This window comes from Sinobacterium norvegicum, from assembly GCF_923077115.1.
Classification (GTDB): Bacteria; Pseudomonadota; Gammaproteobacteria; order Pseudomonadales; family Sinobacteriaceae; genus Sinobacterium; species Sinobacterium norvegicum.
Genome location: NZ_CAKLPX010000004.1, coordinates 172,549 through 230,219 on the forward strand (window position 1 = coordinate 172,549; position 57,671 = coordinate 230,219).

At 51.4% G+C, this 57,671-nt stretch carries 55 protein-coding genes (2 of these 55 only partly in view); 24 read left to right on the top strand and 31 right to left on the bottom strand.

Translation table 11 applies throughout. The annotated features are described in order from the left end of the window. From ggt to rsmD, 4 genes are all read right to left on the bottom strand, one after another. On the bottom strand, window positions 1-857 hold the 5' end (the start) of the coding sequence (gene ggt, locus L9P87_RS15370; protein WP_237445643.1) for a gamma-glutamyltransferase. The gene continues 904 nt to the left of window position 1, outside the view; only the first 857 of its 1,761 coding nucleotides appear in the window; the start codon lies at window positions 855-857; the stop codon falls past the left edge of the window. Continuing rightward, window positions 821-1,072 (bottom strand): YfhL family 4Fe-4S dicluster ferredoxin, encoded by a 252-nt coding sequence (locus L9P87_RS15375; RefSeq protein ID WP_237445644.1) that lies wholly within the window; start codon window positions 1,070-1,072, stop codon window positions 821-823. The genes ggt and L9P87_RS15375 overlap by 37 nt, the downstream gene beginning before the upstream one ends. 8 nt (window positions 1,073-1,080) lie before the next feature. Beyond that, on the bottom strand, window positions 1,081-1,566 hold the full coding sequence (gene coaD / locus L9P87_RS15380; RefSeq protein WP_237445645.1) for a pantetheine-phosphate adenylyltransferase: 486 nt from the start codon (window positions 1,564-1,566) through the stop codon (window positions 1,081-1,083). Between the two features lie 98 nt (window positions 1,567-1,664). Then, window positions 1,665-2,282: a 16S rRNA (guanine(966)-N(2))-methyltransferase RsmD gene (rsmD, locus tag L9P87_RS15385; protein ID WP_237445646.1), complete on the bottom strand. Its 618-nt coding sequence runs from the start codon at window positions 2,280-2,282 to the stop codon at window positions 1,665-1,667. Between the two features lie 129 nt (window positions 2,283-2,411). Between rsmD and ftsY the strand changes: the two genes are divergently transcribed. The 4 genes from ftsY (at window position 2,412) to rpoH (ending at window position 6,219) form a co-directional block, all read left to right on the top strand. After that, on the top strand, window positions 2,412-3,473 hold the full coding sequence (gene ftsY / locus L9P87_RS15390) for a signal recognition particle-docking protein FtsY (protein ID WP_237445647.1): 1,062 nt from the start codon (window positions 2,412-2,414) through the stop codon (window positions 3,471-3,473). A gap of 11 nt (window positions 3,474-3,484) precedes the next feature. After that, window positions 3,485-4,147 (top strand): cell division ATP-binding protein FtsE, encoded by a 663-nt coding sequence (gene ftsE / locus L9P87_RS15395; protein WP_237445648.1) that lies wholly within the window; start codon window positions 3,485-3,487, stop codon window positions 4,145-4,147. Then, entirely contained in the window at window positions 4,147-5,121 is a 975-nt protein-coding gene (gene ftsX, locus L9P87_RS15400) for a permease-like cell division protein FtsX (RefSeq protein ID WP_237445649.1), read from the top strand. The genes ftsE and ftsX overlap by 1 nt, the downstream gene beginning before the upstream one ends. Before the next feature lie 240 nt (window positions 5,122-5,361). After that, window positions 5,362-6,219 carry an RNA polymerase sigma factor RpoH gene (gene rpoH / locus L9P87_RS15405; RefSeq protein ID WP_237445650.1) on the top strand — a complete coding sequence of 286 codons (858 nt, stop codon included), beginning with the start codon at window positions 5,362-5,364 and terminating at the stop codon, window positions 6,217-6,219. A 72-nt stretch (window positions 6,220-6,291) separates the two neighbouring features. On the opposite strand, the gene mnmH is transcribed toward rpoH, so the two are convergent. Together mnmH and selD are read right to left on the bottom strand one after the other, a co-directional pair. After that, window positions 6,292-7,395 (bottom strand): tRNA 2-selenouridine(34) synthase MnmH, encoded by a 1,104-nt coding sequence (mnmH, locus tag L9P87_RS15410; RefSeq protein ID WP_237445651.1) that lies wholly within the window; start codon window positions 7,393-7,395, stop codon window positions 6,292-6,294. 8 nt (window positions 7,396-7,403) lie between these two features. Next, entirely contained in the window at window positions 7,404-8,447 is a 1,044-nt protein-coding gene (gene selD / locus L9P87_RS15415) for a selenide, water dikinase SelD (protein WP_237445652.1), read from the bottom strand. A gap of 122 nt (window positions 8,448-8,569) precedes the next feature. Between selD and L9P87_RS15420 the strand changes: the two genes are divergently transcribed. Genes L9P87_RS15420 through L9P87_RS15430 form a run of 3 tightly spaced genes read left to right on the top strand, consistent with a single transcriptional unit; the run spans window position 8,570 to window position 11,618 of the window. Then, the gene (locus L9P87_RS15420) at window positions 8,570-9,466 is read left to right on the top strand and encodes a putative selenate ABC transporter substrate-binding protein (RefSeq protein ID WP_237445653.1); all 897 of its coding nucleotides are present in this window, start codon (window positions 8,570-8,572) and stop codon (window positions 9,464-9,466) included. Continuing rightward, entirely contained in the window at window positions 9,466-10,158 is a 693-nt protein-coding gene (locus L9P87_RS15425) for an ATP-binding cassette domain-containing protein (RefSeq protein ID WP_237445654.1), read from the top strand. Before L9P87_RS15420 ends, L9P87_RS15425 begins: the two co-directional genes overlap by 1 nt. Further along, the gene (locus L9P87_RS15430; protein ID WP_237445655.1) at window positions 10,158-11,618 is read left to right on the top strand and encodes a PhnE/PtxC family ABC transporter permease; all 1,461 of its coding nucleotides are present in this window, start codon (window positions 10,158-10,160) and stop codon (window positions 11,616-11,618) included. The genes L9P87_RS15425 and L9P87_RS15430 overlap by 1 nt, the downstream gene beginning before the upstream one ends. Here L9P87_RS15430 and L9P87_RS15435 read toward each other — a convergent pair. Beyond that, the gene (locus tag L9P87_RS15435; RefSeq protein ID WP_237445656.1) at window positions 11,615-12,289 is read right to left on the bottom strand and encodes a hypothetical protein; all 675 of its coding nucleotides are present in this window, start codon (window positions 12,287-12,289) and stop codon (window positions 11,615-11,617) included. The two genes, L9P87_RS15430 and L9P87_RS15435, sit on opposite strands and share 4 nt — an antisense overlap. Window positions 12,290-12,503: 214 nt before the next feature. On the opposite strand from L9P87_RS15435, the gene L9P87_RS15440 reads away from it, so the two are divergent. After that, window positions 12,504-12,965 (top strand): SRPBCC domain-containing protein, encoded by a 462-nt coding sequence (locus tag L9P87_RS15440; protein WP_237445657.1) that lies wholly within the window; start codon window positions 12,504-12,506, stop codon window positions 12,963-12,965. Window position 12,966: 1 nt separating this feature from the next. On the opposite strand, the gene L9P87_RS15445 is transcribed toward L9P87_RS15440, so the two are convergent. Beyond that, window positions 12,967-15,225 carry an ammonia-forming cytochrome c nitrite reductase subunit c552 gene (locus L9P87_RS15445; RefSeq protein WP_237445658.1) on the bottom strand — a complete coding sequence of 753 codons (2,259 nt, stop codon included), beginning with the start codon at window positions 15,223-15,225 and terminating at the stop codon, window positions 12,967-12,969. Window positions 15,226-15,337: 112 nt separating this feature from the next. Further along, entirely contained in the window at window positions 15,338-18,130 is a 2,793-nt protein-coding gene (gene polA, locus L9P87_RS15450) for a DNA polymerase I (protein ID WP_237445659.1), read from the bottom strand. A 234-nt stretch (window positions 18,131-18,364) separates the two neighbouring features. On the opposite strand from polA, the gene L9P87_RS15455 reads away from it, so the two are divergent. Further along, complete coding sequence (locus L9P87_RS15455) at window positions 18,365-19,342, top strand: homoserine kinase (RefSeq protein ID WP_237445660.1); 978 nt, start codon at window positions 18,365-18,367, stop codon at window positions 19,340-19,342. On the opposite strand, the gene L9P87_RS15460 is transcribed toward L9P87_RS15455, so the two are convergent. From L9P87_RS15460 to L9P87_RS15480, 5 genes are all read right to left on the bottom strand, one after another. Beyond that, a complete protein-coding gene (locus L9P87_RS15460; RefSeq protein WP_237445661.1) occupies window positions 19,339-20,334 on the bottom strand; it encodes a HupE/UreJ family protein in 996 nt (331 codons plus the stop codon). The two genes, L9P87_RS15455 and L9P87_RS15460, sit on opposite strands and share 4 nt — an antisense overlap. Next, window positions 20,321-21,286: a peptidyl-prolyl cis-trans isomerase gene (locus L9P87_RS15465; RefSeq protein WP_237445662.1), complete on the bottom strand. Its 966-nt coding sequence runs from the start codon at window positions 21,284-21,286 to the stop codon at window positions 20,321-20,323. The genes L9P87_RS15460 and L9P87_RS15465 overlap by 14 nt, the downstream gene beginning before the upstream one ends. Before the next feature lie 37 nt (window positions 21,287-21,323). Then, window positions 21,324-23,363, bottom strand: coding sequence for a DUF3604 domain-containing protein (locus tag L9P87_RS15470; RefSeq protein ID WP_237445663.1), 2,040 nt, complete (start codon window positions 23,361-23,363; stop codon window positions 21,324-21,326). 207 nt (window positions 23,364-23,570) lie between these two features. Continuing rightward, window positions 23,571-25,622, bottom strand: a complete 2,052-nt coding sequence (locus L9P87_RS15475; RefSeq protein WP_237445664.1) for a PhoX family protein — start codon at window positions 25,620-25,622, stop codon at window positions 23,571-23,573. A gap of 127 nt (window positions 25,623-25,749) precedes the next feature. Next, a complete protein-coding gene (locus L9P87_RS15480) occupies window positions 25,750-26,598 on the bottom strand; it encodes a metal ABC transporter substrate-binding protein (protein ID WP_237445665.1) in 849 nt (282 codons plus the stop codon). Between the two features lie 64 nt (window positions 26,599-26,662). Between L9P87_RS15480 and L9P87_RS15485 the strand changes: the two genes are divergently transcribed. From L9P87_RS15485 to L9P87_RS15495, 3 genes are read left to right on the top strand one after another with little or no spacing between them, the layout of a single operon-like run. Then, complete coding sequence (locus L9P87_RS15485) at window positions 26,663-27,154, top strand: Fur family transcriptional regulator (RefSeq protein WP_237445666.1); 492 nt, start codon at window positions 26,663-26,665, stop codon at window positions 27,152-27,154. Beyond that, window positions 27,151-27,909 carry a zinc ABC transporter ATP-binding protein ZnuC gene (znuC, locus tag L9P87_RS15490; RefSeq protein WP_237445667.1) on the top strand — a complete coding sequence of 253 codons (759 nt, stop codon included), beginning with the start codon at window positions 27,151-27,153 and terminating at the stop codon, window positions 27,907-27,909. The genes L9P87_RS15485 and znuC overlap by 4 nt, the downstream gene beginning before the upstream one ends. Then, complete coding sequence (locus L9P87_RS15495) at window positions 27,902-28,690, top strand: iron chelate uptake ABC transporter family permease subunit (RefSeq protein ID WP_237445668.1); 789 nt, start codon at window positions 27,902-27,904, stop codon at window positions 28,688-28,690. Before znuC ends, L9P87_RS15495 begins: the two co-directional genes overlap by 8 nt. Before the next feature lie 19 nt (window positions 28,691-28,709). On the opposite strand, the gene L9P87_RS15500 is transcribed toward L9P87_RS15495, so the two are convergent. From L9P87_RS15500 to L9P87_RS15520, 5 genes are read right to left on the bottom strand one after another with little or no spacing between them, the layout of a single operon-like run. Further along, window positions 28,710-29,378: an SCO family protein gene (locus tag L9P87_RS15500; RefSeq protein WP_237445669.1), complete on the bottom strand. Its 669-nt coding sequence runs from the start codon at window positions 29,376-29,378 to the stop codon at window positions 28,710-28,712. 1 nt (window position 29,379) lies between these two features. Next, a complete protein-coding gene (gene cyoE, locus L9P87_RS15505) occupies window positions 29,380-30,318 on the bottom strand; it encodes a heme o synthase (RefSeq protein ID WP_237445670.1) in 939 nt (312 codons plus the stop codon). 2 nt (window positions 30,319-30,320) lie between these two features. Then, window positions 30,321-31,349 (bottom strand): COX15/CtaA family protein, encoded by a 1,029-nt coding sequence (locus L9P87_RS15510; protein ID WP_237445671.1) that lies wholly within the window; start codon window positions 31,347-31,349, stop codon window positions 30,321-30,323. A 20-nt stretch (window positions 31,350-31,369) separates the two neighbouring features. Further along, the gene (locus tag L9P87_RS15515) at window positions 31,370-31,981 is read right to left on the bottom strand and encodes a redox-active disulfide-containing membrane protein (protein WP_237445672.1); all 612 of its coding nucleotides are present in this window, start codon (window positions 31,979-31,981) and stop codon (window positions 31,370-31,372) included. Window positions 31,982-31,983: 2 nt separating this feature from the next. Then, window positions 31,984-32,727 (bottom strand): SURF1 family protein, encoded by a 744-nt coding sequence (locus tag L9P87_RS15520; RefSeq protein WP_237445673.1) that lies wholly within the window; start codon window positions 32,725-32,727, stop codon window positions 31,984-31,986. Window positions 32,728-32,900: 173 nt separating this feature from the next. On the opposite strand from L9P87_RS15520, the gene L9P87_RS15525 reads away from it, so the two are divergent. Beyond that, window positions 32,901-33,134 (top strand): twin transmembrane helix small protein, encoded by a 234-nt coding sequence (locus L9P87_RS15525; protein WP_237445674.1) that lies wholly within the window; start codon window positions 32,901-32,903, stop codon window positions 33,132-33,134. Window positions 33,135-33,146: 12 nt separating this feature from the next. On the opposite strand, the gene L9P87_RS15530 is transcribed toward L9P87_RS15525, so the two are convergent. The 4 genes from L9P87_RS15530 to coxB are packed head-to-tail and all read right to left on the bottom strand — an operon-like array spanning window position 33,147 to window position 37,436. Then, window positions 33,147-34,100, bottom strand: coding sequence for a cytochrome c oxidase subunit 3 (locus tag L9P87_RS15530; RefSeq protein WP_237445675.1), 954 nt, complete (start codon window positions 34,098-34,100; stop codon window positions 33,147-33,149). Window positions 34,101-34,147: 47 nt separating this feature from the next. Next, a complete protein-coding gene (locus L9P87_RS15535; protein WP_237445676.1) occupies window positions 34,148-34,699 on the bottom strand; it encodes a cytochrome c oxidase assembly protein in 552 nt (183 codons plus the stop codon). Window positions 34,700-34,709: 10 nt separating this feature from the next. Beyond that, complete coding sequence (gene ctaD / locus L9P87_RS15540) at window positions 34,710-36,272, bottom strand: cytochrome c oxidase subunit I (protein WP_237445677.1); 1,563 nt, start codon at window positions 36,270-36,272, stop codon at window positions 34,710-34,712. Between the two features lie 9 nt (window positions 36,273-36,281). Then, window positions 36,282-37,436, bottom strand: a complete 1,155-nt coding sequence (coxB, locus tag L9P87_RS15545) for a cytochrome c oxidase subunit II (protein ID WP_237445678.1) — start codon at window positions 37,434-37,436, stop codon at window positions 36,282-36,284. Window positions 37,437-37,776: 340 nt separating this feature from the next. Here coxB and L9P87_RS15550 point away from each other — a divergent pair, with 340 nt between their 5' ends. Beyond that, complete coding sequence (locus tag L9P87_RS15550; RefSeq protein ID WP_237445679.1) at window positions 37,777-39,099, top strand: MATE family efflux transporter; 1,323 nt, start codon at window positions 37,777-37,779, stop codon at window positions 39,097-39,099. A 12-nt stretch (window positions 39,100-39,111) separates the two neighbouring features. On the opposite strand, the gene L9P87_RS15555 is transcribed toward L9P87_RS15550, so the two are convergent. After that, window positions 39,112-39,384, bottom strand: coding sequence for a YheV family putative zinc ribbon protein (locus L9P87_RS15555; RefSeq protein ID WP_290368521.1), 273 nt, complete (start codon window positions 39,382-39,384; stop codon window positions 39,112-39,114). 29 nt (window positions 39,385-39,413) lie between these two features. Further along, on the bottom strand, window positions 39,414-41,429 hold the full coding sequence (locus tag L9P87_RS15560; protein WP_237445681.1) for a M3 family metallopeptidase: 2,016 nt from the start codon (window positions 41,427-41,429) through the stop codon (window positions 39,414-39,416). A 131-nt stretch (window positions 41,430-41,560) separates the two neighbouring features. Here L9P87_RS15560 and L9P87_RS15565 point away from each other — a divergent pair, with 131 nt between their 5' ends. Next, window positions 41,561-42,148, top strand: a complete 588-nt coding sequence (locus L9P87_RS15565) for a gamma carbonic anhydrase family protein (protein ID WP_237445682.1) — start codon at window positions 41,561-41,563, stop codon at window positions 42,146-42,148. On the opposite strand, the gene aroE is transcribed toward L9P87_RS15565, so the two are convergent. The 5 genes from aroE to L9P87_RS15590 all read right to left on the bottom strand — a co-directional run bounded on the left by aroE (window position 42,105) and on the right by L9P87_RS15590 (window position 46,708). Further along, on the bottom strand, window positions 42,105-42,932 hold the full coding sequence (aroE, locus tag L9P87_RS15570; protein ID WP_237445683.1) for a shikimate dehydrogenase: 828 nt from the start codon (window positions 42,930-42,932) through the stop codon (window positions 42,105-42,107). The genes L9P87_RS15565 and aroE overlap by 44 nt on opposite strands. After that, entirely contained in the window at window positions 42,932-43,840 is a 909-nt protein-coding gene (gene hemF, locus L9P87_RS15575; protein ID WP_237445684.1) for an oxygen-dependent coproporphyrinogen oxidase, read from the bottom strand. Before hemF ends, aroE begins: the two co-directional genes overlap by 1 nt. Before the next feature lie 18 nt (window positions 43,841-43,858). Then, a complete protein-coding gene (gene tsaC / locus L9P87_RS15580) occupies window positions 43,859-44,449 on the bottom strand; it encodes an L-threonylcarbamoyladenylate synthase type 1 TsaC (protein ID WP_237445685.1) in 591 nt (196 codons plus the stop codon). A 66-nt stretch (window positions 44,450-44,515) separates the two neighbouring features. Beyond that, entirely contained in the window at window positions 44,516-45,658 is a 1,143-nt protein-coding gene (gene dprA, locus L9P87_RS15585) for a DNA-processing protein DprA (protein WP_237445686.1), read from the bottom strand. A gap of 30 nt (window positions 45,659-45,688) precedes the next feature. Beyond that, a complete protein-coding gene (locus L9P87_RS15590; protein WP_237445687.1) occupies window positions 45,689-46,708 on the bottom strand; it encodes a LysM peptidoglycan-binding domain-containing protein in 1,020 nt (339 codons plus the stop codon). A 224-nt stretch (window positions 46,709-46,932) separates the two neighbouring features. Between L9P87_RS15590 and def the strand changes: the two genes are divergently transcribed. The 6 genes from def to L9P87_RS15620 all read left to right on the top strand — a co-directional run bounded on the left by def (window position 46,933) and on the right by L9P87_RS15620 (window position 53,232). Beyond that, entirely contained in the window at window positions 46,933-47,439 is a 507-nt protein-coding gene (def, locus tag L9P87_RS15595) for a peptide deformylase (protein ID WP_237445688.1), read from the top strand. Window positions 47,440-47,479: 40 nt separating this feature from the next. Beyond that, window positions 47,480-48,445: a methionyl-tRNA formyltransferase gene (fmt, locus tag L9P87_RS15600; protein ID WP_237445689.1), complete on the top strand. Its 966-nt coding sequence runs from the start codon at window positions 47,480-47,482 to the stop codon at window positions 48,443-48,445. After that, a complete protein-coding gene (gene rsmB / locus L9P87_RS15605) occupies window positions 48,438-49,763 on the top strand; it encodes a 16S rRNA (cytosine(967)-C(5))-methyltransferase RsmB (protein ID WP_237445690.1) in 1,326 nt (441 codons plus the stop codon). The genes fmt and rsmB overlap by 8 nt, the downstream gene beginning before the upstream one ends. Before the next feature lie 75 nt (window positions 49,764-49,838). After that, window positions 49,839-51,212: a Trk system potassium transporter TrkA gene (gene trkA / locus L9P87_RS15610; RefSeq protein WP_237445691.1), complete on the top strand. Its 1,374-nt coding sequence runs from the start codon at window positions 49,839-49,841 to the stop codon at window positions 51,210-51,212. An 11-nt stretch (window positions 51,213-51,223) separates the two neighbouring features. Further along, complete coding sequence (locus tag L9P87_RS15615) at window positions 51,224-52,675, top strand: TrkH family potassium uptake protein (protein WP_237445692.1); 1,452 nt, start codon at window positions 51,224-51,226, stop codon at window positions 52,673-52,675. Beyond that, the gene (locus L9P87_RS15620; protein WP_237445693.1) at window positions 52,675-53,232 is read left to right on the top strand and encodes a class I SAM-dependent methyltransferase; all 558 of its coding nucleotides are present in this window, start codon (window positions 52,675-52,677) and stop codon (window positions 53,230-53,232) included. The genes L9P87_RS15615 and L9P87_RS15620 overlap by 1 nt, the downstream gene beginning before the upstream one ends. 5 nt (window positions 53,233-53,237) lie before the next feature. Here the strand turns inward: L9P87_RS15620 and L9P87_RS15625 are convergent, their stop codons facing one another. Continuing rightward, window positions 53,238-54,149 (bottom strand): lysophospholipid acyltransferase family protein, encoded by a 912-nt coding sequence (locus L9P87_RS15625; protein ID WP_237445694.1) that lies wholly within the window; start codon window positions 54,147-54,149, stop codon window positions 53,238-53,240. 275 nt (window positions 54,150-54,424) lie between these two features. Between L9P87_RS15625 and glyQ the strand changes: the two genes are divergently transcribed. The 3 genes in view from glyQ to gmhB are tightly spaced (each overlapping or abutting the next) and all read left to right on the top strand, a layout consistent with a single transcriptional unit that may run on beyond the window. After that, window positions 54,425-55,372: a glycine--tRNA ligase subunit alpha gene (gene glyQ, locus L9P87_RS15630; protein ID WP_237445695.1), complete on the top strand. Its 948-nt coding sequence runs from the start codon at window positions 54,425-54,427 to the stop codon at window positions 55,370-55,372. After that, on the top strand, window positions 55,373-57,463 hold the full coding sequence (glyS, locus tag L9P87_RS15635) for a glycine--tRNA ligase subunit beta (RefSeq protein ID WP_237445696.1): 2,091 nt from the start codon (window positions 55,373-55,375) through the stop codon (window positions 57,461-57,463). Next, window positions 57,463-57,671: the beginning of a D-glycero-beta-D-manno-heptose 1,7-bisphosphate 7-phosphatase gene (gmhB, locus tag L9P87_RS15640; protein ID WP_237445697.1), read on the top strand. It continues 397 nt past the right edge of the window; 209 of the gene's 606 nt are visible here — the first part of the coding sequence; the start codon lies at window positions 57,463-57,465; its stop codon lies beyond the right edge, outside the window. The genes glyS and gmhB overlap by 1 nt, the downstream gene beginning before the upstream one ends.

Here is a 57,671-nt window from a genome sequence, read left to right on the forward strand (position 1 = left end):
AGTGGCCGACGCTGTTTACTGTGATAATTTTTCAAGTCGTTTATTGCGAGGCTACCGGCATTTTCATCCGTCTGAACCGCCGCGACTATCGCCGCCGCCACCGCGCCCTGATAAAAGCCCTTGCTGCCCTGCTGCGCAATCAGAGTCAGCGTGTCGGCATAGGCAGGGTTTTTTAATCGATAGCCAACGGCAACAGGATTGTCATCGATAAACAGGTAGTCACGGATAGCCTTTCTTGCTTCAATTTTCGGGGTTTTGGCGACCATCTGATGCATTCGCTCTGACACGATAAAGCCATCTCTCGATAGACGAATAGCGGGTTCAAACAGTGTCTTCCAGGGCAGTTTACCACCATGCTGATGCGCCTTCTCAAGCATCGCAACCACCCCAGGAACGCCGACTGAGCGGCCACCCACCACAGCCTCATAAAACCCCATCGGCTGGCCATCACCGTTGAGAAAAAGGTCATCACCGACGCCGGTGGGTGCCGTTTCTCGGCCATCAAAATAGGCTAATTGCTGCTGACTGGCATTATAATGGAGCAGAAACGCCCCGCCGCCAATACCCGAAGACTGTGGCTCAACCAAACCCAACACCAACTGAGCGGTGATTGCCGCATCGATGGCGCTGCCACCACGCTTGAGTATGTCATTGGCGGCGTCACTGGCATAAGGGTTGGCGGTGACGGCGATAGCATGCTCGAAGCGAGCACTGTTGACCTCGGCTCTGATACCGCTGCTGGCCTCTGGCGCGATGTCGTCAGTTGCCGCAACCACTGCACCGTAGCTGGTTAGCAGCAGTGCAAGTAGAATCAGTAAGCTTATTCCTTGCCCGTTAGCCCGCGATACTTTTGCCATAACTCGTCCTCTGTTTCTACCTTGTTCGGGTTGAGAGGAATACAGTCAACAGGACACACTTCTACGCACTGAGGATCATCGTAGTGACCAACACACTCGGTGCACTTATCGACGTCAATCACATAGATCTCGTCGCCCTGAGAGATCGCCTCATTGGGGCACTCCGGCTCGCAAATATCGCAGTTGATGCATTCGTCGGTAATCAATAATGCCATGACGGCCTCTATTCCGCGGAGGCAAATCGTTCGGTTAAGGCCTGACAAACAACCGGATGAACAAACTGGGAGACCTCACCGTTGAGCGCTGCAATCTCACGTACCAGCGTTGAAGAGATGAATGACAGATGATCAGATGGTGTCAAGAACACCGTCTCAAACTGCTTATCCATGGCTCGGTTCATATTGGCCAACTGGAACTCATATTCAAAATCTGACACCGCCCGCAGACCGCGCAGTACCACATAGGTATCGTTATCCTTAACCAAATCCACCAGTAAATTGCTAAAACCAACAACCTCGACATTGCCGAGATGTGATAGCGACTCCCGACAGAGCTCAATACGCTGCTCCAGAGTAAACAGGGGCTTTTTTTTCTCGCTAAACGCAATCGCCACAACCACCTTGTCGAATAACTTTGCCGCGCGCTCAACAAGATCGATATGACCGTTGGTAATAGGATCAAAAGTGCCGGGATAAACAATACTGGTCATAGCGTTTCCGTCTATTCAAATAGGGGCCGATACGGCGAGAGCAATGGTGGCAATTTTAGCTAATTTGCCGCCTTGTCGCCACCTTGTTTATGCGCCGATCATCGCTCGCTCGATCGTTGATATAGGTAGACACTGACCTGGCCGGTATTCTTTTGTTTGAGTTGCTGCCAGCCTGCCGGAACAGTAAAGGCCTGATACTTAGCCGTTTCGATATAGATAAGAGTGGAATCCTTTAACCAGCACGCGGCCTCCATTTGCCTTAGGCTTTGCTCGAGCAGGTCGCCGGCGAAAGGAGGGTCGACGAAGACAATGTCCGCCGCCTCAGCCGAGCCATTCATCCAGTCGATGGCACTGCCGTTAACTATCTCAACATGGCCTGCATCGAGTAATGCCACATTCTGCCTCAAGCGCTCGGCAACCGCCCTGGATTTTTCAATCATCACTACCTTGGCTGCGCCTCGGGAAGCGGCCTCAAAACCGAGTGCGCCGGCGCCGGCAAACAAATCGATACAGACAGCCCCCGGCACATCGACCTGCAGCCAGTTAAACAGCGTCTCTCTTACCCGATCGCCGGTCGGCCTAAGCCCTTCGCTATCAATAAAGTTTAACCGTCTCCCCCGCCATTGGCCGGCAATAATACGCAGTGAATTGGCGTTCTTGGCCACCGGCTTTTTGCGAGATGCCAATGCCTGTTTTTGCTGTTTACGTTTAACCACGATGATCTCTTTTCTTTACTGTCTTGAGGCTGAGCAATCAAACCATACTCTGTGGATGTTTTGAGCACAAAAGCTGGTAGAATATCCTAATTCTCTAATTTTTTGCCAATAACTTGTGCCCAAGTAACCATGAAGTTTTTTAAACGCCGTAAAAAAGAAACCCCAGCCGAAGTCCCCGCCGAGGTTGTCAGCTCACAGCCAGTCGCCCCCGAGGCAGTGGTTAACACGCCAGCCGCCGAAGAGGTCAGCTCGGAGAAACCCAAGCAAGGATTCTTCGGTCGACTCAAGCAGGGCCTCTCTCGTACCAGCGCTAACTTCAGCGATGGCATGGGAAGCTTGCTGCTTGGTAAAAAAGAGATCGACGACGAGCTGTTGGAGGACTTAGAGACCCAGCTGATCATGGCCGACGTCGGCATGGTGGCGACCAACCGCATCATCGACAACCTCACCCGTAAGGTTTCTCGCAACGAATTGACCGATACCGACGCCCTCTATCAAGCACTGCAGGACGAACTGTCAGCACTGTTGATTCCCTGCGAAGCGCCGCTGGTCATCGATACCACCAAATCACCCTATGTTATTCTGATGGTTGGCGTCAATGGCGTCGGCAAGACAACAACTATTGGCAAGCTTGCCCGCCGCTACCAGGGCGAGGGAAAATCCGTCATGCTCGCCGCCGGAGACACCTTCCGCGCTGCCGCCGTAGAACAGCTGCAGGTCTGGGGTGAGCGTAACGATGTTCCCGTCGTCGCCCAGCATACCGGCGCCGATAGCGCCTCTGTTTTGTTCGATGCCTTATCGGCAGCCAAGGCGCGTAATGTCGACGTTTTAATTGCCGATACTGCAGGTCGCTTGCAAAATAAAGATCACTTAATGGAAGAACTGAAAAAAGTGATTCGGGTGATGAAGAAGATCGATCCTGAGGCCCCACACGAGGTTATGCTAGTCCTCGATGCCGGCACGGGGCAGAATGCCCTGTCACAGGCACAGGCTTTTCAGCAGGCAGTCGGTGTTACCGGTCTGACGCTAACCAAGCTTGACGGCACGGCTAAAGGCGGCGTTATCTTTGCCATCAGCGAGGCACTTGAGCTGCCTATTCGCTTTATCGGTGTCGGAGAACAAGTCGACGATTTACGTGATTTTAATGCCGCCGATTTTACCCGCGCACTTTTTAATACAAATGAAGAATAACAAGTCTCTCAATGATTGAATTTGACAGTGTCAGCAAGCGATATTCGACGGGGCACGAGGCGCTGAATCGAGTCAGCTTCAAAATTCCCCGCGAAGAAATGGTCTTTCTGACCGGTCACAGTGGTGCCGGCAAAAGTACTCTGCTCAAGCTCATTATGTTGATGGAACGCCCCAGTGCCGGCCAGATTATCGTCGACGGTCAAGATTTGAAGCAAATGCCGCAGCGGCAAATCCCCTTTCACCGCCGTAAAGTTGGCGTGGTTTTCCAAAACCATCAGCTGTTATTCGACCGCACTGTGTTCGATAATGTTGCCCTGCCACTTATCATTGAGGGGCACCCGCCCCGAGAGATTGGCCGACGCGTTCGTGCCGCTCTCGATAAGGTTGGCCTATTAAAATATGAGAAGCTCAACCCGATAGCGCTCTCTGGTGGTGAACAACAACGGGTGGGTATAGCCCGCGCCGTAGTCAACAAGCCCGCGTTACTGCTGGCCGATGAACCCACCGGCAACCTTGACCCGGAGCTATCCGCCGAGATAATGCACCTGTTTGAGGAATTCAATCAGGTTGGCGTTACCGTATTAGTCGCCACCCACGATATCGCACTTATCAACTCGATGGACCACCGCATACTCAGCCTCAGTCACGGCATGACTGCTGGAGTGGGTACTTAATGGCGAAGGCAAAGCAGCAGCGCGGGGCACAATCATCCCATGTCAGCCTCAACGACTTATTCCACGCGTGGATAGACAATCATCGGGAAGTGGTCAAAGACACTGCTCAGCGGATGCTGAACGCCCCTATTTCGACTCTGTTAACCTGGTTGGTACTGGCTATTGCATTAGCCTTACCGACGACACTGTATCTCGGCTTGACCAATGTCAGCAGCATTAGCTCAGGCATTGATCAAAGCGCCCACATCTCGCTGTACTTAAAGACCGGTATCAGTGAAGAAGCTGGCAGGAAACTCGCCGAACGACTGCCGCTGGATACCGATATTCGCGCCGCACAATATATTTCCAAGGAACAGGCGCTGGCTGAGTTCCGCCAATTATCTGGCTTTAACGACACCATCGACGCCCTCGATAACAATCCGCTGCCCGCCGTCATCCTGATACAGCCCAGTGCTGCCATCAGCGGTGCTGACGGTGCTCAACAATTACTGCACACGCTGCAACAGATGAAAGAAATCGAGCTGGCGCAACTCGATCTGGAGTGGGTGCAACGCTTGCAAAGTATGATGGAGCTGGCCAAGCGTATAATCAACAGCCTGGCGCTGTTACTCGGCTCAGGCGTTCTGATTGTGATAGGCAATACCATCCGCCTGGCAATCGAAAGCCGCCGGGATGAAATCGTCATCGTCAAACTGGTCGGTGCAACCGATACTTTTGTCCGCCGCCCATTTCTCTACACCGGTCTTATTTATGGCCTCGGCGGCGCTATCCTGGCCTGGGTTATCGTGTTTTTTGCCCTGCTCTGGTTCAGCCAACCAATCATTCAGTTGGCCGACCTCTACCACAGTGATTTTCAGCTGCGTGGCCTCGATTTTGTCGACACCCTACTGTTATTATTAGGGGGGAGTATGCTAGGCTGGATCGGTGCCTGGTTGGCGGTTACTCGTCATCTAGGGTCTATTCAGCCGAGATAACGAGCGATCGCGGCTATTAAGCGTAGATAGCGACAATATTCAGTAATTGGCAGCATGTATACATCATTCTCGATGATTTTTGCTACGGATTACTACGCATGGTTTGGCCTTACTCAAACAACTAGAATGGTTGTCAGTAATGGAATCGAAGCATTGTTAGATAGAAGCGGAACTTTTATCGCCACAGGGGTTCAAAGTAAATGCCCTGTTTAAGGCGCTATCTTCCGTCAGGAGAGCTAAATGAGTAATTACTTACAGACTTTAAAAACTGTCAGCCCAGGCGCAGACCTCAACGCCTATAAATCGTCGGTGAATAGTTTTTCCATTCTGACACCCGATGAAGAAAAGAATCTTGCCGAGCGTCTCTACTACGACAGCGACTTAGACGCCGCGCGCCAGTTAGTCATGGCCCATTTACGTTTTGTTGTTCATCTCGCCAAAAGCTACAACGGCTACGGCCTGCCCCAGGGCGACCTGATTCAGGAAGGTAACGTCGGATTAATGAAGGCCGTTAAGCGCTTTAACCCAGAAAAAGGTGTGCGCTTGGTTTCGTTCGCCGTGCACTGGATTAAGGCCGAGATGCATGAATATATTCTTCGCAACTGGCGCATTGTGAAAGTAGCGACCACCAAGGCTCAGCGTAAGCTGTTTTTTAACTTACGTAGCTCTAAGAAAAGCCTGTCATGGTTAACCGCAGACGAGGCGCAGTTAATGGCCGATGATCTCGGTGTTAACCTCAAAGATGTCTATCAAATGGAAGGCCGTCTAACCTCTGTCGACCCAGCCTTCGATTTGGTCGGCGATGATGACAGCGATTCAGGCACAGTGTATTCCCCCTCTCAGTATCTCGAAGATCAGGGTGCTGACCCAGCGCTGTTATTAGAGAATGAAAACTGGGAAGACAATAATCACCGTCAGCTTACCGAGGCCCTCGATGCTCTCGACTCTCGCTCACGGGATATTCTTGCCAGCCGCTGGTTAGGCGAGAAGAAAGAAACACTGCATGAGCTGGCTGCACGCTATGATGTTTCTGCCGAGCGCATCAGACAGCTTGAGAAAAACGCAATGAAGAAACTGAAGACGACACTCGTCGCTTAAAACAGCTTCTTGCAACACAAAAAAGCCGTTTACCATCGCTGGTAAACGGCTTTTTCATGCTCGTAGCCTCGGCTAGCCCTGCCAGCTCTCGGCGTATTCTTTCACCTCTTGCCAGCTGCCCCTGAAGACCATCTTGTCGAGTTTTTTCTGCAGCTGATACTCGTACATCGGATCGTAATATTCCTGCATTAAGCCGGCCATAACCGCCGTCAACAATTCGTCAGTTCGGCCGATATCACCGGCGGCGACAGCCTGTTCAAGTAATACCTTCATCTTGCCGTAGCGCTCATGGCCGAGACGTTTGACAATTCTTTCCAGCGACGCCAGCAGCGACTTACCAAACTCCGCCAGCCCTAATTCGGCACCATAGAAGTCCTCATATTCGCTGATCGAGTCGTAAATGTAATCCTGGCGAAGGTTTTCTATGCGTTCGTCGAAGCCCATATCGACCACGGCAACGGGGCCGATATCCATGGTGCTGCGAAGCGGCAACGGCACGTTACAGCGACCGACCATGACACCCTCATCTTCAAGAATAAAGCTGGTCGCGCCAGCGGCCTCACGCTTGAGAAAGTCGATCGACAGATTATTCTCAAAATTGATTTGCTCGGGCTGGCCAGCCGGTCGACGACCGAAGGCGCTGCCACGATGGTTGGCAATGCCCTCCAAATCGACACCATTGGCGAGCTGCTCAATCATTCGCGTCTTGGCTGTGCCGGTAAGGCCATTAATCCTCAGCATCGGGGACTGCTCGGCCACCCGCTGCTGCTCGTCGATGAGAAAACGGCGCATCGCCTTATAGCCGCCTTTGATAAAGGGGTAGTTACGACCCGCTTCTTTCAGCCACTGCTGACTAATACGGGAGCGCAGACCGCCGCGAAAACAGTACAGGTAACCTGCCGGATTAGCATCGACTATCGGCAGCCAGCTATCGATACGCTGTTGATGAACATCGCGGGTTGCCAGTTTGTTACCCAGCACAATCGCCGCATCCTGCCCTTGTTGCTTATATTCTGTGCCGATCAAACGACGCTGCTCATCATCCAACAACGGCTTATTCACCGCTGCGGGAAAACTGCCCTCGTTATACTCGACCGGGGCTCTGACATCGAGCAGGGGGATATCGTTTAATAAAATACGACGAAACTCATCGCTGTCTGGGCGAATACTATCCACGGACTTTGCTACTCCTGCTCAATACGAATACGGTGGTCGCTGGCGCTGCGCTCAACGATACGACCAAAACTGTGAAGCGGTATCGCCGCCTCATCGGCCAGGGCTATCACCTGCTCGAGACTGTCCGGACTGACCGCTAACAGCAGACCACCGCTGGTTTGCGGGTCACACACTATATGGCGTGCACGCTCGGTCATCGGCGCCAGTTTACTGCCATAACTCTCGAAATTACGCTCGGTACCACCGGGAATACAGCCCTGGTCGAGGTAATATGCCAGTTGCTCAAGCTGTGGGATTTGGCTCATTTGTAGCTCGGCATCGACACCACTGCCCTCGCAAACCTCCAGCAGGTGGCCGGCAAGACCAAAGCCGGTCACGTCGGTAATTGCATTAACGCCGGGGATCTTCGCTAAAACACTGCCAATTGTATTCATTTGGCACATTAAATCTGCTGCAACCCCTTCATCTTCTAGGCGTAGCTTCTGCTGTTTTTGCGCCGTCGACAACACCCCGATACCGAGTGGCTTGGTCAGCAGTAAATAATCACCGGGCTTGGCGCTGTCATTACGCTTTAAATCATCGAGGGCAACACTGCCTGTTACCGCCAGGCCAAAAATCGGCTCAGGGCTGTCGATACTGTGGCCGCCGGCCAGCGGAATACCCGCATCGAAGCAAGCCTGACGCCCGCCCTCGACCACCTGCTGAGCGACTTCTGGTGCCAGTACATTCACCGGCCAACCCAGTATGGCGATCGCCATCATCGGCTTGCCGCCCATCGCATAGATATCACTGATGGCATTGGTTGCCGCAATCCGGCCAAAGGTAAATGGGTCATCGACGATTGGCATGAAGAAGTCCGTGGTGCTGATCACCCCCTGACCATTACCAATATCGTAAACAGCCGCGTCATCTTTGCTGGCATTACCGACAACCAACTTGTCACTGGCGGCGATGGGAATCTGCGTTTTCAGTATGGTATCGAGTACGTTAGGGGCAATTTTGCAGCCACAACCCGCGCCATGGCTATACTGTGTCAGTTTTATCGAGCTCATATTTAGGGTCCTAAATCGCAATAGCCGGCATTTTACCTGAGTTTCTTGCTCGCTGGGGTTTTTACCCGGCAGTTAGACGCTTATAATGACTTTTTTAACCTCGCATTGCACGAGTACATATAATGAATAAAACCTTTGGATTCGCCCAAGCAGCTTTGCTGCGCGCGTTTATTGCAGCGGTTGCCCTCTGTTCCCTGTTGGCCTCTGCGGCCCATGCCGAAGCCCCCGGCTTTACCTTTACTGCCATCCCCGACCAAGACGAGAGTCAATTGCGACAGCGCTTTGCTATTGTGGCCGATCACCTGTCAAAAGAGCTTGGAGTCAAAGTCGAATATATACCGGTTAAGTCCTATGCCGCTGCTGTCACCGCATTCCGTAACAACCAAGTACAACTCGCCTGGTTTGGCGGTCTTTCTGGGGTCCGCGCCCGCGGCCTCGTCAACAATTCACAAGCCATTGCACAAGGCGCAGAAGACCCAGAATTCAAAAGCTATATTATTGCCAATCGCAGCACCGGCCTGGCAGCCAAGCCAGCCTTCCCCAGCGACACTGGTGAGCTGAGTTTCACTTTTGGCTCCAAGGGTTCAACCTCCGGTCGACTGATGCCCGAGTATTATATTCGCAAGAATACCGGTCTGGCGCCGGACAAAGCCTTTGCCCGCGTCGGCTTTAGCGGCGACCACAGTCGCACCATTGCCCTGGTAGAGGCTGGTAGCTTCGACCTGGGGGCGGTGAACTATAAGGTTTGGGACAAGGCGGTTGCCGAGGGCAGAGTCGACACTGAGAAGGTGACTGTTATCTGGACCACACCGAGCTATCCAGATTATCACTGGACGATTCGCGGTGACGTCGACAGCCAATATGGTGAGGGTTTTTCCCAGCGCCTGCAGCAGGTACTGATTGACATTAAACAGCCTGTCATCCTCGAGGCCTTCCCACGTAGCGGCTTTATCGAAGCCGACAATAACGACTTCGCTCCCATCGAGTCCGTTGCCCGCGAACTCGGCCTGATGCGTTAATGGCAGTAAAGCCTCAGCCTGCAGAGTCAGATAACCGAGAGGTTATCTGCCGTCTGCACAGCCAGCAACTCGGCCATGGCAACCAGCCGGTATTACACGATATCGACCTTACCCTTTATCGCGGCGACCATGTTGCCGTCTTGGGAGCCAGCGGTGTTGGCAAAACCACGTTGCTGGCAAAGCTGTACCAACAGATGGCCGATGTCGCCGCCTATAGCCCGCAACAGCACGGCTTGGTTGAGGCTCTCAGCGCCTATAACAATATTTATATCGGTGGCTTGGAGCGGTATCATTGGCTCTATAACATCAGCAATTTGATCAAACCTAAGCGCCAAGACTGGCTGCAGATCAGTCGGCTTGCCGACGATTTAGCCATTGCCGACGAGCTGACCAAATCTGTCGACAGGCTCTCCGGCGGCCAGAGACAACGCGTGGTGATCGCCCGGGCACTGTTCCAACAGCGCCAGATTTTCATTGGTGACGAGCCGGTGGCGGCCCTCGATCCCGTTCAGGCAGGTCGCTTACTCGCTCTGATCCAGCAACAGCACCACAGCAGCATTTGCGCACTGCACCAGAGGCCGCTGGCGCTACAATACTGCAACCGTATTATTGGCCTCAAACAGGGTGCCATCGCCTTCGACCAACCCAGCTCAGCAGTCAGCCTCGATGACCTCACCGCGTTGTACCGGTGATGCTGCGCCAATCGACCGCCATCGCCTACCGTAACATCGCAGCAATATTTCTTTTTTTCACCGCTATTGCCTTCTACTTCGGCGATTTTACCCTCTACCAAACTGACCCACTTGCAGCCTTGCAACACTTTGCCAGCGGCTTCTTATCTCCACAAATCAGTTCACTCGACGAACTCATTCAAGCCTTGCTCACCACGATTGCCTTCGCTCTTATCGGTGTTGCAGCTTCGGTTGTTCCAGGTTTTCTACTGGCACTGGTCTACCACTTTACCGTTGTTCGCTGGCTGTGTAGTTTCGGCCGTGCAGTGCATGAGATTTTTTGGGGGTTGTTGTTTCTACAAGTCTTTGGCCTCAGTGCCAGCACTGGCTTGCTGGCCATTATCATCCCTTTCAGTTGCATCTTTGCCAAGGTCTATTCCGAGCAGTGGGCCAGTCATGGTGCCGACGCCGATGGCATTCACGGGGATTCGGTTTCGGTACTGATTTATGGTCGTCTTGCCCGCAGCTGGACCGCCATGTGCCACTACACCCGCTATCGCTTCGAGTGTGGACTACGCAGCGCCACTCTGCTCGGATTTATCGGTTTGCCGACCATCGGCTACCATCTCGATACCGCCCTTAAACAGCTTCAATACCAGGAGTCGGCCACCTATTTGCTGCTTTTTTACCTACTGACAGCAACCATCAAATACTGGCTGCGACCTGCGCTGATTCCGCTGTATTTGATCGCCGCAGTGGCCTTATTGCCGGCCTTTGCTGGCACCGCTGATAATGCCCTGTGGCGCTTTATCAGCCAGGATATTATTCCCTACCCACTGCAGAATGGTGTCGATGGCAGCGCCATTGCTGCTCTGTGGCCATGGCTAAGCAGCCTGATGACCAACACCGGCTGGCTGGCCATCGTCAACACACTGATACTGACTGTCGCCGCCACCGCGGTCAGCGCCCTGCTTTGCCTGGCACTCTTTCCACTGGCCAGCAACCGTATCGACAACCCGGTTATCGCCTTTGTCGGCAAGGCTATGTTAGTGGTTTTTCGTGCCACCCCCGAATTACTTTTTGTCTTTATTATCTTGCTGATGACAGGGCCCTCGATGTTGCCTGCATTAATCGCCCTGGCCTTGCACAACGGAGCCCTGCTAGCCTTTCTATTGGCCAAAGAGCTCGATAATATTGATACCAGCGAGCATGAGACGCGGGGGGTGAATGGCTGGTGTTATTTCTGGCTGCCGCGGGTATTTGGCCCCTTCCTCAGTCTGCTGCTATACCGCACCGAGCATATTCTGCGGGAATCGGCCATTGTGGGTATTATCGGCATTACCACCCTCGGCTTCTATATTGACAGTGGCTTCGAGGATCTCCACTTCGATACCGCCTTCTTTTTTATCGTCATTACCGCCTTGTTAACCCTAGTAACAGACTCCATATCGCGCCGCGCGCAGCGCTATATAGGCAATTAATCTTTCGGGTGGGCTGCCTGTCTGGCATCGATATAAACCCGGTAGGCGAAGATGGTATAGAGCGATGAGAACAGTGCGTAGACAATATTAAACAGCGCTTCAAAGACGATAAAAGCCGGTGCATCTGTGTCTAGCAGCTCAGCAATGCCGAAGTAGGGCAGGTAGAGAAGAGCGCTGATAATCAAGCCGCCACCGATGATACAGGGCATTAAACCGGTGGTTTTGGTCCAGCTTAATTGCAGGCTTTCCAACGGCTTTTGACCATTTAGCACCAACTCAAAGCCGGCAAAGGCATACTTGCCGGCAAAATAAATCCCCGGAACAATCAGCAACGACAAACCCAGCACTATCACCACCATGGCCAACACCGATAACAGCAAATACGCAGCCCAGATATCCTTGGCTGCCCACCAGCTCTGCAGCGGCGTTACTTTTTCACCGCCCACCGCTGCATCGACGTAAATAATAGTCGCCGCACCATAAATCGCCGACGCCGCTAAGCTCACCACAATCAACAAGATCTGCAGCCCCGCCTGACTATCGTCAGCCATGGTGTTGGATAACAGTGCCATGATAATTTCGAGGGGTATGGCAATCGGTAAAATAATCCACGCCAGGGCAGCAAAATTATTCTCAAAAAAACGCCAGCTATCTCTTAAAAAATTACTCACCACAAGCGAACCCTTACCCTTAGTTAGTATTAATATCTTACTGATTCAATTGAGATTAAACCAGTTATCCAGACAACAATGTGGCCGAGATGACAACCGAATCAACAATAAACCTGCCGCTGGTCGATCTCGGCTATCTAACATCACCGTCACTATTCAGCCTCCGGCTGAACTGCTAACGTAATGCCATCTTTATTAACAACAATAAAACATTATGATTACTGAAAACGCGGTTATTTCCGACACGGTTACCATTAATGCACCGGTTGAATTAGTCTGGCAGATCCTCGTCGACTTCGAGCAATATCATCGATGGAATAAATTTTGCCCACAAATTATCAACCATAGGTTGGCCATCGGTGAGGCTGTTGATATGCAGGTTGAACTCGGTAATGGGTTGCAGCAACAGGTCGAGTACATCGAAGAAATCACCCCCAACACATCGATTAGCTGGGGCGTCAGCCAGCCGGATAAAGAAACCCTATACGCCAGCCGCAGCCAACGTTTAACCGCGCTGGATAACAACCGCTGCGAATACGTCAGTGTCGACGCGTTCTCCGGCAAGCTCACCGCATTGGTGATCGAGCACAGCGGCGCAGCAGTAGAACGGGGCTTCAACCTCTGTGCCTACGGTTTAAAAGAATACGCCGAGGCACAGTTTCAGCAGCAGGCTTAAGCTAGGGCAGTTGACGATAGGCCTGCTCAAGCTGGCCTAACCATGGCGCCCCCTTGGGTGCCCGTTGCTTTAATGCCTTCAGGTAGTACCCTGCCTGGGCCTTGTCACCCTGCTTGATCAAGAAATCGGTCAGCGCGAACAGGGTCTGCAAGTCATTGGGATTCAACTGCCACGCCTTGGTAAAGGCAGTCGTGGCCTGCTCGGCATCCTCATTCATTAAAGCCACAGCCAAAATATACTGATAGCGTGGGTTCTCCGGCGACTTCACGGTGGCCTGTTGTAAGTCTGCCAGCGCCAGGGGCAGTTGCTTGGCCCGCACATAGTAAAGCCCGCGGGCATGCAGGAGACCGCCACTGTTTGGCGCCGCTCTGACACCCTGATCCAGCACCGACAGTTCCTGCTCCGGCCGGTTGAGTTGGCGCTTCATATCGGCCAGCGCGACATAGGCCAAATCGGAGCTGGGCTCGATACGAATAGACTCCTTAAAGGCCTGCTCGGCTTTTTTATACTCCGCCAGATTCAAATAGCTGAGGCCAATATTGAAGTGCGAGCCACCGCGATCACCGTTGAACAACTGTACGTCGATATACTCATCCAACGCTTTTTTCAGACGCTGCTGATCGGCGGCGGCCAGCTTGGGCATGTATTCGCTCAGCGCGGTTGCCGCCTCGGTGCGAATCGACAGGTGCTGATCCTCTAACAAACCGTTTAGTAGGCGCCAACGACTCTCGATAGGCATCTGCCGGGCACCGGCAATGGCACCGGCGCGCACCAACGTTTGCTCACTCTCAACACCGCGCTTGAGCGAAATAATAGTGTTCGGGTCGTTATAATTTTGCATCCGCAGCAGGGCGGAGCCACGGATAATCGCCGGATAATTTTGATCCTGGGCAATCTTGGCCAACGACTGACCACTATCGATACCGCTGTCGGCACGACTGAAGGCAACAGAGAAGTGCTCCGAACCAATCAGCGTCGAGTTAGGATAGTGCTGTTGCATCTTCGCCAGCGCCCATTGATCGTCCTTGTCCTCATGACAGCTGCTGCAGGCATTCGGTGCTCCGGTGGTCAGCGATAGGTCGGGGCGGGGAATAGTAAAGCTGTGATCGCGGCGATCGTCAACTTCCATATAGCGGGTTTGCGGCATATGGCAGTCGACACAGGCGCTGCCCTTGCCAGCCTCAGCTGTGACCAATACCGGGTGCATGGTGTGTTTCCTGGCACTGTATTCTGCCGCGTTGTGGCACTGGGTACAGGTTTGATTGATATCGAATTTTAATTCGGCGGTATGGGGGTTGTGACAGTTACTACAGGTCACCCCCTGCTGGTGCATCTTACTCTGAATAAACGAGCCATAGACGTAATCTTCATCGTAAATTTGGCCATCGGGATAATACAATGACGGCTCTAACAGACTCAGTCGATAGCGACTGTCAAAGCCCGTAGATAAATGGCTGTTATCATCATTGAGCTGGTTGCGGCGGGCGTGACATTGGGCGCAGGTCTCAACCTGGTCGCTGTGCTGAAGCGTCTTGGGCATCAGCACTTTCGGGGTCGGCTCGTACTCGACGATTTGGCTGGCTATGTTATTGAGTGAGCTATCGTCACCCTTGGCACCGGCATTGGCCCACTGCCGATGCTCCTCACCGGGGCCATGACAGGCCTCACAGCCAACGCTGATTTCAGCGTAATCGGTGTCGTAGGTGTTAGTGGTTATATCGAAGTTTTTCTGCAGATTGGTCGAGTGACAATCGGCGCACATGCTGTTCCAGTTTTGACCGGTATTAAGCCAGTGAAACTGATGATCGGCGGTCTTAAAATCGGGGTATAAATCGTACCAGCGCTGGCCGCCCTCGGCCTCGCTGCGGCTATCCCAGGTATACGGTAATAATTGCACGCGGCCATCGTCGAAGCTGACCATAAACTGTTGCAGCGGGTAGACACCAAAGGTGTAATCGATCTTATGCCGACTCAGCTTGCCCTCGGCATCGGTCTCGGCCAACCAATAGCTGTCACCTTCGATATAGGGCTTGATGACGACCTCGCCTAGGCTGCGCTCAACACCATCAAAGTCGGCCTGCATAGTCGATTCATCCGCCTTCATCATCGCCTGCTGGTGTTGCGAACCCTGCCACTGCTGATACTCGTCACTGTGGCAGGCGGCGCACTGCTGACTACCTATGTAGCCGTCACTGGCATGCAGAGTAAGGCTGAATAACAGAGCCAAACTATTGATTAAAAAAGCGTTGATACGGGCCATGATCATTCCATTAAATAATTAAAGCGGCTTGATTATAAAGCCTTTTGAAGCCGAGACCCGATTGTTTAAGTAATTTAACTTAAAGCCCTTTGCCGTCGTCTCGGCTCTCTCACTAGTGGGCCTGTTCCCAGTTATCACCGCGACCAGCGTCGACAATCAAAGGCACCGATAGCGCTACGGCCTGCTCCATGATCTGTTCAATTTTAGCGGTGATCACTTCTAATTGCTGCTCATTCACCTCCAGCACCAATTCATCGTGTACCTGCATCACCATTCGCGCATCGATGTTTTCAGCCTCTATCCAGCGCTCGACGTCAATCATCGCCTTCTTAATAATATCGGCAGCGGTGCCCTGCATCGGCGCATTGATGGCGGTACGCTCGGCGGCTTGACGGCGCATGCCGTTGCGACCGTTGATCTCTGGCAGATAGAGGCGACGCCCATAAAGGGTTTCAACATAGCCCTTCTCCTTCGCCAAACGCTTGATATCATCCATGTACTGCGCCACACCGGGGTAGCGCTCAAAATAACGTTCGATGTATTCCTGTGCCTTATTGCGCCCCAGCCCCAATTGCTTGGCCAGTCCAAAGGCGCTCATACCGTAAATCAGGCCGAAGTTGATCGCCTTGGCGCTGCGACGCTGATCATCGCTGACCTGAGCCAATTCAACGCCAAATACCTCGGCAGCGGTGGCCCGGTGGACATCCAAGCCGTTGGCAAAGGCATGCCGTAAGCCGGCATCGCCGGACAGGTGTGCCATGATACGCAGTTCGATTTGCGAGTAATCGGCGGCCACCATCTTATAGCCCTCGGCGGGGATGAAGGCGTTGCGAATACGGCGCCCCTCACCGGAGCGCACCGGGATGTTTTGTAGGTTGGGATCACTCGAGGACAGACGACCCGTGGCGGTCACCGCCTGATGGTAAGAGGTGTGAATACGGTTGGTATCAGGGCAGACCATCTCAGGGAGTTTGTCGGTATAAGTCGACTTTAGCTTCGATAATCCGCGATATTCGATAATAACCTTGGGCAGGGGATAGTCCAGCGCCAACTCGACCAAGACCTCCTCCGCCGTCGAAGGCTTGCCCTTCGGTGTCTTCTTGATGACGGGTAATTCAAGCTTCTCAAACAGCACTTCGCCCAACTGCTTCGGCGAGCCCAGGTTGAATTCCTGTCCCGCCAGGTCATAGGCCTCGGCCTTGAGCTCTTCCATCCGCTCACCCAGTTGGGCACTCTGCGCCAACAACATATCGGCATCGATACGGGTGCCATTTTTTTCGATGTTGCCCAATACCGTTAGCAAAGGCATTTCAACCTGTTGATAAAGCGCCAATAAGCTGGGCTCTGCCAGCAACTGCGGATACAGCACATGATGCAGGCGCAAGGTGATATCAGCATCCTCTGCCGCGTAGGGGCCAGCCTGCTCCAATGCAATCTGGTTAAAGCTTAATTGCTTCACCCCTTTACCGGCAATATCCTCAAAGTGGACGGTCTCGATATCGAGGTATTTCAACGCCAGCGCATCCATATTATGTCGGCTGCCGACCGAGTTAATCACATAAGACTGCAGCATGGTGTCATGGGCAATACCTTTCAACTCAATCCCGTGATTTTGCAGCACATGGCGGTCATATTTAAGATTTTGACCGACTTTAGCCTTGTTTTCATTCTCTAACAGCGGCTTGAGACGGCCTAATACCTGGGCCTCTGTCAGCTGTTCTGGCGCATCGATGTAATCATGACCAAAGGGCACGTAGGCGGCACTGCCTTCCTCGGTGGCGAAGGAGACACCGACAATACGCGCCTCCATGTAATTGATACTGGTGGTCTCGGTATCGAAGGCAAATAACTCAGCCTGCTGCAGTTTGACCAGCCAGGCATCGAAGTCCGCCTCGGTTAGCACGGTTTGATAATTGGTATTGCTGGGGGCATCGGGAATGGCGATATCGGCCTCGATCGGCGCCGATGCCGAGGTTGGAATCGCCGCCGTGGTGGCTCGTGCCTTGGGCTTGACCACCGAGTTCGGGTCGTCGATCTCCTTTACCCAGCCGCGAAATTCCAGCTCTGCAAAGAGCCCACGCAAGGTCTCCACGTCGGCGTCGGCCATGACCAACTCATCGAGGTGCTGCTCCAGTTCGACATCGCATTTGATGGTCGCTAAACGATAAGACATATCGGCGTTCTCACGCTCTTTCTCCAGCTTCGCCTTCATCGTCTTAGCGCCGCGGAAGGTGAGATCTTTAATATCGTCGAGGCGTTGGTAAATCGACTCCAGTGAGCCCAGCCCCTGCAACAAGGCCTTGGCTGTCTTCTCGCCGACACCGGCAACACCGGGGATATTGTCGACTTTGTCGCCCATCAGCGCTAAAAAGTCGATAATCAGCTCGGGGCCAATGCCAAACTTTTCAACCACACCGGCCGGGTCCATTACCGTGTCGGTCATGGTGTTAACCAGTGTCACGTGTTCGTTGACCAGCTGCGCCATATCCTTGTCGCCGGTGGAGATAACCACCGGTACCTTTGCCTCGGTGGCTTGAGCGGCGAAAGTACCGATGACGTCATCGGCCTCGACACCAGGCACCACAATCAGGGGAAAGCCCATGGCCTTAATAATCTGCTGGATCGGCTCTATTTGGCTGCGTAAATCATCCGGCATCGGTGGACGCTGCGCCTTATAAGCCGGGTACATATCGTCGCGGAAGGTCTTGCCCTTGGCATCAAATATGACCGCCGCATGGCAGCCCGGATAATCCTTTTGCAGCCGGCGCATCATATTAATAACGCCTTTAATAGCCCCGGTCGCCTGACCCTTTGAGTTGGTCAGTGGTGGCAGTGCATGATAGGCGCGATAGAGGTAGCTTGAGCCGTCGACCAAAACCAGTGGTGACTGAGAAGAATTATCCATAGGGCGTATTCGTAGTATCCATGTAGTGAGCAAGAGACCGCCGGCAAAGCAGTAGGGCGGCGAAAATTAGTAGCTTGATGGCCTTATTTAACCACAGTCTGAGAAAAAATAATCGCCTGCGGCCAACAATCCCTGACTGGTGAGGTAATAGTTAACTTTACGAACTAATATAATCGACGACAGAGGTGTATTATTGCCTGTATTGACTAAAGACAACGCTCACAAGAGGTAATTATGGCGGTCTACACCGTGTTGGAAGAAAGCGATATCGCATCGTTTATTGGTCGTTACGGCGTCGGCACTCTCGCCGGCTACCAAGGCATTGGCGACGGTATCGAAAACACCAACTATTTTGTCAGCACCGATGTCAGCCAGCTTGCCAGCGAAACCTCGACCGCCGACCAGCGACAGTTTGTGTTAACTGTGTTCGAAGAGCTCGAGCGCAGCGATGTCGAGTTCTACCTCAACTGGCTGCAGGTGCTCAACGATGGCGGTCTGCCCGTCGCCGCGGCCTTGGTCGACAGCCATGGCAGCAGCTTACAAACCGTTGAGGGCAAGCCGGCGGCATTATTCCCCCGTGCCAGCGGTGGTCACCTCGACAATGTCACTGTCGAGCAGGCGTTCTCCGCCGGCGCAGTCATGGCCAAGATGCATTTAATCGCCGCCCAGCACAGCGCCCAACATGACAGCCCAAAAAACTTTGCCTGGGTCGAAGACAGCATTGCCAAACTGCTGCCCTTAATCGATGACGCCGACGCCCAATTGCTCACCGATAGCTGGCAGCAGGCGATGGCGACACTGCCGCAATATGAACTGCCCTCTGGTATTATTCACACCGATTTATTCCGCGATAACGCGCTGTTTGACGGCGATGACGTCAGCTGTATCCTGGACTTCTACAGTGCTGGCAACGGCCGCTTTGGCTATGATTTAGCTGTGCTGGTCAACGACTGGGCCAGCGAGCAAGATGGCGAGTTAAACGACGACAAACACCGCGCTATTTTGGCCGGCTACGACTCGGTCAAGGCTCGCAGCCAAGATGAAATCAAGGCCTGGCCGCTGTTAATGCAATTAGCCGCCATCCGCTTCTGGGTATCACGGCTGACCACTATCCACCTGCCATCGCTGGACCACCGCCCCGGGGCGCTGACCCAAACCAAGAACCCCGAACAGTACAAGGCCATTCTGCTGAAGCGTCAACAACTGGCCTAGAAGGCCAATAGACGCTCCCAAAACCACAGTGCTGACAGGCTGCCGAGGCTATAAACCGCCAGCCAACGCCAGCGCTTAATCGTGTCGGCGGCTCCAGTCGTCGCCTTCATCAACAGCGCCAAAACGGCGATCACCGCCAATTGCCCGAGCTCCAGCCCGAGATTAAAACTCAACAGGGCGACGGCAATCTCCCCCTGTGGCAAGCCAATGTCACTCAGCGCACCGGCGAAACCCAGGCCGTGTAACAGGCCAAAGCCACCGGCGGCCAGCCACGGTGAACGCTTTAGCCACATTGTTTTAGAACGGCCAGATAACTCAACTGCCACCACAATCAGGCTCAGCGCAATAAACACCTCGGCCAACTGCTGCGGCAGACTGACCAGGCCCAGCACCGCCAGGCTGAGGGTAATGCTGTGGCCGACGGTAAAAGCCGTAATCGTCCACAACAGCTGCTGGCCCAGACCAATCAACAGCATCAGGCCAATCACGAACAATAAATGGTCAATACCACCGAGCAGGTGCTCGACACCCAGCTCGCCATAGGACAACATCACCTGCCAGACATCGGGTTGTTCGGGCAGGGTAAAAAGGGCTTGCTGCGGCGACAGCAACTGCTGGAAAACTCGGCCATCGGCCAGGCTGACGCGCAGTATCACATCGGCTCCACTGCTGGCGATATTGCTGGCGCCAAGCTGACTGCCAACAATCGATGTTGACGCGCACGCCATCACCCAGCGGGCTTCAATCGCCGTCGCATGTCGAATACTTTCAGCCTGACCCAGCGGTTGACAAGAGGCCGGCATGACGGGCACCATTTGATTACCCGGCGCCGTCTTCAGCGGTGTTTTCCAGCGTATTTGATAGCGTTGATGATCAGCCTGTTGCGTTACTGACAGCAACGCCGGAGCCAAGGGGTGTGCCGATAGATTGACGCTAAGACTGAGGGCGAAAAGGACAACCATTACCTGCAAACCAACGTTAATCCGCCACATAAGCCAACACCTCACCACTGTCGATAGGCTCTACCACCACCTCATACTGCGCTAGCAACTCGGCGACAGTCTCTCGATAACCCTGCTCACGGGCAGCTTGATCGAGCTGGGATCGAATCTGAAATGCCACTTGTGCCTGCAGCTTGGCTGCCGCAATTTGACGGCTGGTCGGATAAAACACATGCCAGCCGTAGCTCGATGCCACTGCCGCTGACCACTGCCCAGTCGGCAGCAATAGAATCTGTTGAGCGGCCTCTGCACCAAACAGCGCCGCCAGTTGAGACTCACTCTTAAGCGGCAGTTGATGACCATTATAAAACGCACGGCCTTGCTCAATAGCCTGCTCGACAGTCATCGTCTCATCGGCCATAAGGCGCTGTACCAACTGCTCTGCCTGGGACTTCGACGAAGCGCTTAAGCCTCCAAAGTAGGCATGACTGACAGCCACACGCGGCGGTCGCAGCCATGTCGGGTAATGCTGCTGATAATAGGCCTCGATGTCGCTATCGGATGGTGTCGCCACCTCGACAGCGCGACGATAACTCTCCGCCATCGATTGAATCAAATAACGACGTATCAGCGGGTCGCGCTGACGCAATTGCTGGTCATCCAGCGCCGCTGCCGGCGAGCTGACAGAGCCCGCTTCAACATAGCGACTCAGCTGTGCCAAGCGTTCAACCACCACCGGCATCGTCGCCAGGCCGTTGGCCTCGGCCTGTTGATAGAGCAGTTCCTGCTCGATCAAACCGTTGATAATACCGCTCATCTCCATCGTCGTCGGTGACGCTCCCTGCTGCCATCGCCAGCGGCTCAGCGCCTGTTGTTGCTGATCGGCAGTAACCAGCAATACCGGCTTATCCGCCAGCCAGTATTCACTGGCGACAAACAACAGCAGGCCTATCGCCATGAACTGCGCCATCGGCAGCGCCATCAATGTTTTCAATTTATTCACCACACCTTCCACCACTCTTGTTGCGATTGCTCATCGACTACAACTCAGCCGCGTTTGGGGTATACCAAATCGGCGACGTCCAGGCACGTTCCTGCAACACCGGCTCATAAAACGGCTGTTCAACCGGATCGATGCAACACCTGCCGTAGATATCACCCATGCCGCCAATGTCATCTTTAACCCGCTCGGTTGCCGCTGCGGCTTGATCGCTACAGCTGTCGGCAAAGGGGTCCACGCCGGCGCTTTTACACTGCAGCGTACTCCAGCGGCAGGTGGGGTTTTCCAATACTCGGACATAGTAAAACGCGCGCTGGCTGGCGTCGAAATCCGGGTCCTGCCAGACCGTACAGAGGTCGGCATAGCCCTGTCCCACTGGGGCACAGGTATTCTCATCAACCCAGGCACCATTATTTGCATTACCCGCCACATCCACTACCTGCTCATGGCTGTTACCCTCAGCATCGACCCAGCCTTTGATGATTTGCAGTCGCTGTAAGTCGGTACCCGGCTTGTCGAGCGTACCGGGATCTTTCATTGCGGTGACCACGAAAGAGGGCACGCCACCCTCGGGAGCCCGGGTTAAATCACCACCCATTGGCACGCCGCCATCGTAGCCCTGCTGTACCAGGTTCGGTGACTGACAAATATTCGCATCGTAGTCCCAGCCTCCAAAGAAGCGCACAATTGGCCGAGTACCACTGGTGGCATAGCTTTCTTTACGGCGCATGCCTGAGAAAATCGCATCACGGGAATTCTCTTCGGCCCAGACCACTGCCAGGCCGCCGGGGTTATCCTCAAAGTGATCCTGAACATTGCGGTAGCCCGCATCACGACGACCGAGATGGCCGGTATAGTTATCTTCCTCGGCACCGCCAGGGGTGGCGCTGTGGGTGTCAGTCGAACCAATAAAACCCATAACGAATGGGTTCTGACCGCCATTCTGCTCGGCCAAGACCATGCCGTCTTTGAGCACATTGCGCAGCATATTACGGCGGGCAAAGTCCTCCACCGGTACCGGGGCACCGACATCGGTCTGCATTTCACCGAACACGACACCGAGAGAGGCTAGATTGTCGGTGAGGTTTTGTTCGAAGGTACAGAGTTCATCCTCGGTATCGACACCGATACCGGCGACACGGTCGAAGCGGCATTCGGAGGCCGCCTTGTGCTGGGTCATCTCAACCACCGGTTCGAAGAATAATCGGTCGTCTATCTGCTGCTGATTCTCCGGGTCGGGAAACATCCAGCCACCGGCCAAATTTGGGTTGTGCGGGATCGACATCACATCGCAGCCCTTATCACCATCGGTACACTGCTCACGCAGCAACTGCCACAGTTTAGGGAAGTTACGCGTGCCAGTTTCATAGGTGCTGATCGGCAGCGGCGTCACCCGATCATTGCGGAAGATGACATTGCGATGGAGGTTTTTAAAGCTCGGCGCATCGGTATATTCATAGCCGACAAAGGAGGTGAATTGACAGTCGCTGGAGCGGTCATAATGATCCTCGGCGGCCTGTTGTATATTGCTCCAAAACTCACTTAAACGATGGCCACAGTCAGCGCCGGGTAGATCGCAGACACGGGAGCGTTCTTTAATCGCCTGCTCGCCAGAGACACCGATACGCTGCCACCAGTCCGCCGCCAACAAAGCCACATAAAAGTTTTCACTGCGGCTCATAATACACATCGGCCACCAGTAGCCCAGTGCCCAGGGGTCGGTGGTACAGATATTCATCTCACCGAGGAATTCGGCGTGGTCGGTGACCGCGGTAAAATCGAGCGGCCGAGAGATCTGCGCCGTAATCGCCTGTTCAGCACTCTCATTAGACAGCATGATTGCCTCGCCCTTGGCATAACGATAAGCGGCCCAGGGGTCATTGCGCTGATTCGAAATATAGGAATCAAACGAATAGCTGGTATGCACGTGAAGGTCGCCAAACATCGGCTGGCGCAGATGGTCATAATTATCGCAGGGCTCTCTTTGCTCTGTACGCTCAAACGCCGGTGATTCACTGCTGCTTTGTGCAGCCGTGTTATTCACGGTAAAGGCAATCACAATAGCAGTTGCCCATCTCATCCATCGATGCATAGCTAACATCCTTAAAGGTATTATTTTTTTGTCTTTATTAAAGCATTTGTCAGCGACATAACAACGCATCAACCATTTTAAGTCAAACGACTTAAACCCTCTATTCTATCCGTCTCGCCTGTTTTGATGAGGGCCGCCTTTTTCCAGCCACAAAAAAGCCGGCACACGCCGGCTGCTATATTTATTGCTTCCTGGCTAAACGCCGACTTCGCCGCCGTCCATCTTGCGAATAACAACTGTCGCATCCCGCGGTCGCAGGGTCATGCCGACAGGCGTTTGCTCCGTGGCGTCATTGGAGTAGGGCCAGTTGCCGGGGTGCTGGATATTGGCAAATACCGAGGTGTACTCAGAGGTCATGGCAAAGCCGGTGACTTCACAGCCATTGGGGCCGACGAAGAAGCGCTTGAGCTGATCCTGATTGTCACCGCTCACCACCGCCTGTTGATCCTGACTATTCACCATAGCTGAGGGTACTATAGCCAGCATTTGATCATTGGTGTGGTCGGAGACCGCGCTGGCACCATTGTCGGTTTGCACCCACATAATGCCACGCTGATCGAAGGCCAGACCGTCGGGGCTGGCCAGCTGGTTGAGTTCAGTCAGACCAGAGCGGTTGACCGCCTCATCGCCATCGGCCGGGGCGCCGAAAAGGAAGATATCCCAGCTGAACTCGGTGGCATTTGCGCCCTCATCCCAGCGAATAATGTGGCCAAATTTATTATCGACACGCGGGTTGGCCGCATTGGACTCAACTCGCTTGTTATTATTGGTCAGGGTGAGATAGACAGAACCACCGAACGGGTCGACGGCACACCACTCTGGCCGATCCATTGGCGTGGCACCGACCAAATCGGCCGCGCCGGCAGTATTGAGTATCATTGCCGCCAAGCTATCGAAGCTGTCTGCCAGGATGCCACCATCGGTAGTTTTGCCGTCGAGGCTGAGGGGCAGCCATTCTCCGATACCACCCTCGGTAAACTTGGCGACATACAACGTGCCGGCGTCCATGTATTTCGCACCGGTGCTCAAACGATCATATGGCTCGGCATCGGCACTGTCCCACAACGCCGCAGAAACAAACTTATAAAGATATTCGAACCGGGAGTCATGGCCGGAATAAAACACCACAGGCTGTCCTTCGACGAGCTTGCCAAAGACACAACCCTCGTGGCGAAAACGGCCAAGAGCTGTGCGCTTCACAGCCCGTGAATTAGGCTTATAAGGATCTAGCTCAACAATATAACCGTGGCCGTTGGCCTCGTTACGGTAATCATCACTGCCCGAAGCACCGCTGGCAGTGACGTTGAAACGGCCAAATTCATCGGATCGCTCCTCACCGTCGCCCGCCAAGTCATCCCAGCCATAGCGTGTCTTGGTCTCGCTGATGCCAATCCGCTGCTGATCCTCCGGCAGAATGCCATTATTGGCAAAATACCCCGGCCAATTTTCCTCACAGGTCAGATAAGTGCCCCAAGGTGTGTAGCCATTACCGCAGTTGTTTAGTGTGCCGCGAGCCTGGCTGCCATCGGGTGAAAAAGGTGTCTCTAGGTAAGGGCTGAATGACAGCGGCCCGGACAAATCAATCACGCTGGCGCCGGTGATACGCCTATTATAAGCGTCGTCCTTAATCACCTGCCAAACATCGTTAACCAGCTGCACCCGAACGACGGTAATGCCGTGGGCATTAATTTCCTTGCGTACCTCGTCGACATCAATGCGCAGTTTTTTGTCGTCCAGGGTGGCGCCGTTAGGGTGCAGCACCGACTGATCAATATACTCGTGATTGATGCACAACAGGCCGTCCTCAGCACTGCCATTGAGCGGGAAGAAGTGCATGCCATCGTGATGCATGCCGACGGCATTCTGTTGATCGATGGCACTATTGCTGCCATCTTCTTGCCACTCCCGCGCCAGGCTATTAAGCGGCGTTCCCCAAGGCGCGAGAACCTGTGCGCTATAACCTTCTGGTACCACCACGGCATCGAGTTTGGCGCCATCGATGGAGTCGAAGCCCAATACCACATCGCTTCTATCGGCAATATCAGGACCCGGATCAGGCACTGGCGACGAGTTCGAGGAATCGGTGCTACAGCCAGCCAAACCGAGGCTGCCAACAGCAGTCAAGGCACTGATACCCAGTCCGCTGCGGACGAAGTGGCGGCGAGATAAATGCTTATCCAGTACCTGCTCAAAAGACGGATTAATGCTGCGATTATACTGGGTAGGATCAAACGTCGCTTTACTCATGGTGTGTCTCCAAAGGTAATCTTAATGATTATTTGGTCACCATGCTAATGCGCTTAAATGACGACGCGACGACGAATTTATTACAACAAGAATAAATTCTATCGCGCCGTTTCTGTGCCGCTCTAAATTAGAAGCACTTGGGTAGTTCGCGCCCAATGTGCTGCATGAACTGCTGAAAACCATGGCTGGAAAATTCGATGTCTGCTGCCAGTGGATCCAACTCCAACACGGTTAACTGGTGATCAGCCAGCAGGGTTTCGACCGGCTTGAGGGCAAATTGAGGCTGGCTAAAGATGCAGACATTGTCGACACCCTGAAGTTGCTGTTGCAGAGCAGCGCGCGACGCCGCACCCAGGCTCTGCTCATGCTCACCGTAGAAGGCTGCTAACTGCGTCAGGCCATAGTGGCTGGCGAGGTTGCCGTAGGCATCGTGCAGAGCGACAAAGTCTCGCTGCTGACTATCGCTCAAATCCGCCCGTAGTTGCTGATCAATCGTCGCCACCTGCTGTTTCAGTGCAGCCAAATTGGCGGCAATTTCTTCAGCATTATCAGGATAGGCTGAGGTCAGACTGCTCGCCGCCGATTCGGCCAGGGCCATCGCCGTGACAGGGTTCATCCACAAATGGCTGCCGCCCTTGGTTAGCGTCGGCATATTGGCCAAACCCTGGGTCAAATTGACACTGCTTGGGTGCTGTGCCGCCTTGCTCATAATCGGCTCGAACTCTGCCCCCAACCAGTAGAATTGGCGACTCTGTTGCAGCGCACGGCCCTCTGAGGGGCGCATATGGTAGTGGTGACCACTGTGGCCATCTCGCACCAAGTACGCCACCTCGACAGACGCCGGCGCGATAGCGCGCAGCAACATTGCCATCGGTTTCACTGTCGTCATAACGGTAGCATTGTTGCTGTCAGCGGACGCGGGCAGGGTGAATATCGCCAACAAGCAGGCGGCTAGAATGGGGGATCGGAACAACATGGCAGTTAACTCTATAATCTATAATGTGATATTATAACATAATAGTTATAATTCGAGACACCGTATGTCGATAGCCTTCGAACAACACAATCATCAACACTGTATTCAACAGGCTATCAGCGATGCCAAGACACTTTGTGAACAACGCAAAGTCCGGCTGACAACACTGCGTGAACAAGTATTAGCCCTGCTGTGGAACAGCCACAAACCCCTGGGCGCTTATCAGCTGCTAGAAATGATGCAGCAACAAAATCGCACCGCCGGTAATGATAAGCCATTGGCACCACCGACGGTCTATCGGGCTCTCGATTTTCTGGTAGCGCAGGGCTTGGCCCATCGTATTAGCAGCCTCAATGCCTTTATAGGTTGCTGCTCACCCAATACTGGCCACAACAGCCACTTTTTCATCTGTAGCCACTGTCAAAACGCCATCGAAATCATCAGCCAGCCTATTTCTATGGCCATCGCAGAATGCGCAGATGAAGCTGGTTTCAGCGTCAACAGCGAGGCGGTTGAGGTGCTCGGTTGTTGCACCCAATGCCAGGAAGCATTATGAACCCATTATTAAGCACCGATAAGCTCAGCTTCAGCGTTGACCAACGTACTATTTTGCAGGATATCAGCCTCAGTATCAGCAGCGGTCAAATCATGACGATTATTGGCCCCAATGGTGCCGGTAAAAGCAGCCTGATTCGCCTGATTCTCGGCCTCAACAAGCCAACCAGTGGCACCGTCAATAAGACCAAGGGACTGGTCATTGGATATATGCCGCAAAAGTTGCATATCAACCCACACCTGCCGCTGACAGTAAGACGATTTTTAAGACTGGCCGGGGCAGGAAACGACAGCATTGAGCAGGCGCTTCAGCGTACCGGCGCGCTTAAAGTAATTGACTCGCCGATGCAAAATGTTAGCGGCGGCGAACAACAACGCGTGTTATTGGCCAGGGCATTGCTGCGCAAACCTCAGCTGTTAGTTCTCGATGAGCCTGTGCAGGGTGTCGATGTGGCAGGGCAAAATGAGCTCTATCATTTGATCTCGCAACTGCGCGATGAACTTGGTTGCGCCGTCATCATGGTGTCCCATGATTTGCACTTAGTCATGGCCGCCACTGATACCGTCATCTGCCTCAATCAGCATGTCTGCTGTCATGGCCACCCCGACTCGGTCAGCAATCATCCGGCCTATTTAGAACTGTTTGGCCACCAACAAACCAGCGACCTTGCTGTTTATACCCACCACCACGATCACTGTCATGATGCCCATGGCGACGTGGTTGAAAGCGACCACAGCGAGTGCAAGCATGATTGAGTTATTATTTACTGCAACACTGGCCGCATTGTTGCTGATACTGGTTACCGGGCCACTGGGTAGCTTTGTTATCTGGAAGCGAATCGCCTACTTTGGCGACACTCTGGCTCACTCAGCACTGCTGGGCGTGGCCATCGGCATCTGGTTTTCTATCGATATTAAAATCGCCGTGGTTGGTTACTGCTTAGTGGCCGCCGCCTTACTGACAAAATTCAATCACTCCAAGCGTATCGCCTTAGACACCCTATTAGGCATCCTTTCCCATGGATCCCTCGCCATTGGTTTGGTATTGCTGTCGCTGGCTGATAATATTTTTATCGATCTTAACAGTTTATTGTTTGGCGACTTACTCGCGGTTAACAACAGTGATTTACTTTTGATCGCCGGCGTCTGTGTGCTGGTAGCCGCCGTGATCACAGCATTGTGGCGGCAGTTGCTATCAGTGACAGTTCATCCTGAACTTGCCAGTGTCGAAGGCATTAACGTCGAACGTATTGAACTGGTATTGATGTTGTGCCTGGCTCTGGTAGTGGCAATAGGTATGCAGGTGGTCGGGGTGTTACTGGTTACGGCGCTATTAATCATCCCCGCCGCCACGGCGCGGAAATTTTCCCGCAGCCCCGAGCAGATGGCACTCTATTCGATGGTCTTTGGCGTCATTGCCGTGTTGGCTGGTATGGCACTGTCGGCACTGGCCGACAGCTCTGCCGGCCCCTCCATCGTGGCAGCCTCGACACTGCTATTTCTACTGGCACAAACCCTGCCGATTAAGCAACAGTAGCGTCAGCAAAACGCCTTATTTAACTATCGTAACGCTGGTCATAATCGCCACGGATCGACCGGTATAGCAAGCGTAGTTTACCTGGGTCGAAGGGCGGTAGGAAAAATGCGTGGTAATCACCCCGCGGGTTAATCAGCGCAATATTGCCGCTATGATCCACCAGATATTCATCCGGATTGGGGCTGATCATACGCTTGTTAAAAGCCGCATTAAGACTGCTGGCAAAGCGATGGACGGAGAAAAACTCGCCGGTAATACCGACAAATTCCTCATCAAAATAGGCCATATAGGGCTTGAGTTTTTCCGGCGTGTCGCGGGCCGGATCAACACTGACCAAGACAACCTGCAAGTTGTCTGAAAATCGTTCATCGGCAATCAAGCCTTTAAACTTTGTCAGCATGGCCAGCGTTGTTGGGCAAATATCTGGGCAATACGTATAACCAAAAAATACCATCGTCCACTGACCCTCGAATCGTTTCGCATCGAAGGGGTTGCCGTACTGATCAACAAGTGTATCCATTTCGAAGTGTCGCGGCTTTTGAAGCACAACAGCACCGTTAGCCCGAAGCTCGGCACTATTCATAATCCTTGGGGATAATATCTTGTTTACCAGCAGCGCTAGGATCAACAAAATAAAACACACGACGGCCAATATAGTTTTCTTTACACCACCATTCATCGCTGCCATATCAACCACCAAGGGCCATGGCATAATGACCTGAAACAGGAAATAGCTGATGGTCTATTAGCATGATAATAAATAACGCCATCAAATAAATAATCGAATAGCGAAAGGTCGCCATCGGAATCTTACGGTCTTTGCCGATGTACAGCACGATGGCGTAGTACAAAAATATAAAACCCAGAACAACAGCAGCGGCCAAATATAGCGGGCCACTGAGACCTGTGACAAAGGGCAACAGCGTGACCACCTGCAGAATCAAGGTATAAAGCAGCACATGCAAACGGGTGTAAGCGATACCATGAGTCACCGGCAACATCGGTACATCGGCCTTGGCATAATCCTCATAACGAGCAATTGCCAATGCCCAAAAATGTGGCGGCGTCCAAGCAAAGACAATCAACACCAACAGTAAACCATGACCATCGATACTATTGGTCACTGCCACCCATCCTAACAGCGGTGGCGCAGCGCCCGCCAGACCACCGATAACAATATTCTGTGGCGTCGCATGTTTTAAAAACATGGTATAGACCACGGCATAACCAATCAGCGAGGCAAAGGTTAACCAGGCGGTAAGTGCATTGACCATGGTAAACAGCATAATCATACCGATGCTGCCGACAGTCAAAGCAAAAATAATGGCATTTTTGGGACTAACTCGTCCCTTGGCCACCGGACGTTTATCGGTTCGTTTCATAATTGAGTCGATACGATTATCGACCACATGATTGATCACCGCTGCGCTGCCAGCACACAGGCCAATGCCTATATTTCCAAAAAATACAATCTGCCATGGCACACTGCCAGGAACGGCCATATACATACCAATCAAAGACGTTAGCACTAACAGCAGCACTACCTTCGGCTTACATAATTCCAAATAGTCAGCGACGGTTTGCTTTAATGGCTGTACCTGTTCAAGCGATTGATATGCTTCGGCCATGACTATGCCCCCTTGGTAGCTTTGATAAGCTGATAATTTAAGCCGGCAACACTGACGAGTAGCAGCGCTCCAAACAGATTATGTGCCACCGCAATGGACACAGGAAAATGAAAAATAATATTACTTAAACCGAGGCCAATCTGAATAATCAATAATGCCGCCAGACACCGACCATATCGCGTCGTTTTTTCTTGCCTAAGTCTTAATAAGTTAATAATTAGCAAGCCTAACACCACAGTTGTGACCACGGCGCCGATACGATGTGATAGATGAATAGTCACCCTGGCAGTATTGTCTAAGGCGCCACCAAGATAGTTAGGACCTACAGTTTGCGAGAAATCAAAAGCATTCTCAAAATTGGTTTCAGGCAACCATTGCCCCTGACACATGGGTAAGTCTGGGCAGGCAACCGCTGCGTAATTTGAGGTAGTCCAACCACCCAAAAACACTTGTGTGATAACGACAACTAGTGCGATGGCTGCCAGCGGTTTCAACTTTTTCAGCATAGCCTGAACCGATTGATCAACCTGCCAGCCTCGCTGGTTAATTCTTAAATACAGCAACCAGAGAATAGTCAGGCTGGTAAATCCGCCCAGCAAGTGGCCAGTTACCACCTGTGGCCACAACTTCAAAGTGACCGTCCACATACCAAAAAGGCCTTGCAAGATGACGAAAGCAAGCAGAAAAAAAGCATGCTTAACCGGTGCTTGCTGGTTATTACTTTTAGCTTTATAGCAAAATACAGCAATGAAAATAGCAAACAAACCCAGGCTGCTGGCAAAATAACGATGTACCATTTCTGGCCACGGTTTCCCTGCCTCGACGGGCATATCTGGAAATGCTTGATTGGCGCGGCTGACTTCTTGTTCTGTACTCGGCCATGTTAAGTGTCCATAACAGCCCGGCCAGTCTGGGCATCCTAAACCAGCATCAACCAGCCGGGTAAATGCACCCAGCATAATGACAAAAAGAGTTAGAACACAGGCTAGCAAGACTATTTTTTTGGCAATATTATAATTTTTCTCAACCATATCTAGATCCGTATCGCTTGTTATTCAGAGTTTGAAAAAAGAAATTTCAAATCTGTTATATAGTCTTTCAATGTATTCTCTTGGCTGTAAGTCATCATTAAAAAACCTTGTTTATCTACCAGATAATACTGCGGTTTTTGTCTTTCATTAGTATTCTCTAGTGTTGTCATCAGCTGTTCTGAAGCCTTTAACTGAATCAACGCAGGGTAGTTTTTTAGCAAGTCGCTATTGAGCTTGCCCTCTCGAGATATATAGTAACGATTTAACAATGGGGCATATTTACCAATTGCTTTATGTGTCTGGCGAATGAAATACAATGAATTTAAACAATCACTTTTGCAGCCGTTTTTAGGCTCTTGGTACAACATCGACCAGGTCACACCCTGGCCGGGAATCGTCGATTCATCCTGCCCTGAAATGACAGCCAGCTGATCAGAAATTTGTGCAGCAGGGACCACTAACTGGCCTCTATTCTTAGTTCCTGTTGGCATGCCCACACCTGTCACATAGACAAAGGTGGATGCCGCAATCATGAGTATTGGCAGGGCTAATATTGCACTCAGTTTTAAACGTGTTGCCCATAAAGGGCTTTGTTTTGTCGACCGATCTTCGATGCTGGATGAAGTTTGCATGGCTACTGCTCGCGGGGTAATTGTTGTTTAATATATGCGATTAAATTGCTGCTATTAATCAGATAGAGAAGCAACAATACTGCTGCCATTGAAAACCATTGTAGGGCGTAAGCTTGATGCTTCTCTGGTGCAACATTTATCACTATACGTTCAAATTTTTCAACACCTGACTCCGCTGCATCCAGCCAAATTAAATAGGGATACAACGGCATATCGAAGTACTGTTGGAAATTTTCAAAATCTTTTGTTTGTATTACTGCCGGCCACTGCTGTGCATACTGCTCATCTGCTAATGCAAATGATTTCTCAGTAAAACTAACAGCCTCACCGCTGACCGAAACACTGTTGTTAGCTGGTATTTCTGGCAATATTTTCCGATCTAAACTTCCTCTTAACCAACCGCGCACCGTCATATATACAGCGCTTCGATCACTGTTATAGAAAGGAGTAAACAGGAGGTAACCGAACTGGCGATGATACATCTGATTGTCGAGTAAAAAATTAATGCGCGGTGAAAAATTACCGTTGATTAGCACTCGCTGTCCGCTTGCAATATCTACGTTTGCGGCGCTGCTAATATCTCGCTGTGACTGCTGATGGTTGGCCTCAGCTATTATTATTTGTTGTTTTTCTTCCGCCCTGTGCAGCTGCCAAATACCCAGATAAACCAAGGCTGAAAAGCAGGCAACAAAAAGTAATGAGAGCCAGAAATTGGGGTGAAATTTAAACGCTACCGCCGACAACATCTACAAATACCTACTAACCGCTATATTATTTTTATTATTTTTCCCTGGTCATAAGACCAACTGTTGCTTGGTTATTTATTGCTATGGTTAAACCAAGACTTGCATTATGATAGTTATAAACTGCCATACAAATAGCAATATTGCTATGCCTATATAATAAAAAAGGATTCATTATGTGGCTAAAAATTGCCATTGTTATTATTTTTTTCTTACTACTAATCAGTCTTTTTAGCGGCCTATTTTTCTTACTTAAAGATCAAGGAAACAGTAAAAGAACTCTCCACTCACTCACCCTTCGCGTCTCTCTAACTGCCATTTTACTCGGCTTGGTTAGTTACGGTGTCATCAGCGGTGAGTTAAAATCGCAAGCGCCATGGGATAGAGCTACGGCGCAACAGACACCGTAGCCACCCATCAAGTTAGATGATATAGACGAATAGGAATAGTCCCAGCCACACCACATCAACAAAGTGCCAATACCAAGAGGAGGCTTCAAAACCGAAGTGCTCCTCAGGTGTAAAGTCACCACGCGAAATAGAACGTAACCACTGCACCGCCAACATAATACCGCCCATGCAAACATGGAAGCCGTGAAAGCCGGTCAGAATGAAGAAAGTGGAGCCATAGATGCCTGATTCCAGCGTCAGGCCTAGATGCGTATATGCCTCATAATATTCATAGATTTGAAAGCCGACAAAGGTAAAACCTAGTAGCAAGCTTATCGCCAACCAATTGTTGAATGCCTTACGCTTATTTGCCTTCAGTGCCGAGTGTGCGAAATGAACTGTAACACTGGAAATAACCAATAAAATGGTATTGATTAAGGGAATATGCCAGGGGTCGACCACTTCTCTCGCCGAGGTAAACTCGCCATTATTGGCAATCACTTGGTTGGCAATACCGACAGTTTCCTGCGGTGTAGAAACCAGTGGCCAACTATATTCAAAGCCGCTCCATAGATATTCATTGGTCAGGGCACCGTCACCCTCACCGGCCAACCAAGGCACGGATAGGTTTCGCGCATAAAATAACACGCCAAAGAAACAGGCGAAGAACATTACCTCAGAGAAGATAAACCACTGCATACCTAACACATAGGAATGCTTAAGCTGTGGGCTATTCAACCCCTGCTTCTCTTCAATTATGGTCACTCTAAACCAAGAAAATAGCGTTAAAATAAAGCAACCCAGACCGGTATAGAAAATCATCCAACCATTGGGGTTTGCCACATCGGCGAACTTAGGGTTTAAACTATTAATACCGTCGCCAACGCCGACTACCATGATGGCAACAGCGATTGCCATGCAAATGGCCAGCTTGCTTTGCTCCGGTACATAATAGGTTTCATTATCTGCAGTTGTTTGCTCTGCCATGATACGACCTCGTTTTGTTGTTATTATTATCGCAGCCAGTGCGCGCCTTAGTTGGTCGCGACCTTGTTGTTGCCGAATCCCTCGGTAACATCAAATAGGGTATACGATAAGGTGATTGTATGTATGTCTTTAGGTAGCTCTTGATCAACGACAAAACGTAGTGGCATATCAATTTCTGTGCCTGCCTCTAGCGTCTGCTGGTTAAAACAAAAGCACTCTGTTTTATGAAAATATGCCGCCGCTCTTGACGGTGAAACACTTGGGACAGCCTGTGCAATCATAGTTTTTGATAATGGGTTTTTTGCATAAAAAGCAGTATTGGTTAATGCGCCCGGATGCACCGACAATTCACGATCATTCGGGCTAAAACTCCACATCATTTGATCATTATTCATTGCTATAAATTGAATCTTAACTGTTCGCGTTTCATCAACGGCAGCCTCAACAGACTCATATTTAGTCCCCGAGGTTTTACCATTGAGCCCTGTTACATCACAGAGCACATCGTAGATCGGAACGAGGAGAAAACCGAAACCAAACATTGCGGCAGTCAAAAGAAATAACTTTTTTACCGTTTGCGTAATACTGGTCTCGGCCATCTCAGACCCCCTACTTTACTGTCGGTGGTGTGGTAAAGGTATGGTAAGGCGCCGGCGATGGAACCGTCCATTCCAAGCCCTCTGCTCCATCCCAAACCTTGGCCTTCTCGGTCTTCTTGCCCGCGACAATACAATGGATCACGTTATATAAGAAGAACAGCTGCGAGGCGCCATAGAGAAAGGCACCACAACTTGAGATCATATTAAAATCTGCAAACTGTAAGGCGTAATCCGGAATACGACGCGGCATACCAGCAAGGCCGACAAAGTGCTGTGGGAAGAAGGTAATATTAAAGCCTATGAATGAGATCCAGAAATGCGCCTTACCCATCGTCTCGTTATACATTCTGCCCGTCCACTTGGGCAACCAGAAGTAAACCGCTGCCGACATACTGAAGATTGCACCTGCGACCATTGTGTAATGGAAATGCGCGACAACAAAATATGAATCATGATACTGGAAGTCGACCGGTGCCATCGCCAGCATAACACCGGACAAACCGCCGATGGTAAACAGGAAGACAAAGGCAATACTGAACAGCATCGGCGTCTCAAACGTGATTGCACCGCGATACATCGTGGCAATCCAGTTAAACACTTTCACCCCTGTTGGCGCCGCAATCAACATGGTTGCGTACATAAAGAACAGCTCACCAGCCAACGGCATGCCAACAGTATACATATGGTGTGCCCATACAATAAAACTGAGGAAGGCAATAGACGCGGTGGCGTAAACCATTGAATCATAACCAAACAAAGGCTTTCGCGAGAAGGCGGGGATAATCTGCGACACCACACCAAAGGCTGGCAAGATAATGATATAAACCTCAGGGTGCCCGAAGAACCAGAAGATATGCTGGAACAACACAGGGTCACCACCACCGGCAGCACTGAAGAATGAGGTGCCGAAGTGAATATCCATCAGCATCATGGTCACCGCACCCGCCAGTACCGGCATTACCGCCACCAACAAGAAGGCAGTAATCAACCAAGTCCAGACAAACATTGGCATCTTCATATACGTCATACCCGGGGCACGCATATTCATTACCGTGGCAATGATATTAATCGAGCCCATGATCGAAGAAGCCCCCATGACATGGACACCAAAAATAAAGAAAGTGACGCTTGGCGGCGCATACGTTGTCGATAACGGTGCGTAGAAGGTCCAGCCAAAGTTCGGTGCTCCCCCTTCCATAAACAGCGATGACAACAATACTGCAAAGGCAAAGGGTAGCAGCCAAAAGCTAAGGTTGTTCATCCGTGGCAAGGCCATATCTGGCGCCCCAATCATCATCGGAATCAACCAGTTAGCAAGACCGACAAAGGCCGGCATAATGGCACCAAAGACCATGATCAATCCATGCATCGTCGTCATTTGGTTAAAGAATTCAGGCTCGATTAATTGCAGCCCTGGCTGAAATAATTCAGCGCGAATAATCATGGCAAAAGCGCCGCCAGTTAAGAACATGGCAAAGCTAAACCACAGGTACAGTGTTCCTATATCTTTATGGTTGGTTGTTAGTATCCAACGCATGATGCCCTTTTTAGGGCCGTGATGATGATCACCCATAATATCCCCCTATTGGCCTTTCTTAGCGTTATATACGTCAATGGCTTGGACGGTATCGCCCATATTGTTACCCCAGGCATTTCGCTGGTATGTGGTAACTGCCGCTGCATCTAAATCATTCAACTGGTTACCAAAAGCCTGCATGGCAGTACCAGGCACACCGTTAATAACTACATCTAAATGCTGACTAATATCGCCCATGGCAATAGCAGATCCGGCAATCGCCTTACCTACGCCACCCTGGCCTTGATCACCATGACACGCCATACACTGACTGTTATAGACAGACTCTCCCCGGGCAACCATTTCATCGAGGGTAAACGTCTGAGCCATGAGCTCTTTTAATTTGGCAGATTCTTGCTGTTTGCCTGCAAGCCAGCTGTCGTATTCGTCCTGCTCAACCACCTTAACAACAATCGGCATAAAGCCGTGGTCGCGACCGCAAAGCTCAGCGCACTGACCGCGATAAACGCCGACCTCTAACGGTTTTGTCCAGGCTTCATTCACAAAACCAGGAATAGCATCTCGCTTCACTGCCAAGGCAGGTACCCACCAGGCGTGAATAACGTCGGCGGCGGTGACCAGAAAGCGCACCTTTTTGCCAACAGGGATAACCATCGGTTCATCAACTTCAAGCAGGTAATGCTCACCCTTGGCGTCTTCGTTATTTATTTCACGTTGCGGCGTTGTCAAACTACTGAAGAAGGAGACAGTTTCACCACTGTCGTTTAAATATTCATATTTCCACTTCCACTGATAACCGGTAATCATAATATCCAGTTCAGAATCACTGGTATCGTAGACCTCAATCAATGTTTTTGTGGCAGGAAAAGCCATTGCAATCAAGATGATGCAAGGGATTATCGTCCAGACGATTTCAACCTTGGTGTTCTCGTGAAATTGTGAAGCTGTGCGTCCAGTAGACTTTCTATGGGCAATCAGTGCGTAGAACATCACACTAAATACGACAACAGCAATGACGATACATAGAATAAAAATATCCATGTGTAAGTCATAAACCTTTTGACCAACCTCTGTAACCCCTGGGGCCAAATTGGTTTGCCAGCGTTGGGCTTCCTCGGCATAGGATGCAGACGCTAAACTAGCGAGTAAAACTGCAAAACCGTGCACGATCCAACGAAGCGGATGCGCTCGTAACAACATACCTAGATGTCTCCATTTTATTGTTATTTAATCCATCTACACGCCCTTATAAAGGCGCTAAAATTCAACAATAGAAATAAAGCCAAACACCATAGGTGCCGAAATAAAAAATTTGAAAAACTAGGACAAGTGATTACCACTACCTGAACACTGCACGTAATTTATTATGGCACTACATCTCGTAGCTTATTACAACGTACAACACTACCCATGGTATCCGACAAGAATTATTCCTTATGCCGAGTACGGTAAAACGGCTTCAGTATACCAAATCGACTACAATAAACACTATATAATCACACTTAATTATTCTTTGTCGTTATAAAAAACAGGCTCAATTATGCAAAAAAAAGTCAGCTATTTAGCCCTCTGGGCAATGGCGTGGCCAATGTTACTGTCTAACATTTCTGTACCGCTACTGGGCTTGGTCGACACAGCCATTCTCGGTCATCTCGACAGCGCCAAGTACCTGGCAGCCGTCGCCATGGGAGCCTCGGTTATTGGCTTTATTTATTGGAGTTTCAATTTTCTACGCATGAGCACCACCGCCTCAACGGCACAGGCTATCGGTCGCGATGATCAACAAGAATCGGAGCTTGTTGGTTTTAGAGCGGCTATTGTCGGCCTCTTCATAGGCCTGATACTCTTTGTTTTTCATCCGCCGTTAGTTGACTTGGTAGTGGCTCAAATGGGTGATAATAACGAAGTAAAACAATTAGCTATAGAGTATATTGGCATACGAATATACAGTGCTCCAGCGGTACTTATCAGCTATGCGCTGATCGGCTGGTTCATTGGAAATAAACAGGCAAAAGTGCCGCTGATGTTAGTTGTTGTTACTAACAGCATTAATATTGTGCTCGATTATACGTTTGTTATTCATTGGAACATGAACAGCGCCGGTGCCGCTTGGGCGACACTGGTGGCCGAATACAGCGCCGCGACCTTGGCAGTATTATTCTATTTAAAACACAGTAAATCACCACTGAGTAAGCTCCGCCTGGCGCTGAATAAGACCAAACTATTAGCGCTGTTGGCAATCAACAGGCCACTGTTTGTCAGGACTGTTATTCTGCTCGGCAGTTTTCTATTTTTTACCACTCAAGGTGCGAACCAAGGCAGTGATATCGTCGCCACCAACGCCATCATTATGAATCTTATCCTAACGATATCATTTGCCATGGATGGTTACGCCCATGCCTGCGAGGCGTACTGTGGTGAAGCCTTGGGTCGCAAAGATATGCCGATGTTTTTTCTGACCATTCGTTACTGTTTGCACTTTTGTATTGGTACCGCGGTGCTGTTCACTGTTTTCTTTATCTCGGCCCAAACGGTTTTAATTTCTCTGTTTACCACTATTGCTCACATTCAAATTTTGGCCGCTGAGTATTGGATCTGGCTGGTGATCGCACCGGCAATTTCGTTTCTAACCTATTTATTTGATGGCGTGTTCATCGCTGGATCAGACACCAAGGCGATGCAGAACACTTTGATATTTTCCGCCTTTGGCGTCTATTTTCCTGTTTGGTATTTTAGCCAAGGAATGGGCAACCATGGCTTATGGTTGGCTTTTAGTTGCTTTACCGTTGCAAGGTTTGCTTCGCTTTACCTGTGTTACCGGCGCAATAATACGCAGTTAAGTTGGCCACCACTACAGCAGTGACAGCAACACAAATCAATGGTCTTTACGATGCAGGCCAGGGTCTATTAACTGAACAACCTGCACCTCATCTTCATGCGACAACGGCTTCTCGCCCAAGCGAGGTTGATTGACTCGTGTTTCAACCTCTTCTTTCGCCACTTGGTCATTCATCACATCGGTATACCCACAACTAACACACTCTCTGTGCTGCCCCTCGTCGTCATTCCAACTTTTAATCTTATCCATTCCGCTACAGCGCGGGCAAACCGCACCGGCAACGAATCTTTTTATAATTTTCTTTGGCATAGCTACCTCTTAGTAGACCAAACTACCTATTAATGCTGTTTAACAATTCCACTGTGGCGCAATAGAGCCAAAGTTTCAGGCTTGCGCCCTCTAAAGGCAACAAACAAGTTCATCGCCTCGTCACTGCCTCCTCGCTGGAGAATATTGGTTAAAAATGACTGTCCTGTGGCGCGATCAAAAATGCCGTTTTCTTCAAACAGAGAATAAGCATCTGCAGACAATACTTCAGCCCACTTATATGAGAAATACCCGGCACTGTAGCCACCGGCAAAAATATGGCTAAAGCTGTGCTGAAATCGATTACTCGCCGGCGGCAACATCACCGCTACGCGACGGCGTATTTTATCAAGCTCGGCTTGAATATCGATGTTATCGGCGCTGTGAATTGCCATATCAAATAATGAAAACTCTAGCTGCCGCACCATCATCATGCCCGACTGATAGTTTTTAGCAGCCAGCATTTTTTCTAATTGCTCAACCGGCAATGGCTCGCCAGTCTGATAGTGACCCGAGATCATCGGAATAACCTCCGGTTCCCAGCACCAGTTTTCCAAGAATTGGCTCGGTAGCTCCACTGCATCCCAAGAGACCCCATTAATACCGGACACTGCGCCAACTTCAACCTCAGTTAACATATGATGTAGGCCGTGGCCAAACTCATGAAACAGGGTCGTCACCTCGTTATGGGTCAGCAGTGAGGGCAGGGTAGAAGTCGGTGCACTGAAGTTGCAGGTCAGAAACGCCACTGGTAACTGCAAGCTGCCATCGGCTAATCGGCGACGAACACGGCAATCGGCCATCCAGGCACCGCCTCGCTTGCCGCTGCGGGCGTAGATATCAAAATAGAACTGGGCGATAATCTGATCGTCTTTCAATATGCTAAACAGCTGCACATCGGGGTGATAGCTATCGAAACTCTGCTGACGCTCAAAACTGACCCCGAACAACGAGGAGGTCACTGCCAACAAACCCTCGATCACCTTCTCTGCCGGGAAATAGGGGCGCAGCTGTTCCTGATCGAAGGCGTAGGTCTGCTGTTTTAATTTTTCGCTGTAATAGGGCACATCCCAGCTATCCAATGCGGTCACATCGAACTGCTGGCGACAGAACTGCTGTAGCTCAGTCAAATCGTTTTTTGCTACCGGTATGGCTTGGCCGGCCAGGTCGAGCAAAAAGTCCTCAACCTGTTGCGGTGTTTCAGCCATCTTGGTGGCCAGTGAGCGGTCAGCATAACTGGCAAAACCCAGCAGGTCAGCCAGCTTTGATTTGAGCTGAAGAATCTCATCCATCAAGCCACTGTTATCCCACTGTCCCTGCCCCGGTCCCTGATCCGATGCCCTCGTGGTAAATGCCGTGTATAACTCCTCACGCAAGCCACGGTTGTCCGCATACTGCATCAAGGGCAGGTAACAGGGGATATCCAGGGTCGCCAGCCAACCTGTCAGTGACTTTGCTGTGGCCTGCTCAGCCATGGCCTGCTTTACCATCTCGGGGACTCCGAGTAATTCCGCCTCATCGGTAATCAGCCTGTGCCAACCCTGCGTCGCATCTAATACGTTATTGGCGTACTGCGTCGACAACTCACTCAAACGCTGCTTATATTCGCCGAACAACGCCTTATCACTATCCCCCAGCGCCACACCGCTGAGCTTGAAATCACGGATCGCATTGTTAACAGCCTTCTGCTGCGCTTGGCTTAGTTGTTTAAAGTCGGCACGATCTGCCACCGCCTGATAGGCACTGTAAAGAGCGTCGTTTTGGCCGACCTCGGTGCTGTAGGCAGTCAGTAAGGGCAGGGCGCTGTTGTAAGCCTCACGCATTTCATCGGTGTTTTGTACCGCGTTGAGATGGCTGATCGGTGACCAAAAGTGATTAAGCGCCTCGTCAATCGCCTCCATCGGCTCAGCCAGCGTCTGCCAGCTGAAATCATCCTGTGAGGCAAGTGCGTCTATCTTATTGAGACTATCCTGTAGCAGTCTATCTAGGTCACTGACAATGCTATCTATTTTAATTTCGCTGAAATTAGGCAGATCTATTTTATTCACAAAAACTTCCTTTATTCACCAGCTTTACACACAGCGAAAAGCCACTGCAACGCCTTGGTTTGTTGACGTATAATAAACGTTATCGATTAATAATGGTGGCGATGCCGCCAAATAAAAAGGTAACAGCTGCGATGACCACTAAAAACATCCGTTCGTTTCAAGGCCACAGCCCAACGCTGGGTAACCAAGTTTTTATCGACTCTTTCGCCTGTGTCATCGGTGACGTCGAGCTTGGCGACGACTCATCTGTCTGGCCCTTTACTGTGATTCGCGGTGATATGCACAAGATCCGCATTGGTCAACGCACCAGCGTCCAGGATGGCAGCATTTTGCACATCACCCACGCCAGTGATTACAATCCCGGCGGCTACCCGCTAACCATTGGTAACGATGTCATTGTTGGCCACAAGGTGACACTGCATGGTTGCACAATTGGCAATGAGGTATTGATAGGTATCGGTTCAATTATTCTCGATGGCGCAGTCATTGAAGACAAGGTGGTCATAGGTGCCAATACCCTGGTACCACCGAATAAAACCTTAGAAAGTGGCTACCTTTATATAGGCAGCCCCGCCAAGAAGGCCCGAGCACTGAGCGAAAAAGAGATGAACTTTTTCAAATACAGTGCCGGTAATTACGTCAAACTCAAAAATCAGCACATCGAGTCGCGCAGGATTAGCCGGCCAGCTGTTGCCGTATCGCCGCAATCACCGGCTTAACCGCCGGTGTCACGCCTCGCCATAAGGCAAAAGACTCCGCTGCCTGGCCAACCAACATGCCAAGCCCGTCGGCAGTTATCGCGCCATGCTCACCTGCCCAACGCATAAACACCGTTGCTTCTGACCCGTACATCATATCGTAGCAACGTGCCCCTGGTGCCAGTAACTGCGCAGACAGCGGTGGCAAATCGCCGGCCAGCGAGGCCGAGGTACCATTGATAATGAGATCAAAGGCAAAGCCCTCCAGGGCCTCATAACCACAGCCAACCACCCGACAGTCGCCATCGAATGCCTTGGCCAAACTGGCCGCTTTCGAGGCCGTTCGGTTGGCGATGACCACGCTGGCCGGGCACTGTTCCAACACTGGGCCGAGTACGCCACGAACAGCACCGCCAGCGCCAAGTATCAACACACGCTTACCCTTGATTGGCCAAACCAGATGTTCAGTGATATCTCTCACCATGCCAACGCCGTCGGTGTTATCGCCGACAATCGTGCCATCTGACTGCAGCGCCAAGGTATTCACAGCGCCCGCCTGGCGCGCCCGTTTTGTTAAGGTATCAGCTAATTCATAGGCCTCTAACTTAAACGGTACGGTTATATTCAAGCCCTTACCGGAGGCGGCAAAGAACTGCTTAACCGCATCGTTAAAGCCGTCGACGTCAACGCATTGCTTATGATATTCAATGGCTTCGCCAGATTGTTCGGCAAAGCTTTCGTGAATCTGTGGTGAGCGTGAGTGCTTGATTGGGTTGCCAAAAACAGCGTATTGGTCCACCGACATCACAGCCACTCCCGCGGTTTTAAATAGTGCTCGTACAGCTCAGCTTCCGGGCTGCCGGGTTCGGGCTGATAGTTGTACTGCCAGTGCGCCACCGGTGGTAACGACATCAATATAGATTCGGTTCGGCCGCCAGTTTGCAAGCCGAACAGGGTGCCCCGGTCAAAAACCAGATTGAACTCGACATAGCGACCGCGACGATAAAGCTGGAAATTGCGTTCATTATCACCAAACTCACGGCTTTTATTGGCTGCAAGAATAGGCTGGTAGGCTGGGATAAAACTGTCGCCGACCGCCTGCATAATGGCAAAACTTTGCTCGAAGCCACCGTCGTTCAGGTCGTCGAAAAACAGGCCGCCAACGCCGCGGGTTTCATCGCGATGTTTGAGATAAAAGTAGTCATCACACCACTTCTTATAGCGGCGATAATAATCTTCACCGAAAGGTAGCAGCGCAGCGAAGGCTGTCTGGTGCCAGTGCTGGCAGTCTGCCTCTACTGGATAGTAGGGGGTTAAATCATAGCCACCACCAAACCACCAAACCGGCTCGCAGCCTTCTTTTTCGGCGACAAAGAACCGAACATTGGCATGTGAAGTCGGTGCATAAGGGTTATTCGGGTGAATCACCAACGACACCCCCATGGCCTTAAAAGAGCGGCCGGCTAATTCTGGTCGGTGTGCCGTCGCCGAGGCTGGCATTGAGGCACCCTCTACATAGGAGTAGTTAACCCCCCCTTTTTCTATCGCGGCACCATCGACCAAGACTCGGGTCCGACCACCGCCACCCTCTGCTCGCACCCAATTATCTTCCACAAAGACGGCACCACCATCCTCATCCTGCAAGGCCTGACAAATACTATCCTGCAGGGCCATGAAATATTCTTTTACCGCTGAGATATCAACTTGAGACATAACGTATTCCTATCAACACTAACCGCCGGCCCGAACAACATTGCCGGTTAATAAATCTTTGATTGTAGATGCTTTTTGGTTTTTTCCGACACGCCCTGGTGCGAGCTGCAAAGACTCACCGGCAAAATATTTTCTAACTTTCACGCTGCTTGTTGCCGAGGGCTTACCCTGAGGGTTTGCCGACGTCGACACAATCGGCCCACCGACCTGCCGACAAAGCGCAGTCACCACCGGGTGATTGGAAACGCGCAGCGCCACGGCGCTGTGGTCACCTGAGATCCAGGGTGGCACTGTACCATTATTGGGCACCAGCCAGGTGTTGGCACCAGGCCAGCTTGCGGCCAATGTCTCACGTTGCTCTGCGCTCAGCCCCATTAGCTGCGACGAAAACTGCTCAATATTTGCCGCCACCAGAATCAAGCCTTTGCGCCAGCTGCGTTTTTTCAGTGCCAAAATTTGCTCAACGGCCTGCTGATCATCGGGTAAACATCCCAACCCCCAAACAGCCTCGGTCGGGTAGGCAACAACACCACCCGCGAGAATAGTCTCGGCACAGCTGCGGACACCCTGGTGGTTAAGCCAGTGATTTTTAAGGGGAGGAACAGACATTTGCTACCAATAAACGATTAATTTCTTTTGTTGATTCTACCCTAGCATCATCCACTTGCCTATGACTTAAGACCTCAAACGCTGATAGCCGCCGGCCTCCAGCACCACAGCTCCGGCCAACTCCAGCGTCAAGATGATCGCCGCTAAATCGGCTATTGAACAACCACTGCGCTCGACAATCATATCGACATCCGTCGGCTGAAAATCGACAGCCTCCAGCACCATTCTTTCGTCATCACTCAGCGTCAACTGAGAGGGGGAACTTACTGTATCCGGCTCTTCGGCAGAGTGCTGGCTGGCCATAAAGGCCAACCCTCCCTGCAACTGGGCAACAATATCGGCACTGGTCTCAACCAGGGTGGCGCCGTGTTTAATCAATTGATGGGGCCCGCGACTCAGGGGATTGTGGATGGAACCGGGGATGGCAAACACTTCTCGGTCGTAATCCAGCGCCAATCGCGCGGTGATTAACGAACCACTTTTAACCTTGGCCTCGACCACCAAACAACCCAGACTCAAGCCTGCAATGATGCGATTTCGGCGTGGAAAATTTCGCGCCAAGGGTTCTGTTGCCAGCGGGTATTCGGAAACAATAACCCCCTCAACAGCAATTTGCTGATGAAGCTGTTTATTCGCCCGCGGGTACACCACATCGAGGCCAGCACCAATCACCGCCACCGTTGCCCCCTGTGATAACGCCCCGCGATGGGCTGCCGCATCGACACCTTGCGCCAAGCCACTGGTCACGGTAAAACCGCTGGCCACAAGATCGGCGGCAAACATCGCAGTCGTTTCAGTACCGCTTTTGCTGGCCGCACGACTACCGACAATCGCCAGTTGCGGCTGCGCCAATAATGCCGTGTTACCGAGACAATACAGTACGATGGGCGGATCACTAATCTCTCGTAATAATGCGGGATAATCAGGGTGGAACCAATGAACAATACTGCCATTGTTGGCGGCCAGCCATTGTTGTTGCGGCGCAGCAACCTGTAACGCTGCCGCACCCAATCCATCGGCCTGTTCAATGCTGGCAATCGACAAAATCAGGGGCGGAGCAAGACCGCAGGCTGTTTTTGTCGCCCTGCGAAGGAAATCATCAAGGTTGTTACTGGCTGCCAATAATGGCAACACACGGCTGATTGTTAAACCGCGTAGCCGATGCAAAGCAATCCACTTTGCATCGGTTAAAACTTGCTTGTCATCCATGACGTCACAACGAGTTGTAGTAAATAGAAATTAGGGCATTGCGACCTTATCGTCGACAGAAAGACCTTGATTGGCACGCAATACCAAGCCATAGCTCAGCTTATCAAACACACGGAAAACCATCATCAAACCGGCGCGCTCATCGGGCAGCTGAACTAGCTCATCGGCAACCTTATCCTTTACTACTTCGCCAACCTTCATAATCGATAAGACATTACCCTCAGCCAAGCCATCTCGCTCGCCTCGGTTAATGATGACAATGCTCATCTTACCCACCTGCGACACACCACCTTCGACGCCAATAATCAGGCCATCAACCTCTTCATCGGGAGCGCTTGGCTGATAGACAGCAGTAATTGCACGCTGTTCCGATACCAAGATTTTATCGCCGATACGAATCTCTTCGGTGCTTCTGTTGACGTCCATTGTTGCAATATCGGTATCCATCGACGAAATATTCGTCGAGGCTATATTGCGTAGCTGTAGGCCCAATATTTCATTGGTATCTGGATCGGTAAATAGTGTCTCTTCGCGGAAAACTCCGTAGGTCACATCCTCATCTAAGAATTCGCCTCGAGCGTAAACTTGATCACCGGCACCGGTAATTAGGTGGCGCTTGCCACCGGCAACAACATAGGGCTTCCCCTCTAACTCACTCGGCTCAACAAAACGCCCCTTACTCAGAAAGGCATCAATTTTGCCCAGCGGAATCGCAGGAATGGCTCGACCATGCTCGCTGTCACGCATTTGTGGGCTCAATTTCACTGTGCCGCCACGCTTGACCATGACCCTTGGTTGGCCATCAACATATACCAAGGACAGTACATCCCCTGGGTAAATTAAATGCGGATTGCTGACCTGCGGGTTTACCTGCCAAATCTCTGGCCACTTCCATGGGTCATTAAGAAAATTGCCTGAGATATCCCACAGTGTGTCACCCTTCACAACAACATAGTTATTAGGATGGCCCGGTTTAAGCAAGGTGTCTCCAGCCGCCAGTACCGATGAGATTAAGCTAAGCCCAATGAGAGCTGCAAGCCACTTTTTCATGTATACCATCCCTTAAATTCACTTGTTATTGTTAAATCACTGCCCCTATTACACACGGGCTGGTAAAATAGTCTGCTTATATTGTAATCGATGATCTATTTTTTACATTGATCATATGCGAAGAGCAAGCTCCACCTGTTTGATTCTGCCTACAGCTATTTGTTAGTTGTCATAATCTTAGCAGTTGTGCTCGCGAAGATACTAGAGGTTATTCACAGATCCAGATGGCTATTCTAAATATACTCGAATTTCCAGACCCACGACTCAGAACAATTGCGCAAGATGTTGATATTGTAGACGACTCTGTGCGAAATATTATAGATGACATGTTTGAAACCATGTATGACGCACCGGGGATCGGTCTTGCCGCAACGCAGGTAGACATTCATCGTCGTATTGTTGTTATTGATATTTCAGAAGAAAAAGACGATCCCCTGGTCTTGATCAACCCTTCTTACGAGATTTTAGACAATACTAATCACGAATACGATGAGGGCTGTTTGTCTGTCCCGGGGTTCTACGAAACCGTTGAGCGCCCAGTCAGTATCCGCCTGAACGCCCTCGATCGTAACGGCGATGCCTATGAGTTAGAGACAGACGGTTTATTAGCAGTCTGCATACAGCATGAGCTTGATCACCTAGACGGCACCCTGTTTGTCGACCATATTTCTAAGCTCAAGCGTAACCGTATCCGTAAAAAACTCGAAAAACAGCACGCTCGCTCACGCTGATTTTCGTACACCTGAACCACAAAAGGTATCAAACTGCTCAATGGCTAATCACGAAGAAAAGTCCGGCCTAAATATTATTTTTGCCGGCACCCCCGAGTTTTCGGCTCGCCACCTTCGCGTATTAATAGAATACAGCACCCATAACATTGTTGCGGTTTATACCCAACCCGACCGACAGTCAGGCCGCGGTAAAAAAGTGGTGCCGACACCGGTGAAGCAGGTTGCTCTTGAGCACGATATTCCAGTGTTTCAGCCGCTCTCTTTAAAAGGAGATGAAGAGCAGCATTTGTTGCGCAGCCATAATGCCGACCTCATGGTGGTGGTTGCCTATGGTTTGATTCTCCCTCAGCCAGTGCTCGACGCACCGCGTCTAGGCTGTATTAATGTACACGCGTCAATTTTGCCACGCTGGCGCGGTGCTGCGCCAATCGAGCGTGCAATTGAAGCCGGTGACGCCGAAACAGGCATTACCATTATGCACATGGATATCGGTCTTGATACCGGCGATATGATCAGTAAGGTCTACTGCCCCATCGACGGCCATGAAACCGGTGATTCCTTACGTGAGAAGATGATACCAATCGGTCAGGCTGAGCTTGTGCGAGTTTGCAATGACTTACTAACAGGTAATATTGAAGGCGAGCAACAGGAGGACAGCCTCAGCAACTATGCCCCCAAGCTTAGTAAGCAAGAAGGCCTTATCGACTGGTCACATTCCGCTCAATCACAGATGAACAAAATCCACGCCTTTAATAGCAGTAATGTCTGCTATACCGACTTAAATGGCGAGCGCATCAAGGTATGGCAGGTTGATATTGCCGATGGCGATTCCGATCAACTAGCCGGTACCATTATAGAGTGCAGCAAGAAGCGCGTCGTTGTTCAGTGCGCCGAGCAAGCCCTGGTGTTGAAGCAATTACAGCTGCCCGGCAAAAAAGCCATGGACACAGCCTCAGTGTTGAATTCTCGTCGTGAATGGTTTGCCGAGGGCAACCGTTTTGACTAATGCGACTCCGATCAAGGCGAAGAACACCCGTGCACAGGCTGCACGGTTAATCGCCCAACTAATGATCAATCAATCCTCGCTGGCTAACTTAATCCCCAAATACCTGCCGACTATCGACCCTCAAGACAGCGGGCTTTTTAAAGAGCTGTGTTTTGGCTCGATGCGCTATTTCCCTCGACTGGCAGGCATTGCCAATCAACTGATCAAAAAGCCGCTGAAAGAAAAAGACAACGACATCTATGCACTGCTCATCCTCGGCCTCTATCAATTGAGCTATACCAGAGTGCCCGATCACGCTGCACTAGCGACCACTGTCGACGCCAGTGTTGCGCTGCGTAAGAACTGGGCAAAGTCTTTTATCAACGGCGTGCTGCGCCAATATCAGCGCCATGCCGATACTCTGATCGACAACCTATCGGAGGCGGAACGATTCAGTCACCCTGACTGGTTTTTGGGCATGGTGAAAAAACGCTGGCCCGATTATATCGATCAAATCATCGTCGCTAATAATGTCCAACCACCCATGACACTGCGTGTGAATGGGCTGAAGACCAACCGCGATGACTACCTTGCGCTGCTGGCGGAGCAGGGCATCGATGCCAAGGCCTGTCAATACAGTGTCGATGGTATCAACCTTAGCCACGCCAAGGCAGTGGAAGAATTACCCCATTTTTCTCAAGGTTGGGCCAGCGTACAGGATGAGTCGGCCCAACTCGCTGCCGGTTTAATCGGCATTAAAGACGGTGAGCGTGTGCTCGACGCCTGCTGTGCGCCCGGTGGCAAAACCTGCCACCTATTAGAGCAGGGCACCACGGCAACCGTTCACGGCTTGGAACTGGTCGAAGGCAAGCTCGAACGTGTCGAGCAAAACTTACAACGCCTAGGCCTGCAAGCAACACTGTTTGCCGGCGATGCCTCCGAGCCGGAGCACTGGTTCGACGGCCAGCAATACGACAAGATATTACTCGATGCCCCCTGTTCTGCCACCGGGGTGATACGGCGCAACCCCGATGTCAAAGTGATGCGGCAACCGGAGGACATCGCCACTCTGGCGGAGCTACAACTTAAAATATTAACGGCTCTATGGCCGCTGCTAAAGCCTGGTGGTCGTTTGGTTTATGCCACTTGCTCAATCATGCCGCAGGAAAACAGCTTATTGCTTAAACGCTTTGCCGAGCTCACCGGTGACTGCCAGCATCGGCCAATAGCGGCGGCGTGGGGTATCGAACAAACCTTTGGCCGACAGCTGCTGACAGGGCTGCAGGACGGCGATGGTTTCTTCTATGCTTGCATCGAAAAGGCTACAGGCGGACAATAGTAAGCATAACAAGATCTAACAGAACTATTATGGCCACAATCACTAGCCAGCCGGCTATGGGGTAACTGTTTAGCGATGAAAATCTTAATTCTTGGTGCCGGTCAGGTCGGTGGAACGCTGGCTGAGAGTCTCGCCAGCGAGAAAAATGATATTACCGTCATTGATACCGACGTCCCCAGGCTGAAAGAGCTTCGTGATCGGCTCGATATCAGCACTATTCGCGGCAGCGCCTCTCACCCCAACATATTGAAGAATGCCGGTGCCGAGGATGCCGATATATTAATCGCCGTCACCAACAGTGACGAAATCAATATGATCGCCTGCCAAGTGGCTCAGACCCTGTTCCATATACCGACAAAAATCAGCCGCATACGCGCCACGCCCTACCTGTTAAAGAAAAAACTGTTTGCCCCCGAAGCCATACCCATCGACGTCATCATCAGCCCTGAGCAGTTGGTGACTAACTATATTAAGCGGTTGCTCGAGCATCCAGGCGCCTTACAGGTTGTCGACTTTGCCAAGAGCAAGGTGCAGTTGGTCGCTGTCAAAGCCTATTATGGTGGCCCGATGGTCGGTCAAGAACTGAAACAAATACGCGAGCATATGCCGAATGTTGACACTCGGGTGGCTGCTATCTTCCAGCGCGACCAAGCCATTATCCCCAAGGCTGATACCGTGGTTGAGGCCGATGACGAAGTGTTCTTTATCGCTGCCAAGGACAATATCACCGCCGTCATGGCCGAACTTAGACGGCTGGACACCCCCTATAAACGTATTACCATCGCCGGTGGTGGTAATATCGGTGAGCGCTTGGCTGAATCGATAGAGACTCGCTTTCAGGTTAAGCTCATCGAGCAGAACCTCAGTCGTTGCCGACAGCTTTCAGAAAACCTTAACCGAACCATTGTGCTGCACGGCCATGCATCGGATAAAGACTTATTGCAGGCAGAAAACATCGAAGACTGCGATGTCTTTTTAGCGCTGACCAATGATGACGAGGCCAACATCATGTCTTCGATGCTGGCCAAACGCCTAGGCGCCGGCAAGGTCATCACCCTGATTACCAACCCCGCCTACGTCGATTTGGTTCAAGGTGGCGAGATCGATGTTGCTTTATCTCCCCAGCAAATTACCATCGGCAGCTTGCTAACCCATGTCCGCAGTGGCGATATGGCAAACGTACACAGCCTTCGTCGCGGTGCGGCCGAAGCCATTGAAATTGTTGCCCATGGTGACAGCCGATCCAGCAAAGTGGTCGGCAAGAGTATCGGCGAAATCGATCTGCCCAACGGCGTTACTATTGGTGCCATCGTCCGCGCAGAGGAGGTGCTCATCGCCCATAAAAACATTGTTATCCAAACCGATGATCACGTTATCTTGTTCTTAGTCGACAAAAACAAAAGCAAGGAAGTCGCCCAACTGTTTCAAGTTGGCTTTGGCTTCTTCTAAATAGGCTAATAATGCACTTACCCACTATCTTCCGCACCGTTGGTTTTTTGCTGATGCTGTTCAGCTTAACCATGCTGCTGCCGGCCATGGTATCGCTGATCTACCAAGACGGGGCGATTTATCATTTCCTCAACGCCTGCCTAATCACCTTCGGTATCGGAGCCGGTATCTACCTACCACTTCGCCACCAGAAGAAAGATTTACGCACCCGCGACGGTTTCTTAATCACCGCGTTATTCTGGATCGTTCTCGGCCTATTCGGTGCCTTGCCGTTATATTTATCGGACTCGCCCAGCCTCAGCGTCACCGATGCGGTGTTCGAATCGATCTCTGGGCTCACCACAACTGGCGCGACGGTGATTACTGGCCTCGATGAACTGCCAAAGTCCATCCTCTTTTACCGCCAGATGCTGCAGTGGTTAGGTGGCATTGGTATCATCGTCATCGCTGTCGCCATCCTGCCTATGTTGGGTATCGGTGGCATGCAGCTATACCGGGCTGAAACACCGGGGCCGGTAAAAGATAATAAATTAACGCCGCGCATCACCCAGACAGCCAAGACGCTGTTCTTAATTTACCTTTACCTAACAGCAGCTTGCGCGATCAGCTACTGGTTGGCCGGCATGACGTTGTTCGACGCTGTTGGTCACTCATTTTCCACTGTTGCCATCGGTGGCTTTTCCACCCATGACGCCAGCATGGGCTACTACGCCAACAACCCCGTCATTCTGTTTATTGCCTGCGTCTTCATGATCATCGCCGGCATCAACTTCGCCCTCCACTTCGGCGCCTTCCGTGGCTATAGCTTCAGTCAGTATCGGCAAGATCCCGAGTGCTGGTTTTATCTTTGCTTTCTCTTTGGCGCCAGTATCGTGGTGTCGTTGCTGCTGTATTTTCACCACACCTACGACTTCGCCGATAGCTTTCTTTACGGAGTATTTCAGGTGGTTTCTATCGCCACAACCACGGGGTTTGCCACCACCGATTTCTCGGCCTGGCCAAGTTTACTGCCCTTTCTATTGCTGACCTTTGCCTTTCTCGGCGGCTGTGCCGGCTCGACCGGTGGCGGTATCAAGATGATTCGCGTATTACTGATCGCCAAGCAGGGCTTTAGAGAGCTTCGTCAACTGATACACCCCAATGCTGTCATTCCGTTAAAACTGGGCAACCGGGTGATGGAAAACAAGGTCATTGTCGCGGTGTGGAGCTTCTTCTCGGTTTACATTATGGTGTTTCTGATGTTGATGATGGCGTTGATGCTGACCGGCATCGATTTTATCACGGCCTACTCCGCGGTTGCCGCCTCAATCAACAACCTCGGTCCCGGCCTCGGCACCGTCTCAGCGCACTTTGGCGACTTAAACCATGCGGCGAAGTGGTTGCTTTGTCTTGCCATGCTGCTCGGTCGATTAGAAGTCTTTACCCTGCTGGTCATTTTAACCCCGGCTTTTTGGCGACGATAGTGAACATCGAAAAACAACAAAAATGGGATCAACGCTACCGGCAGCAAGCCGACCAAGACACCAGCGCCTGCGCTGTACTGCAACAGTATCAACACCTTTTGCCCTCACAGGGCAGGGCGCTGGATCTCGCCTGTGGTCTCGGGGGCAATGCTTTACTGTTAGCTGAAAAAGGGCTCGATGCGGAGGCCTGGGACATCTCCTCCGTCGGCCTCGGACAACTGAATAAAATCGCCGAAGCGCGACAGCTTTCTATTGCTTGCCAACTACGTGATGTCGAGCAACAGCCACCGGAGCAGTCGTTGTTCGACGTCATCTGTGTCAGTTATTTTCTGCACCGTGAGAGCTGCCAACAGCTGGTCTCGGCACTCAAGCCGAATGGCCTGTTGTTCTACCAAACCTTTAATGTCGATAACAAGAATGGCCCCAGCAACCCCAAGTTTGTACTGGCACGTAACGAATTGTTGAGCTTGTTTGCCGACTTGGAGGTGATCAGTTACTTAGAGAATGATCGTAGCCAGCTCAATGGACAGAGCTGGCTGGTAGCGCGTAGGCGCTGATAAGACTACATTTTTTTGTAGAATCGTGGCTGTCCTTCCGGCTGCTTATTAAACCGTTTGTACTCCCACTGATATTGCTCTGGGCAATCCATCACACAGGCTTCAACCGAGCGATTCATCGCCGTCACCGACGTTAGTTGATCGTCGCTATAGATTTCAGGGTCTGGGTCTGTGAAGTTAACTTCATAGCCTTCGGCTACTCGCTTTGCGTACCCCATAACAACACGGCAATCATTCCGCTGAATCAGGCTGCTAATCAAGGTAATTGTCAGCGCATCGACACCAAAGAACGGGGCAAAACAACCACCACTAAGTTCGGGTTGTTGATCGGGCAAAATCCCTGTGGTGCCACCTTTCTTCAGCGCTTTCATCAACGCCATCACACCTTTCTTATTGGTCGGCACTGCGACAGTGCCAGATTTTTCTCGCGACTGCTTAATAATCCCCTCGAATATTGCTTGTTTTGGTGGCTGATAAAGACACATCATCTGACCAAACTCCGCCATATACAGGCCCAATACTTCCCAATTACCGAGATGAGGGGCCAACAATATAGTCGCTTTATCGCTGTTTACCGGGTCGGTAAATTTCTCCAGGCCATTAACCTTGACGATTTTATTGCGGGTTTTAGCCCATGGCCGGGCCCACACCTGCATAACCTCGGCGCCCAACATCCCCGTTTCAATCAGAGAGCGGCGTGTCATATCGAGCCGCTCTGGCTCCGGCATTTCAGGGAAGCACAGCTCAAGGTTTCTCATCGTGACTTGATAGGATCGACCCTGCTGGCGAAAAATTAAATAGCCCGCCGCCTTACCGATGGCGCGTAACAAAAACAACGGCAGAATACCGACCAGATTGAATACTAGGATGACTAATTTTGCTTTGAAGCTGTTATTTTCAGCCTGGCTCTCACTCATAAATTCCCCTCGGACTTTGCGCTGGAATTTTATAGCAAGCCACCTTGGCTTACAAACCACACAGACAATGAACCGCGGCCAATAACAGGGTATAATACGCGGCTTTGAATAATATCCCACAAGGCGACCGGAAATTAAGTGGTAAGCCATTGATTACAAAGGGTATTAATCAGCAGTTTTTGCGCTCAATTGCGCCATGACTCAGCAGGATTCAATAAACAGGGTATTTGCTCTGTTTCAACGACAACGTTTTTGACCAAAAATAGGTGGCTTAGGTGGCACAACAAACAGCCAATGCACAAACATTTCAGGGCCTTATTCTCGCCCTGCAGGAATTCTGGGCCAAACAGGGTTGCGTCGTACTGCAGCCATTGGATATGGAGGTCGGCGCTGGCACCTTCCACTGGGGTACGTTTCTTCGTGCCATCGGTCCGGAAACCTGGAATGCCGCCTATGTTCAACCCAGCCGTCGCCCCACCGATGGACGCTACGGCGAGAACCCAAATCGTCTGCAGCACTACTATCAGTTTCAGGTCGTGATGAAGCCAAGCCCTGAGAATATTCAGGAGCTGTATCTTGAATCATTACAGGCGCTGGGTATCGACACCGATGTCCACGATGTTCGCTTTGTCGAAGACAACTGGGAATCGCCGACGCTGGGTGCGTGGGGGCTTGGCTGGGAAGTCTGGCTCAACGGCATGGAAGTCACTCAGTTCACCTATTTCCAACAGGTGGGCGGTATTGAATGCTTTCCCGTCACCGGCGAAATCACCTACGGACTCGAGCGTATCGCCATGTATTTGCAGGGCGTCGACAGTGTCTACGACCTAGTCTGGACACACGGCCCCGATGGCCCCGTGACCTACGGCGATATTTATCACCAAAACGAAGTCGAGCAGTCGACCTATAACTTCGAGCATGCCAATGTCGACTTCATGTTTACTGCCTTCGACGAGTCCGAGGCTGCCTGTCAGCGACTCATAGAAGAAGGTTTAGCATTGCCGGCCTACGAGCACGTTCTCAAAGCCTCACATTATTTCAACCTACTCGATGCCAGACATGCGATCTCGGTCACCGAGAGGCAACGCTTTATTTTGCGCGTGCGCACACTGTCCCGCGCCGTTGCCGAAACCTATTTAGCCAGCCGTGCAAAACTCGGCTTCCCACTCGCACCCGATGATTTACGCGAGCAAGTACTGGCCCAACTGGCGGAGATTAAGTAAATGACAACTCAGGATTTTCTTGTTGAACTTGGCACCGAAGAGTTGCCGCCAAAAAATCTTAAGAAGCTTGGCCTTAGCTTTAAAGACTCGATCACCAAAAGCTTGGCCGACGCCAAGCTCGGCTACAGCGAACTCCAGTGGTTTGCTGCCCCTCGCCGCCTTGCCGTATTGGTTAAAGACTTACAGCAGTCCCAAGATGACATTGTCGAAGAGAAACTCGGCCCCAATGTGAAGGCTGCCTTCGATGCCGACGGTAATCCTACCAAAGCAGCGCAGGGTTTTGCCCGCGGCCTCGGTGTTGAGGTCTCTGAGCTTGGTCGTAAAGAGACGACCAAGGGCGAGCAGCTGGCCTACAGTCAATCGATCAAGGGTCGTGCCAGTGTTGAGTTGTTGCCGGAATTTATCGGCAGCGCTTTGAAAAACCTCCCCATAGCCAAGCGCATGCGTTGGGGCGCCAGCCGTACCGAATTTGTCCGACCCGTACAGTGGCTGGTAATGCTTAACGGTAGCGATGTTATCGATTGTGAAATTCTTGGTAAACAGGCTGGCAACCAGAGTCGTGGTCACCGCTTCATGTGTAAAGAGGCCTTGACCATCGACTGCGCCGGCAACTACCCGAGTATTATGCTTGAGCAGGGTAAGGTTGTTGCTGATTATCAGCAGCGTCAGCAGATCATCGTCGAGGAAGTTCAGAAGCAGGCTGATATTCTTGGTGCCCATGCCGTTGTTGAACCGTCGCTACTCGATGAGGTCACCGGCTTGGTGGAGTGGCCGGTGGCTTTAACCGGTAAGTTTGAAGACAGCTTTCTCGCCATTCCACGTGAGGCATTGATTTCATCGATGGCCGAACATCAGAAGTATTTCCATGTGGTTGATAATAACGGCGACCTAAAACCTAACTTTATCTTTATGTCGAACCTGGTTTCTAAGGACCCGAGTCAAATCATCGACGGTAACGAGCGAGTCATTCGTCCACGCCTAAGTGATGCCGACTTCTTTTTTAAGACTGATTTAAAGTCTAATCAAGAAGAGCGCTGTCAACGCCTCAAGCCTGTGGTCTTTCAGGCCAAGCTGGGCAGTGTTTGGGATAAGACCCAGCGTATTGCTGCCTTGGCCGCCACTATCAGCAAGCTGATTGGCGGTAACCCGGCTGATGCCGAGCGCGCCGGTCAATTGTGCAAGGCCGATTTGGTCTCTGATATGGTGTCTGAGTTCTCTGATATGCAGGGCATTGCCGGCTATCACTATGCCTTGGCTGACGGCGAGAACAACGAAGTCGCCATGGCTATGGTTGAGCAATATCTACCCAAGGGAGCCAGCGCTGCGCTTCCTACCACGTTAACGGGTAATGCCGTGGCCTTGGCCGATCGTCTCGATACGCTGGTTGGCATCTTCGGCATCAACCAGCCACCGACAGGCTCAAAAGACCCCTTTGCACTTCGTCGCGCCGCTCTCGGAGTAATTCGTATCATCGAAGAGGGTCGCTTTGTTAACATCGACCTCAATCAGCTAATCGAACAAGCGGTTGTCGGCTATGGAGATAAACTGGCCAACCAAGCCACCGCCAGCGATGTTATTCACTTTATTTTTGATCGCTATCGCGCCATTTATCAAGATGCAGGGATCAGTACTGAGACTGTGATTGCAGTACAGAATGTACTGCAGCAAGCTGGCCAGATTCACAACCCGGCTGATTTTGCCTTACGCGTGGCTGCCGTCGAGAGTTTCCGCTCTATGGAGGCTGCCGATGCGTTAGCAAGCGCCAACAAACGTATTAAGAACATTTTGGCAAAGCAGCAGGGTAATCCTGCCAGCAGCGTCGATCTGGCGCTGCTCTCTGACGCCAGCGAAACAGCACTCAATCAGCAGCTAAATGCGCTTGCCGAGCAGGTGCCTGCGCTCTGCAGCCAACGTGACTATACCGCGGCATTAGCGTTGTTAGCTGGCCTCAAAGACAGTGTTGATAACTTCTTTGAGTCAGTGATGGTGATGGACGAGGATCAGGCTGTTCGCGCCAACCGCCTCAGCCTGCTGTCTCAGTTGATCGGCCTGTTTGGTCAAATCGCCGACATCTCTGAGCTGCAAGCTTAATGTTTGACTGCAGCTCACTTGGCATCCCCAAGGTAGTCATTCTTGACCGCGACGGGGTGATCAACCATGACAGCGATGCCTATATCAAATCTGCCGAAGAATGGTTGCCCATTCCCGGTAGCATTGAGGCGATAGGTCGGTTATGTCAGGCGGGGTACCAGGTTTATATTGCCACCAACCAATCAGGCATTGGGCGTGGTTATTATGG

Coding starts and splice junctions, on each gene's coding strand:
- L9P87_RS15520 (WP_237445673.1), bottom strand. CDS start 32,727: ATGTTGTCGGCGGTAGCGTTTAAATTTCACCCCAATTTCTGGCTCTCA.
- L9P87_RS15535 (WP_237445676.1), bottom strand. CDS start 34,699: ATGGCCGAGACCAGTATTACGCAAACGGTAAAAAAGTTATTTCTTTTG.
- L9P87_RS15420 (WP_237445653.1), top strand. CDS start 8,570: ATGAATAAAACCTTTGGATTCGCCCAAGCAGCTTTGCTGCGCGCGTTT.
- L9P87_RS15500 (WP_237445669.1), bottom strand. CDS start 29,378: ATGGCAGCGATGAATGGTGGTGTAAAGAAAACTATATTGGCCGTCGTG.
- coxB (WP_237445678.1), bottom strand. CDS start 37,436: ATGTTGTTACGAGCGCATCCGCTTCGTTGGATCGTGCACGGTTTTGCA.
- L9P87_RS15470 (WP_237445663.1), bottom strand. CDS start 23,363: ATGAGATGGGCAACTGCTATTGTGATTGCCTTTACCGTGAATAACACG.
- fmt (WP_237445689.1), top strand. CDS start 47,480: ATGGCTAATCACGAAGAAAAGTCCGGCCTAAATATTATTTTTGCCGGC.
- ftsY (WP_237445647.1), top strand. CDS start 2,412: ATGAAGTTTTTTAAACGCCGTAAAAAAGAAACCCCAGCCGAAGTCCCC.
- L9P87_RS15550 (WP_237445679.1), top strand. CDS start 37,777: ATGCAAAAAAAAGTCAGCTATTTAGCCCTCTGGGCAATGGCGTGGCCA.
- L9P87_RS15475 (WP_237445664.1), bottom strand. CDS start 25,622: ATGAGTAAAGCGACGTTTGATCCTACCCAGTATAATCGCAGCATTAAT.
- selD (WP_237445652.1), bottom strand. CDS start 8,447: ATGAGCTCGATAAAACTGACACAGTATAGCCATGGCGCGGGTTGTGGC.
- L9P87_RS15480 (WP_237445665.1), bottom strand. CDS start 26,598: ATGTTGTTCCGATCCCCCATTCTAGCCGCCTGCTTGTTGGCGATATTC.
- rpoH (WP_237445650.1), top strand. CDS start 5,362: ATGAGTAATTACTTACAGACTTTAAAAACTGTCAGCCCAGGCGCAGAC.
- def (WP_237445688.1), top strand. CDS start 46,933: ATGGCTATTCTAAATATACTCGAATTTCCAGACCCACGACTCAGAACA.
- L9P87_RS15460 (WP_237445661.1), bottom strand. CDS start 20,334: ATGTGGCGGATTAACGTTGGTTTGCAGGTAATGGTTGTCCTTTTCGCC.
- L9P87_RS15445 (WP_237445658.1), bottom strand. CDS start 15,225: ATGGCCCGTATCAACGCTTTTTTAATCAATAGTTTGGCTCTGTTATTC.
- L9P87_RS15555 (WP_290368521.1), bottom strand. CDS start 39,384: ATGCCAAAGAAAATTATAAAAAGATTCGTTGCCGGTGCGGTTTGCCCG.
- tsaC (WP_237445685.1), bottom strand. CDS start 44,449: ATGTCTGTTCCTCCCCTTAAAAATCACTGGCTTAACCACCAGGGTGTC.
- trkA (WP_237445691.1), top strand. CDS start 49,839: ATGAAAATCTTAATTCTTGGTGCCGGTCAGGTCGGTGGAACGCTGGCT.
- L9P87_RS15430 (WP_237445655.1), top strand. CDS start 10,158: ATGCTGCGCCAATCGACCGCCATCGCCTACCGTAACATCGCAGCAATA.
- cyoE (WP_237445670.1), bottom strand. CDS start 30,318: ATGGCCGAAGCATATCAATCGCTTGAACAGGTACAGCCATTAAAGCAA.
- L9P87_RS15425 (WP_237445654.1), top strand. CDS start 9,466: ATGGCAGTAAAGCCTCAGCCTGCAGAGTCAGATAACCGAGAGGTTATC.
- L9P87_RS15515 (WP_237445672.1), bottom strand. CDS start 31,981: ATGCAAACTTCATCCAGCATCGAAGATCGGTCGACAAAACAAAGCCCT.
- ftsX (WP_237445649.1), top strand. CDS start 4,147: ATGGCGAAGGCAAAGCAGCAGCGCGGGGCACAATCATCCCATGTCAGC.
- L9P87_RS15625 (WP_237445694.1), bottom strand. CDS start 54,149: ATGAGTGAGAGCCAGGCTGAAAATAACAGCTTCAAAGCAAAATTAGTC.
- L9P87_RS15510 (WP_237445671.1), bottom strand. CDS start 31,349: ATGGTTGAGAAAAATTATAATATTGCCAAAAAAATAGTCTTGCTAGCC.
- glyS (WP_237445696.1), top strand. CDS start 55,373: ATGACAACTCAGGATTTTCTTGTTGAACTTGGCACCGAAGAGTTGCCG.
- polA (WP_237445659.1), bottom strand. CDS start 18,130: ATGGATAATTCTTCTCAGTCACCACTGGTTTTGGTCGACGGCTCAAGC.
- L9P87_RS15525 (WP_237445674.1), top strand. CDS start 32,901: ATGTGGCTAAAAATTGCCATTGTTATTATTTTTTTCTTACTACTAATC.
- aroE (WP_237445683.1), bottom strand. CDS start 42,932: ATGTCGGTGGACCAATACGCTGTTTTTGGCAACCCAATCAAGCACTCA.
- L9P87_RS15565 (WP_237445682.1), top strand. CDS start 41,561: ATGACCACTAAAAACATCCGTTCGTTTCAAGGCCACAGCCCAACGCTG.
- L9P87_RS15615 (WP_237445692.1), top strand. CDS start 51,224: ATGCACTTACCCACTATCTTCCGCACCGTTGGTTTTTTGCTGATGCTG.
- L9P87_RS15530 (WP_237445675.1), bottom strand. CDS start 34,100: ATGGCAGAGCAAACAACTGCAGATAATGAAACCTATTATGTACCGGAG.
- znuC (WP_237445667.1), top strand. CDS start 27,151: ATGAACCCATTATTAAGCACCGATAAGCTCAGCTTCAGCGTTGACCAA.
- ftsE (WP_237445648.1), top strand. CDS start 3,485: ATGATTGAATTTGACAGTGTCAGCAAGCGATATTCGACGGGGCACGAG.
- L9P87_RS15485 (WP_237445666.1), top strand. CDS start 26,663: ATGTCGATAGCCTTCGAACAACACAATCATCAACACTGTATTCAACAG.
- ctaD (WP_237445677.1), bottom strand. CDS start 36,272: ATGGGTGATCATCATCACGGCCCTAAAAAGGGCATCATGCGTTGGATA.
- L9P87_RS15495 (WP_237445668.1), top strand. CDS start 27,902: ATGATTGAGTTATTATTTACTGCAACACTGGCCGCATTGTTGCTGATA.
- L9P87_RS15455 (WP_237445660.1), top strand. CDS start 18,365: ATGGCGGTCTACACCGTGTTGGAAGAAAGCGATATCGCATCGTTTATT.
- hemF (WP_237445684.1), bottom strand. CDS start 43,840: ATGTCTCAAGTTGATATCTCAGCGGTAAAAGAATATTTCATGGCCCTG.
- L9P87_RS15440 (WP_237445657.1), top strand. CDS start 12,504: ATGATTACTGAAAACGCGGTTATTTCCGACACGGTTACCATTAATGCA.
- coaD (WP_237445645.1), bottom strand. CDS start 1,566: ATGACCAGTATTGTTTATCCCGGCACTTTTGATCCTATTACCAACGGT.
- L9P87_RS15375 (WP_237445644.1), bottom strand. CDS start 1,072: ATGGCATTATTGATTACCGACGAATGCATCAACTGCGATATTTGCGAG.
- dprA (WP_237445686.1), bottom strand. CDS start 45,658: ATGGATGACAAGCAAGTTTTAACCGATGCAAAGTGGATTGCTTTGCAT.
- L9P87_RS15590 (WP_237445687.1), bottom strand. CDS start 46,708: ATGAAAAAGTGGCTTGCAGCTCTCATTGGGCTTAGCTTAATCTCATCG.